Annotated in this window: 53 protein-coding genes and 3 tRNA genes (2 of these 56 only partly in view); 36 read left to right on the forward strand and 20 right to left on the reverse strand. The window is 74.3% G+C overall.

What is annotated here, in order from left to right; all coding sequences use genetic code 11:
• Window positions 1-270: the end of a YcnI family copper-binding membrane protein gene (locus GCE86_RS00265; RefSeq protein WP_154225029.1), read on the forward strand. The gene continues 462 nt to the left of window position 1, outside the view; 270 of the gene's 732 nt are visible here — the last part of the coding sequence; its start codon lies beyond the left edge, outside the window; the stop codon is at window positions 268-270.
• A gap of 202 nt (window positions 271-472) precedes the next feature.
• Window positions 473-1,414 (forward strand): hypothetical protein, encoded by a 942-nt coding sequence (locus GCE86_RS32540; RefSeq protein ID WP_239543212.1) that lies wholly within the window; start codon window positions 473-475, stop codon window positions 1,412-1,414.
• A 141-nt stretch (window positions 1,415-1,555) separates the two neighbouring features.
• Here the strand turns inward: GCE86_RS32540 and GCE86_RS00275 are convergent, their stop codons facing one another.
• On the reverse strand, window positions 1,556-2,827 hold the full coding sequence (locus GCE86_RS00275; RefSeq protein WP_154225030.1) for a glycosyltransferase 87 family protein: 1,272 nt from the start codon (window positions 2,825-2,827) through the stop codon (window positions 1,556-1,558).
• Between the two features lie 68 nt (window positions 2,828-2,895).
• On the opposite strand from GCE86_RS00275, the gene orn reads away from it, so the two are divergent.
• Both orn and GCE86_RS00285 read left to right on the forward strand, forming a co-directional pair.
• Entirely contained in the window at window positions 2,896-3,492 is a 597-nt protein-coding gene (gene orn, locus GCE86_RS00280; protein ID WP_154225031.1) for an oligoribonuclease, read from the forward strand.
• Window positions 3,493-3,594: 102 nt separating this feature from the next.
• Window positions 3,595-3,670 (forward strand) — tRNA-His (locus tag GCE86_RS00285).
• Between the two features lie 62 nt (window positions 3,671-3,732).
• On the opposite strand, the gene GCE86_RS00290 is transcribed toward GCE86_RS00285, so the two are convergent.
• Together GCE86_RS00290 and GCE86_RS00295 are read right to left on the reverse strand one after the other, a co-directional pair.
• Window positions 3,733-5,034, reverse strand: coding sequence for a L,D-transpeptidase (locus GCE86_RS00290; RefSeq protein WP_154225032.1), 1,302 nt, complete (start codon window positions 5,032-5,034; stop codon window positions 3,733-3,735).
• Between the two features lie 212 nt (window positions 5,035-5,246).
• Window positions 5,247-6,512, reverse strand: coding sequence for a L,D-transpeptidase (locus tag GCE86_RS00295; RefSeq protein ID WP_154225033.1), 1,266 nt, complete (start codon window positions 6,510-6,512; stop codon window positions 5,247-5,249).
• A gap of 187 nt (window positions 6,513-6,699) precedes the next feature.
• On the opposite strand from GCE86_RS00295, the gene GCE86_RS00300 reads away from it, so the two are divergent.
• From GCE86_RS00300 to GCE86_RS00315, 4 genes are all read left to right on the forward strand, one after another.
• A tRNA-Lys gene (locus GCE86_RS00300) sits at window positions 6,700-6,772 on the forward strand.
• A gap of 143 nt (window positions 6,773-6,915) precedes the next feature.
• Window positions 6,916-6,988: transfer RNA gene (locus tag GCE86_RS00305), tRNA-Lys, on the forward strand.
• Window positions 6,989-7,417: 429 nt separating this feature from the next.
• A complete protein-coding gene (locus GCE86_RS00310) occupies window positions 7,418-8,002 on the forward strand; it encodes a hypothetical protein (protein WP_154225034.1) in 585 nt (194 codons plus the stop codon).
• Window positions 8,003-8,124: 122 nt separating this feature from the next.
• On the forward strand, window positions 8,125-8,865 hold the full coding sequence (locus tag GCE86_RS00315; RefSeq protein ID WP_154225035.1) for a Clp protease N-terminal domain-containing protein: 741 nt from the start codon (window positions 8,125-8,127) through the stop codon (window positions 8,863-8,865).
• A gap of 98 nt (window positions 8,866-8,963) precedes the next feature.
• On the opposite strand, the gene GCE86_RS00320 is transcribed toward GCE86_RS00315, so the two are convergent.
• Window positions 8,964-9,479, reverse strand: coding sequence for a hypothetical protein (locus tag GCE86_RS00320; protein ID WP_154225036.1), 516 nt, complete (start codon window positions 9,477-9,479; stop codon window positions 8,964-8,966).
• A gap of 99 nt (window positions 9,480-9,578) precedes the next feature.
• Entirely contained in the window at window positions 9,579-9,764 is a 186-nt protein-coding gene (locus GCE86_RS00325) for a DNA repair protein (protein WP_154225037.1), read from the reverse strand.
• A 170-nt stretch (window positions 9,765-9,934) separates the two neighbouring features.
• Here GCE86_RS00325 and GCE86_RS00330 point away from each other — a divergent pair, with 170 nt between their 5' ends.
• Both GCE86_RS00330 and GCE86_RS00335 read left to right on the forward strand, forming a co-directional pair.
• A complete protein-coding gene (locus tag GCE86_RS00330) occupies window positions 9,935-10,600 on the forward strand; it encodes a GNAT family N-acetyltransferase (protein WP_208818054.1) in 666 nt (221 codons plus the stop codon).
• 321 nt (window positions 10,601-10,921) lie between these two features.
• Window positions 10,922-11,284, forward strand: coding sequence for an STAS domain-containing protein (locus GCE86_RS00335; protein ID WP_154225039.1), 363 nt, complete (start codon window positions 10,922-10,924; stop codon window positions 11,282-11,284).
• A gap of 6 nt (window positions 11,285-11,290) precedes the next feature.
• On the opposite strand, the gene GCE86_RS00340 is transcribed toward GCE86_RS00335, so the two are convergent.
• Together GCE86_RS00340 and GCE86_RS00345 are read right to left on the reverse strand one after the other, a co-directional pair.
• Window positions 11,291-12,487, reverse strand: a complete 1,197-nt coding sequence (locus GCE86_RS00340; protein WP_154225040.1) for a PP2C family protein-serine/threonine phosphatase — start codon at window positions 12,485-12,487, stop codon at window positions 11,291-11,293.
• 36 nt (window positions 12,488-12,523) lie between these two features.
• Window positions 12,524-13,975, reverse strand: a complete 1,452-nt coding sequence (locus GCE86_RS00345) for a glycoside hydrolase family 3 N-terminal domain-containing protein (protein ID WP_154225041.1) — start codon at window positions 13,973-13,975, stop codon at window positions 12,524-12,526.
• 123 nt (window positions 13,976-14,098) lie between these two features.
• Between GCE86_RS00345 and GCE86_RS00350 the strand changes: the two genes are divergently transcribed.
• Window positions 14,099-15,274 carry an ROK family transcriptional regulator gene (locus tag GCE86_RS00350; RefSeq protein WP_154225042.1) on the forward strand — a complete coding sequence of 392 codons (1,176 nt, stop codon included), beginning with the start codon at window positions 14,099-14,101 and terminating at the stop codon, window positions 15,272-15,274.
• Between the two features lie 112 nt (window positions 15,275-15,386).
• On the opposite strand, the gene GCE86_RS00355 is transcribed toward GCE86_RS00350, so the two are convergent.
• Window positions 15,387-16,397, reverse strand: a complete 1,011-nt coding sequence (locus GCE86_RS00355) for an ABC transporter permease subunit (protein WP_154225043.1) — start codon at window positions 16,395-16,397, stop codon at window positions 15,387-15,389.
• Window positions 16,394-17,398: an ABC transporter ATP-binding protein gene (locus tag GCE86_RS00360; RefSeq protein ID WP_154225044.1), complete on the reverse strand. Its 1,005-nt coding sequence runs from the start codon at window positions 17,396-17,398 to the stop codon at window positions 16,394-16,396. The genes GCE86_RS00355 and GCE86_RS00360 overlap by 4 nt, the downstream gene beginning before the upstream one ends.
• A 75-nt stretch (window positions 17,399-17,473) precedes the next feature.
• Between GCE86_RS00360 and GCE86_RS00365 the strand changes: the two genes are divergently transcribed.
• Window positions 17,474-18,370, forward strand: coding sequence for an ABC transporter ATP-binding protein (locus GCE86_RS00365; protein ID WP_167537015.1), 897 nt, complete (start codon window positions 17,474-17,476; stop codon window positions 18,368-18,370).
• Between the two features lie 19 nt (window positions 18,371-18,389).
• On the forward strand, window positions 18,390-19,289 hold the full coding sequence (locus GCE86_RS00370; protein WP_154225046.1) for a ribokinase: 900 nt from the start codon (window positions 18,390-18,392) through the stop codon (window positions 19,287-19,289).
• Between the two features lie 2 nt (window positions 19,290-19,291).
• On the opposite strand, the gene GCE86_RS00375 is transcribed toward GCE86_RS00370, so the two are convergent.
• Window positions 19,292-20,260, reverse strand: a complete 969-nt coding sequence (locus GCE86_RS00375) for a helix-turn-helix domain-containing protein (RefSeq protein ID WP_154225047.1) — start codon at window positions 20,258-20,260, stop codon at window positions 19,292-19,294.
• A gap of 71 nt (window positions 20,261-20,331) precedes the next feature.
• On the opposite strand from GCE86_RS00375, the gene GCE86_RS00380 reads away from it, so the two are divergent.
• Window positions 20,332-20,784: a rhodanese-like domain-containing protein gene (locus GCE86_RS00380; RefSeq protein ID WP_154225048.1), complete on the forward strand. Its 453-nt coding sequence runs from the start codon at window positions 20,332-20,334 to the stop codon at window positions 20,782-20,784.
• 5 nt (window positions 20,785-20,789) lie between these two features.
• On the opposite strand, the gene GCE86_RS00385 is transcribed toward GCE86_RS00380, so the two are convergent.
• Both GCE86_RS00385 and GCE86_RS00390 read right to left on the reverse strand, forming a co-directional pair.
• A complete protein-coding gene (locus GCE86_RS00385; RefSeq protein ID WP_154225049.1) occupies window positions 20,790-21,518 on the reverse strand; it encodes a hypothetical protein in 729 nt (242 codons plus the stop codon).
• Between the two features lie 72 nt (window positions 21,519-21,590).
• The gene (locus tag GCE86_RS00390) at window positions 21,591-22,073 is read right to left on the reverse strand and encodes a DUF6232 family protein (protein ID WP_154230272.1); all 483 of its coding nucleotides are present in this window, start codon (window positions 22,071-22,073) and stop codon (window positions 21,591-21,593) included.
• An 845-nt stretch (window positions 22,074-22,918) separates the two neighbouring features.
• Between GCE86_RS00390 and GCE86_RS00395 the strand changes: the two genes are divergently transcribed.
• Window positions 22,919-23,350 carry a nuclear transport factor 2 family protein gene (locus tag GCE86_RS00395; protein ID WP_154225050.1) on the forward strand — a complete coding sequence of 144 codons (432 nt, stop codon included), beginning with the start codon at window positions 22,919-22,921 and terminating at the stop codon, window positions 23,348-23,350.
• Here the strand turns inward: GCE86_RS00395 and GCE86_RS00400 are convergent.
• Window positions 23,296-23,820, reverse strand: a complete 525-nt coding sequence (locus tag GCE86_RS00400; protein WP_154225051.1) for a DUF6232 family protein — start codon at window positions 23,818-23,820, stop codon at window positions 23,296-23,298. The two genes, GCE86_RS00395 and GCE86_RS00400, sit on opposite strands and share 55 nt — an antisense overlap.
• A gap of 105 nt (window positions 23,821-23,925) precedes the next feature.
• Between GCE86_RS00400 and GCE86_RS00405 the strand changes: the two genes are divergently transcribed.
• The 4 genes from GCE86_RS00405 to GCE86_RS00420 all read left to right on the forward strand — a co-directional run bounded on the left by GCE86_RS00405 (window position 23,926) and on the right by GCE86_RS00420 (window position 28,305).
• Window positions 23,926-24,699, forward strand: a complete 774-nt coding sequence (locus GCE86_RS00405) for an enoyl-CoA hydratase-related protein (RefSeq protein WP_154225052.1) — start codon at window positions 23,926-23,928, stop codon at window positions 24,697-24,699.
• Window positions 24,700-24,806: 107 nt separating this feature from the next.
• The gene (locus GCE86_RS00410; RefSeq protein WP_154225053.1) at window positions 24,807-26,429 is read left to right on the forward strand and encodes an acetolactate synthase; all 1,623 of its coding nucleotides are present in this window, start codon (window positions 24,807-24,809) and stop codon (window positions 26,427-26,429) included.
• Window positions 26,430-26,530: 101 nt separating this feature from the next.
• Window positions 26,531-27,496, forward strand: coding sequence for an ATP-binding cassette domain-containing protein (locus tag GCE86_RS00415; protein ID WP_154225054.1), 966 nt, complete (start codon window positions 26,531-26,533; stop codon window positions 27,494-27,496).
• The gene (locus GCE86_RS00420; RefSeq protein ID WP_154225055.1) at window positions 27,493-28,305 is read left to right on the forward strand and encodes an ABC transporter permease; all 813 of its coding nucleotides are present in this window, start codon (window positions 27,493-27,495) and stop codon (window positions 28,303-28,305) included. The genes GCE86_RS00415 and GCE86_RS00420 overlap by 4 nt, the downstream gene beginning before the upstream one ends.
• Here GCE86_RS00420 and GCE86_RS00425 read toward each other — a convergent pair.
• From GCE86_RS00425 to GCE86_RS00440, 4 genes are read right to left on the reverse strand one after another with little or no spacing between them, the layout of a single operon-like run.
• Complete coding sequence (locus tag GCE86_RS00425; RefSeq protein ID WP_154225056.1) at window positions 28,289-31,528, reverse strand: ATP-binding protein; 3,240 nt, start codon at window positions 31,526-31,528, stop codon at window positions 28,289-28,291. The genes GCE86_RS00420 and GCE86_RS00425 overlap by 17 nt on opposite strands.
• Window positions 31,529-31,566: 38 nt before the next feature.
• The gene (locus GCE86_RS00430) at window positions 31,567-31,974 is read right to left on the reverse strand and encodes a PLD nuclease N-terminal domain-containing protein (RefSeq protein WP_154225057.1); all 408 of its coding nucleotides are present in this window, start codon (window positions 31,972-31,974) and stop codon (window positions 31,567-31,569) included.
• A gap of 28 nt (window positions 31,975-32,002) precedes the next feature.
• Window positions 32,003-32,302 carry a DUF202 domain-containing protein gene (locus GCE86_RS00435; RefSeq protein WP_154225058.1) on the reverse strand — a complete coding sequence of 100 codons (300 nt, stop codon included), beginning with the start codon at window positions 32,300-32,302 and terminating at the stop codon, window positions 32,003-32,005.
• Window positions 32,299-32,685, reverse strand: coding sequence for a YidH family protein (locus GCE86_RS00440; RefSeq protein WP_154225059.1), 387 nt, complete (start codon window positions 32,683-32,685; stop codon window positions 32,299-32,301). The genes GCE86_RS00435 and GCE86_RS00440 overlap by 4 nt, the downstream gene beginning before the upstream one ends.
• A 41-nt stretch (window positions 32,686-32,726) precedes the next feature.
• Between GCE86_RS00440 and GCE86_RS00445 the strand changes: the two genes are divergently transcribed.
• The 4 genes from GCE86_RS00445 (at window position 32,727) to GCE86_RS00460 (ending at window position 36,062) form a co-directional block, all read left to right on the forward strand.
• A complete protein-coding gene (locus GCE86_RS00445; RefSeq protein ID WP_154225060.1) occupies window positions 32,727-33,524 on the forward strand; it encodes a GNAT family N-acetyltransferase in 798 nt (265 codons plus the stop codon).
• A 2-nt stretch (window positions 33,525-33,526) separates the two neighbouring features.
• Window positions 33,527-33,931: a hypothetical protein gene (locus GCE86_RS00450; RefSeq protein ID WP_154225061.1), complete on the forward strand. Its 405-nt coding sequence runs from the start codon at window positions 33,527-33,529 to the stop codon at window positions 33,929-33,931.
• A 379-nt stretch (window positions 33,932-34,310) separates the two neighbouring features.
• On the forward strand, window positions 34,311-35,090 hold the full coding sequence (locus tag GCE86_RS00455) for an electron transfer flavoprotein subunit beta/FixA family protein (protein WP_154225062.1): 780 nt from the start codon (window positions 34,311-34,313) through the stop codon (window positions 35,088-35,090).
• 12 nt (window positions 35,091-35,102) lie between these two features.
• On the forward strand, window positions 35,103-36,062 hold the full coding sequence (locus GCE86_RS00460; protein WP_154225063.1) for an electron transfer flavoprotein subunit alpha/FixB family protein: 960 nt from the start codon (window positions 35,103-35,105) through the stop codon (window positions 36,060-36,062).
• A gap of 119 nt (window positions 36,063-36,181) precedes the next feature.
• Here GCE86_RS00460 and GCE86_RS00465 read toward each other — a convergent pair whose 3' ends face one another.
• Both GCE86_RS00465 and GCE86_RS00470 read right to left on the reverse strand, forming a co-directional pair.
• Window positions 36,182-36,937 (reverse strand): anti-sigma factor, encoded by a 756-nt coding sequence (locus tag GCE86_RS00465; protein ID WP_154230273.1) that lies wholly within the window; start codon window positions 36,935-36,937, stop codon window positions 36,182-36,184.
• Window positions 36,891-37,496, reverse strand: coding sequence for an RNA polymerase sigma factor (locus GCE86_RS00470; RefSeq protein WP_154225064.1), 606 nt, complete (start codon window positions 37,494-37,496; stop codon window positions 36,891-36,893). Before GCE86_RS00470 ends, GCE86_RS00465 begins: the two co-directional genes overlap by 47 nt.
• Window positions 37,497-37,736: 240 nt before the next feature.
• On the opposite strand from GCE86_RS00470, the gene GCE86_RS00475 reads away from it, so the two are divergent.
• From GCE86_RS00475 to GCE86_RS00505, 7 genes are all read left to right on the forward strand, one after another.
• Window positions 37,737-38,567 (forward strand): DUF4397 domain-containing protein, encoded by an 831-nt coding sequence (locus tag GCE86_RS00475; RefSeq protein ID WP_154225065.1) that lies wholly within the window; start codon window positions 37,737-37,739, stop codon window positions 38,565-38,567.
• Window positions 38,564-39,229 (forward strand): class F sortase, encoded by a 666-nt coding sequence (locus GCE86_RS00480; RefSeq protein ID WP_154225066.1) that lies wholly within the window; start codon window positions 38,564-38,566, stop codon window positions 39,227-39,229. The genes GCE86_RS00475 and GCE86_RS00480 overlap by 4 nt, the downstream gene beginning before the upstream one ends.
• An 88-nt stretch (window positions 39,230-39,317) precedes the next feature.
• Entirely contained in the window at window positions 39,318-40,493 is a 1,176-nt protein-coding gene (locus GCE86_RS00485) for a cysteine desulfurase family protein (RefSeq protein WP_154225067.1), read from the forward strand.
• 37 nt (window positions 40,494-40,530) lie between these two features.
• Window positions 40,531-41,604 carry a tRNA 2-thiouridine(34) synthase MnmA gene (gene mnmA, locus GCE86_RS00490; protein WP_208818055.1) on the forward strand — a complete coding sequence of 358 codons (1,074 nt, stop codon included), beginning with the start codon at window positions 40,531-40,533 and terminating at the stop codon, window positions 41,602-41,604.
• 37 nt (window positions 41,605-41,641) lie between these two features.
• On the forward strand, window positions 41,642-42,646 hold the full coding sequence (locus tag GCE86_RS00495; RefSeq protein WP_154225068.1) for a methionine synthase: 1,005 nt from the start codon (window positions 41,642-41,644) through the stop codon (window positions 42,644-42,646).
• A gap of 36 nt (window positions 42,647-42,682) precedes the next feature.
• Window positions 42,683-43,051 (forward strand): VOC family protein, encoded by a 369-nt coding sequence (locus GCE86_RS00500; protein WP_204342284.1) that lies wholly within the window; start codon window positions 42,683-42,685, stop codon window positions 43,049-43,051.
• Window positions 43,052-43,077: 26 nt separating this feature from the next.
• Entirely contained in the window at window positions 43,078-44,091 is a 1,014-nt protein-coding gene (locus GCE86_RS00505) for an ADP-ribosylglycohydrolase family protein (protein WP_154225070.1), read from the forward strand.
• 20 nt (window positions 44,092-44,111) lie between these two features.
• Here the strand turns inward: GCE86_RS00505 and GCE86_RS00510 are convergent, their stop codons facing one another.
• A complete protein-coding gene (locus GCE86_RS00510; RefSeq protein ID WP_154225071.1) occupies window positions 44,112-44,612 on the reverse strand; it encodes a type II toxin-antitoxin system PemK/MazF family toxin in 501 nt (166 codons plus the stop codon).
• Window positions 44,613-44,862: 250 nt separating this feature from the next.
• Here GCE86_RS00510 and ligA point away from each other — a divergent pair, with 250 nt between their 5' ends.
• The 6 genes from ligA to GCE86_RS00540 all read left to right on the forward strand — a co-directional run.
• Window positions 44,863-46,998, forward strand: coding sequence for an NAD-dependent DNA ligase LigA (ligA, locus tag GCE86_RS00515; RefSeq protein ID WP_154225072.1), 2,136 nt, complete (start codon window positions 44,863-44,865; stop codon window positions 46,996-46,998).
• Between the two features lie 143 nt (window positions 46,999-47,141).
• A complete protein-coding gene (locus GCE86_RS00520) occupies window positions 47,142-49,949 on the forward strand; it encodes a bifunctional diguanylate cyclase/phosphodiesterase (protein ID WP_154225073.1) in 2,808 nt (935 codons plus the stop codon).
• Between the two features lie 151 nt (window positions 49,950-50,100).
• Window positions 50,101-50,406, forward strand: a complete 306-nt coding sequence (gatC, locus tag GCE86_RS00525) for an Asp-tRNA(Asn)/Glu-tRNA(Gln) amidotransferase subunit GatC (RefSeq protein ID WP_154225074.1) — start codon at window positions 50,101-50,103, stop codon at window positions 50,404-50,406.
• On the forward strand, window positions 50,403-51,878 hold the full coding sequence (gene gatA / locus GCE86_RS00530; protein ID WP_154225075.1) for an Asp-tRNA(Asn)/Glu-tRNA(Gln) amidotransferase subunit GatA: 1,476 nt from the start codon (window positions 50,403-50,405) through the stop codon (window positions 51,876-51,878). The genes gatC and gatA overlap by 4 nt, the downstream gene beginning before the upstream one ends.
• A 13-nt stretch (window positions 51,879-51,891) precedes the next feature.
• Window positions 51,892-53,391: an Asp-tRNA(Asn)/Glu-tRNA(Gln) amidotransferase subunit GatB gene (gene gatB / locus GCE86_RS00535; RefSeq protein WP_154225076.1), complete on the forward strand. Its 1,500-nt coding sequence runs from the start codon at window positions 51,892-51,894 to the stop codon at window positions 53,389-53,391.
• 93 nt (window positions 53,392-53,484) lie between these two features.
• Window positions 53,485-55,312, forward strand: the 5' portion of a protein-coding gene (locus GCE86_RS00540) for a transketolase-like TK C-terminal-containing protein (protein WP_154225077.1). It continues 530 nt past the right edge of the window; 1,828 of the gene's 2,358 nt are visible here — the first part of the coding sequence; the start codon lies at window positions 53,485-53,487; the stop codon falls past the right edge of the window.

Consider the following 55,312-nt stretch of genomic DNA (forward strand, 5'->3'; position numbering starts at 1 on the left):
AACGTCTCCCGCTGGATCGAGGAGCCCACGCCGGGCGCGGAGGAGCCGGAGAACCCGGCGCCGGTGCTCACCCTGGCCGCCGCCGAGGCGTCCGCCTCGCCGGCCGCGAGCGCCCCGGCGGCCGCAGCCGACGACGACGATGACGACGACGCCGACACCGGCGCCGCGACCGCGTTCGGGGTGGCCGGTCTGGTCGCCGGCCTGGCCGGCCTCATCCTCGGCGGGCTGGCCTTCCGGCGTACCCGTCGGGAGCCCGCCGCGAAGTCCTGACCCGCGTCGCCGCGCCGGCCCGCGACCGTTCCGGGTCGCGGCGTGGCGTCAGACGCGCCGAGCCGGAATGGTCGCACGGATCTTCCGGCGGGCCGGCCGTCGTTCCGCGGTCCTTCGCGTGCGTGCCGTGGATATCCGGCGAATCGGCGGTCGGCGTCGGTAAGGTCGGCCGGGTACTTCGCTACCGAGGGGGACGACGCGAATGCGTTTCGTGCGCACGATCGCCGGCATGCTGCTGTTGACCGTGGGGATTCCGGCCCTGCTGGCGGGCGCCGGGCTCTGGCTCGCCGCCCGGCACGCCGACCCGGACGGCGGCTTCGGCGCCCGCTTCGAGACGATTCGCACCCCCGCCCGGGCGGTCGTGGTGACCGACGTGGACGCCCTGCTCCGCGCCGATGCGCCGGTCGCCCGGGCCGGTCAGACCCGGCTGCGGCTCACCGCGCGGACCGCCGACGGCCCGGCCTTCCTCGGCCTCGCCCCGACCGACCAGGTGCGACGGTGGCTGTCCGACGTCCCGCACGCCACCGTGCGCCGGGTCGCGGTGGCCCGGGGGCCGCTGCCGGTCCGTCTCGACCCGCCCACCGCGGGCGCCGCGGCCCCCGACCCCCTCGGCCAGGACCTCTGGGTACGTGAGGGGATCGGGGCTCTGGAGTGGAGCCCGGCCGAACTGGCCGACCGGTCGCTGAGCCTGGTGGTGATGCGGCCGGACGGGCGGGGCGACCTGGCCGTGGACCTGGGCGCCGAGCTGCGCGCCGGCTGGTTCCCGGGGATCGCCTGGGCGCTGCTGGCGGGCGGGACGCTGCTGGTCGTCCTCGCCGTGGTGCTGCTGCTGCGCCCGGTCCGGCCGCGCGAGGTGGTCTTCGTCGTCGAACCGGACCAGGTTCCGGTGCTGGCCGGCCGGCTGGGCGTCAGCTCGCTCAGCGGCCTGGGCCGGGTGCCGGAACCCGCCATGCTGCCCGACCGGCAACTGGTCTCCGTCGGATCGGGGCCCGGCGAGCGGTCCCGTGCGGCCATCGGCCCGGTGCCCAGCCGGCGGGCCGAGAGCCTCGCCGGCCTGCCGGTCGACCCGGAATGGTCGTGGCCCCCGGTGACCACGGCGGGGACGCCCCGCCCGGTCCGGCCGGCGCCGCCCGCCGACGAGTGAACCTGCCCCCTACGGCGGTGGCCCTCCGCGCTGCCGACGCGGAGGGCCACCGTCACCGGGGGATCGGTGCTACCTGGGAGAAACCTGAGGTAGTTGAGACCAGATTAGCGCCGAACGGCGCTTGTCGCGAGTTCTGTCCAGTTAGTGCCCGTTTCCGGCTGGTGCGGCGGACCGCTCCGGCACCCGGTGGCGGGCCGGCAGCACGGCCAGCAGCAACAGGCTGAGCAGCACGTACGCGTTGCGGACGATGAACTCGGCGGGATTGTCGGTGCGGGCCGGCGCGACGCCCCAGTCCTGGAAGGTGACCACCCCGTAGACGATCACGAAGCCGGTGCCGACGGCCAGGACGAGCAGCCACCGTCGCCGGCGGGCACCCTCCACCGTGGTCCGGTCGGCGTCCAGCGCCGCGTCGAGCAGCACCACCACCGCCGGAATGAACCAGTACAGGTGGTGGGTCCAGGTGATCGGGCTGACCAGCCCGCCGACGAGGCCGGTCAGGGTGAGGCCGGCCAGGGCGTCCCCGGCCCGCGCCGCCCGCGCGGCCCGCCACAGCCCGTACCCGGCGACCAGCAGCGCCAGCAGCAGCCAGGGGAGCTGGCTCGGCTTGTCCGGCGCGGTGATCCGGCTGAGCAGCCCGAACAGCGACTGGTTCCCGGTGTAGTCGGTCCGGCCCACCCGGTCGGTCGCCCACAGCTCGTGGGTCCAGAACCGCCACGAGTCACCCGGCGCGACCGCCGCGGCGAGCAGCGTGGCCAGCGCCGCCGTCACGGCCGCCACCACGGCCGCCCGCCAGCGCCGGGTGGCCAGCAGGTAGAGCACGAAGATGCCGGGGAACAGCTTGAGCGCCGCCGCCAGTCCCACGCCCACGCCGGCCCAGCGCCGCCCCTGGGGTACGGCGTACAGCAGGTCGCCCAGGATCAGCACCACCAGCAGCATGTTGATCTGCCCGAAGGTGAGCGTCTCCCGGGTGCTCTCCACCGCGAGGACCAGCAGCACGGCGACCGTGACGCTGAACAGCGGCGGCAGGCCGTGCCGCCGGATCACGGGCAGCACCAGCCAGCGGGTGGTCACCACCACGCCGACCACGGTGAGCACCGTGAAGATCGCGATGGTGGCGCCCAGCGGCAGCAGCGCGAACGGCCGCAGCAGCAGCGCCGCGAAGGGGGGATAGGTGAAGTAGAGCGCGCCCTGCACCCGGTCCGGCTGGACGTAGTCGTAGAGCGGGTGGCCGGCCGACCACCAGTCCATGGCCCGCATGTAGATCTTGAGGTCGAAGAAGTCGTGCACCAGACCGGGCAGGTAGAGCGCCGGGAGCACCGCCGCCAGCGCCACCACCGCGACGAGCCGGCGGGCCGTGCGCCCGCCCGGGTCGTCCTCGGTGACGGCGGGTGGTGCGACGGGTTCGGCTGGCACGGGGAAACCCTAGCGGTCCACCTCGGCGAGGGTGCTTCAGGCGCGGGCGGGTCGGCGGCGCGTAGTCTGTGGCGGTGGCTGATCTTCTCGTCTGGATCGACTGTGAGATGACCGGGTTGGACCTCGGCCGGGACAAGCTGATCGAGGTCGCCGCGCTCGTCACCGACCCCGATCTCAACGTGCTGGGGGAGGGCGTCGACGTGGTCATCCACGCCGACGAGGCGGCGCTGGAGGCGATGCCGGAGATCGTGCAGACCATGCACGGCAAGTCCGGCCTCACCGAGGAGGTGCGCCGCTCCACGGTCACCCTGCGCGAGGCCGAGGACATGGTGCTCGACTACGTGGCCAGCCACGTGAAGGACCCGCGTACCGCCCCGCTGTGCGGCAACTCGATCGCGACCGACCGGGGCTTCATCGCCCGGGACATGCCCCGGCTCGACGCCCACCTGCACTACCGGATGATCGACGTCTCCTCGATCAAGGAGTTGTGCCGGCGCTGGTACCCGCGGGTGTACTTCGGTCAGCCGCAGAAGGGGCTCGCCCACCGGGCGCTGGCCGACATCCGGGAGAGCATCCGCGAGCTGGAGTACTACCGGCGGACGGTCTTCGTGCCGCTGCCCGGCCCGGACGTGGAGAGTGCCAAGGCGATCGCCGCGCAGCTCTGAGCCTCGCCGAGCCGGCCGGCCGCAACCCGGTGGACGGGGCCGGCAGGGGTGTGGCTATTATTAGTCCGCGCCCCGCCCGGCTCGACCGGCGCGGAGAGCATGGTGGCTGTAGCTCAGTTGGCAGAGCACCGGGTTGTGGTCCCGGTTGTCGTGGGTTCAATTCCCATCAGTCACCCCAGCAGCACCGAAGCCCCCTCCTCCGGGAGGGGGCTTCGGTCGTTTGCGCTGGCTGCCGTCGGATCAGGGGGTCGGCTCGACGCTCGGCTCGTCGGCGGCCGGGCTGGTGTCGTCGCCCGGCTCGGCCGGCGGCTCGTACGGCAGGGCGCTGCCCTTGACGTACTCGTCCCAGCTCATGTTCCAGTCGGTCCAGCCGTTGCCGTTCTGGAGCTTGCGCTCGGTGCCCTTCACCGTGATGGGGTCGCCCATGCGGGTGTTGGCGAAGAGCCAGTTGCCGTCCTTCATCGAGACGTTGACGCACCCGTGCGACACGTTCGTCCTGCCCTGCACGCCCTCCGACCAGGGCGCGGCGTGGATGAACTCGCCACCCCAGGTGAGCCGCTGGGCGTAGTCGATCTCGGTGCGGTAGCCCTCCTCCGGGCCCAGCTCCTCCATGGTGTCGAAGACCGTGTGGCGGAGCTTCTCGATCACGACCATGGTGCCGCTGGACGACGGGGTGCTCTTCTTGCCGAGGCTCACCAGGATCGTCTTGATCACCTTGCCGTCCTTGGTGACCGTCATCCGCTTGGTGCGGTTATCCACGGTCATCACGAACGACGGACCGACCTTGACGTCGACACTGAGGTCGGAGCGGCCGTACCAGCCGCCGCCGAGCGGCAGCCCGCCCGCCTGCACCTTGTAGCTCACGGTGCTGTTGGCCTTCCAGAACGACTTCGGCCGGTAGTGCACCTCGGTGGGGCTCACCCAGTGCCAGATGCCCTCCTGGGCGGGCTTGGCGGTGACCGTCATCCGGCGCTGCAGGTCGTCGCGGTAGTCCTCCGGGATGGCCCGGCCGAACTTCACGATCAGCGGCATGCCCACGCCGACGACCTGGTTGTCGCCGAGGAAGCTGGTGACCCGGATCTGCTTGCCCGGCTTCGCCATGGTGGTGAAGGTGCTGGTCGCGGTGGCCGGCTTGCCGTCGTCGCCGGTCGCGGTCACCGTGGCCGTGTACGTCTCGCCGTAGTTCAGCGCGCCGTCCGGCAGCCAGCTCTTCCCGTCCCTCGCGAGCTCGCCCTCGACGACCTTGCCGGCGGAGTCCTTCAACTCGACGGTGGTCTCCTGCGCGTCCTTCGTGGTGAAGGTGAGCGCCGTGGAGGCCGGGACGTCCTTGGCGTCGGCCGCGGGCTCGGTGATGGTCGCCGCCGCCTTCGGGCCGCTCTCGCCACCGCCCTGCCAGCTCGACCCCTTGTCGTCCCCGCCCTTGTCGCTGGTGCACCCGGTCAGGGCCATGGCGGCGGCGAGCACCGCGGCCGCGAACACGCGGCGTCGCCCGCCGCGCCGGGGGGTGCCGCCCCGGATCAGCTCGTCCTGGCTAGCTCGCATGTTTCCCTCACAAGTCGTGATCCCGGCCCATCGTCCCTATAGACGCACCGGAACGGTTACCCGTTGCCGGACGTGAACCGAAACACCCCGCCCGCGATGTAACGATTCTGATATCGTGCGGCGCTTTGCCGGGTGGAGTGGTCTCTCCGCCACCCGACGGTACGTGGGCGGACGACCGCCATCGGCGCCGCGCCCGCCCACGTTACGCCGGTTCAGAAGGGCGATCCCTGACCGCCCTCCGGCACCGGCACGGCGCTGCCCGCGACGAACTGCGACCAGCTCATGCTCCAGGCCGTCCAGCCGTTGCCCGGCTCCAGCCGCCGCTCGGTGCCCTTCACCGTGATCGGGTCGCCGACCAGCGTCTTGCCGAAGAGCCACCGGCCGTTCGCCATCGAGACGTTGACGCAGCCGTGCGAGACGTTCACCCTGCCCTGCTTGCCCTCCGACCACGGCGCCGCGTGGATGTACTCCCCGCCCCAGGTGAGTCGCTGGGCGAAGTCGATCTCCGTGACGTACTGGTTGCGGGGGTCCGGCTCGTCCCGGGTGTCGAAGACCGTGGACTCCTTCTTCTCCATCACCACCATGGTGCCGCTGGACGAGGGGGTGCTCTTCTTGCCCAGGCTCACCGGGATGGTGCGGACCACCGAACCGTTCTCGTAGACGGTCATCTGCTTGGTCGCGTTGTCGACCTTCATCTCGAACGCGCGGCCGATCTTGGCGGTGGCGCTGCGGTCGACGTTGCCGTAGCGGCCGTTGCTCAGCGGGATCCCGGCAAGCGCCAGCCGGACGGTGATGGTGGTGCCCGGCTTCCAGTACTCCGGGGCCCGGTAGTACGCCTGGGTGCCGTTGTAGAGCCAGTGCCAGGCGCCCGGCTGCGGCGGGTCGGTCTGCACGAACATCCGCTTCTGCACCGCGGCGCGGTCCTTCTTCGGGATGCCCGGCGAGAACTCGGCGACCACCGGCATGCCCACCCCGTACGTCTTGCCGCTGAACATGTAGAGCCCCGAGCCGATCATCGACTTCGGCTTGGCCATCGTGGTGAAGCTGCTGGTGCCCTGCCGGGCCTGGCCGTCGCTGCCGGTCCCGGTCACCGTGGCGGTGTACCGGGTCCCGTACTTCAACGGAGCCGACGGCACCCAGGACGAGCCGTCCCGGCGCAGCCGCCCGGCGACGGTGGCGCCGTCGGCGGCGGTGAGGACGACCTTCGACACCTTCCCGCCGCCCGGGATCTTCGCGCTGATCTCGGTGCTGACCGGGCGCTTCTCTGCCCCGTCGGCCGGGCTCACCGACAGCGTCGGCAGGGCGGCCTGGCTCGGCTCGCCCGTCGTGTCCGGTGACGTGGTCGCGACCGGGTCACCCTGCTGCGCGCCGGCCACGAACGCCGGCTTCTTCTGGTCGTCGCCGCACCCGGTCAGTGCCAGCGACGCCGTGAGGACCAGGACGCCCACCATCGCCCCGGACCGCGCGAACCTGCCCATCCCCACCTCTGTTCTCGCGTGCCTGGCCGACATCGTGCCGCATGATTGCCCGCGTCCTGCGCCCCGTGGCCGGAGGGATGCGAACTTTGCGGGCTTTCGCCGGTTAAGCTCGTCCGAAGGGTGGAGCCCGGTATCGGATTGGAACCCGGCTCGGCGTGCGTGCTAAGGTTCTTCCCGTTGTCAGCGAGCGCCGCTAGCTCAACTGGCAGAGCAGCGGACTCTTAATCCGCGGGTTCGGGGTTCGAGTCCCTGGCGGCGCACAGTTCAGATCAGGCCCGGTGCAGTGCACCGGGCCTGTTCTTTTGCGCTGCCTGCGGGGCCGTGCGCGGCGCCCTGCGCAAGGGTGACCGCCCCTGGCGGAGGCGGATCGGTGGCGTGTTACCGTTCCTGCCGTTGCCGGCGAGCGCCGCTAGCTCAACTGGCAGAGCAGCGGACTCTTAATCCGCGGGTTCGGGGTTCGAGTCCCTGGCGGCGCACGGTTCGGTCAGGCCCGGTCCAGCACGGACCGGGCCTGACGTCTTTCCGGCCCGGCCTCCTTCCCACGCATGCCGCCCGGCGTCGCCTGAATCGGACACGGCACGTGAGTGGTCGCGAGGGGTCTGTCACCGCCTGGGGTGGTTGTCCGGTTCGGCGCACCGCGGCGGCGGAATGCCGGGTGGGTGGGGGTCGTTGTATCCCGGTGCGCGACCGAGGAGGGTGGCCCGTGGAGGCGGGTGCCCGTGGCCTGGAATGTTGGTGGGCCGGTGGTCGTTGTACATGGTCCCGGCGCGGTGAAGTGGCCCCCCGGCCTCGCGCGTCGGTGATCCCCCGGAGTGACTTTTTGAGCGCCTGACGGTGCTTGCGCACACCATTCAGCCGGCCCCCCGTCGGTGGGTGTGCGTCGACCCCCGAATGGAGCTACCCCCGTGAACACGATGCTGCGTAAGAGTGTGCTGGGTATTGCTGGTCTGGCTGTTGCCGGTGGTCTGGCTGCCGGTCCGCTGAACCACCACGAGGTGGGGCCGTCGGGTCTGTCGGAGGCTGCGGTGGTGCAGGCGGACAAGCCGGATGCGGGCAAGCTGATCCCGCACGGTGTGCAGGGCGCGCAGTCGCGGATCGACCTGAGCGACGAGCAGGTCGGCAACGCGAAGGCGATCATCGCGGCGACGAAGAAGGCCGGTCTGCCGGAGCGGGCGGCGGTCATCTCGATCGCCACGAGCCTGCAGGAGTCGAAGCTGGAGAACCTGGGCCACCTCGGCGACGCCAACGACCACGACTCGCTGGGCCTGTTCCAGCAGCGCCCGTCCAGTGGTTGGGGTTCGCCGGAGCAGATCACCGATCCGGAGTACTCGACGCTGGCGTTCCTCAAGGGTCTGAAGCAGGTCGACGGGTGGCAGGACATGCCGCTGACCGAGGCCGCCCAGACCGTGCAGGTCTCGGCCTACCCGGACGCCTACGCCCAGTGGGAGCAGCAGGCCGCCGACATCGTCGGCCAGTACTGGAACAGCTGACCCAACTAACGAACGCTGGCCGGCACCCCCAACATCGGGGTGCCGGCCAGCGGCATCTCCGCGGCCCGGGAGATCGTCAACCAACGGTTGACGGTGCCGCTGCGTCAACCTATGGTTGACGCATGACGGAAGACGCAGAGCCGCTGAAGATGAACCACCCGGTACGCCTCGACGAGCTGATCGACGGCATCAAGAAGGTGCACGGCGACGCCCTGGACCAGCTCGCCGGCGCCGTCCTGGTCGCCGACCACCTGGGCGACCTCGCCGACCACCTGGTCGGGCACTTCGTCGACCAGGCTCGCCGGTCGGGTGCGTCCTGGACGGACATCGGCCGCAGCATGGGGGTGAGCAAGCAGGCCGCCCAGAAGCGGTCGGCCGCGAAGGCCGAGACGGCCGCGGCTCTCGACCCGAACGCGGGGTTCGGCCGGTTCACCCCGCGCGCCCGTAACGTGGTGGTGTCCTCTCAGGAGGAGGCGCGGGCCGCCGGCAACGCCGAGATCACGCCGGGGCACGTCGCCCTGGGCCTGCTGGCCGAGCCGGAGGGGCTCGCGGCCGCGCTGATCGTGGCCCGGGGCGTACCCCTGGAGCGGCTGCGGGAGGCGGTCACCGCGACCCTGCCGGCGAAGGCCGAGACGGTGCCGGACCTGATCCCCTACGACGCGCGGGCCAAGAAGGTCCTGGAGCTGACCTTCCGGGAGGCGTTGCGGCTGGGGCACAACTACGTGGGCACCGAGCACATCCTGCTCGCCCTGGTGGAGGAGGAGGGCGGCGACGGCGTGCTCACCGGCCTCGGGCTGGAGAAGGCGGCCCTGGAGCACGCCGTGGAGGGCGCCCTCGCCGAGATCACCCGCAAGCGGGCCTGACCCGCGGCAAGACGCACCGGCACGAAGGCCCGAACCCGCACCAACGCCCGGACCGCGCCGGGCACGCGCCACGGGGGCGCGTGCCCGGCGCGCCGGCGTCAGGCGCCGGGGAAGCCGTAGCGGGCCGCGTGCTCGGGGTCGGCCGGGTCGACCTGCCGGATGCCCGCGTCGGCGAGGCGCTTGTTGACCTCGTCGAGCTGCTCGCGGACGAGCCGGGCCTCCTCCTCGGTGACCCGGCCGCGGTGCGGCTTGCCGGCGTGCTCGATGGTGCCGTAGTCGATCTTCTCGGCGGACCGCCGGGCCTTGGGCGGCTTGACCCGCTCGGCGGTACGCAGCAGTTGCGCCATCGGCACATCGGTCGCCATCGCGTCGAACTCGCTGGCGGTCAGCACCACCCGACGCGGCTCGCCGCCGCCGTGCCGGTCGTGGATCTCCACGACGGCCACGTCGAGCGCCGCGTCGTCGATGCTCTCCACCTCGACCGGGGTGGCGTCGAGTTGCACGGGCCCGGCGACGAGGTCCGGGTGCTCCAGCACGACGACCTTGACCACCTCGTCGTCGGGGCGCAGCACCTGGCCGCTGAAGTCGGAGACGTGGATCGTCTTCTTGCCCATGCGCGGGGTTTCTCCTGTGGTAGGCCGGGATTCGGACCACAAGACGGTACCGGACAGGTGTGCGAAAGCTCGGTGCGGAGCACCCCGGTGTGTCGGGCGTCAGTGGGCGGTGAGGCCACGCCGGGTGGAGGCGCCCGCCGGCAGCGCGTTCAGCGCCGCCCAGGAGAGTGACCGGCGGCGCGCCCCCCGGTAGTCGGCCTGCGCCGGGAACCGCCCGGCGGCCTCCACGGCCTGCCAGCGCTGCTCGGCGTCCTGCTGGTACCGGTCATTCGGCTGATTCGGCATGACCATTACCGTCCCAGAGAAACTTGTACATGTATGGAAATGAATATGACGCGGGATCGATGTCTCCGGTTCCGGCGACCGCCGGTGCTGTTCTGAACCGTCTACCCACCGGGCGGGCGCCTCAACCAACTCACGCACCGGATGCGGCTCGCCGGGCGTACCATGATCACGTGCTCGACCGGCGGTTGTTCCTGCACCTGGCGACCTGGTTGGGGCAGTGGCCGGCGGGTCCCGGACTGCACGTGGTCCGGTCAGGCCGGCGCGCCCGGCCGGCCTGGGACGGGCGGCTGCGCCCGGCCATCGCGGTCGCGTCCCCGGAGTGCGCGCTCCTCTCGGTGCCGCCGGACCGGGCCGCCCTGGTCCGGGACCTGATCCGGGAGCGGCCCGGCGAGACGCTGCTGCCCGCCCTGCCGGCGGCGGTCGGCGCGCCCGACTTCATCACCCACGCGGGACTGTTCCGGTGGAGCACGGCGCCGGCGCCGCTGCCCGACGCCGGCGACTGGGTGCCGCCGACCACCCCCGGGCTGCCGCCCTGGCTGCGGCTGTTCGACCGTGAGGTGCTGGTGGCCCGGGACGACGACGGGGCGTACCTGGCCGGTGCGGCGATCAAGCGGCACGACGCGTACGGGCACGAGTTGGCCGTGGGCACGGCGCCGGCGGCGCGGGGGCGGGGGCTGGCCCGGCGGCTGGTCGCCCAGGCGGCCCGGCGGGTGCTGGACGAGGGGGCCGTGCCGACCTACCTGCACAACCACGACAACCACGCCTCGGCGCGGGTGGCCGAGGCGGCCGGATTCCCGGACCGGGGCTGGACCTCGTACGGCGTGTTCCCGCGCTGAGCAGGGCGGGCGCGGACCGTGGATCCCGGGCCGGATCCACGGTCCGCGGCCCCTTCCCCCCAGGTCCCGACCCTGGTAACGCTAAGTGCCCGCCCCGTGCCGGGCAAGGGGTGAAGGGCTGTTGACCCCTGTCCGGTTGCGGACTTGACCTGGGGTCCAGCCCGACGGGGTGCTCGCGGCGGTCAGTGACGCAGCGTGTGGATCAGGGCGACCACCTGGCGGGTCACGGGACGCAGCCAGGTTTTGAACACGTCCAAGTACACCGACCGGCGTGCGGGCCGGTATGGTCGCGGCGGCGTTGGCGGAGCGAACGGGCGGATCATGGAGATCGGTACGCGGAACGCGGGGGCGGGGCGGCTGGTCCTCAGCCCGGTCGGCGACCTCGACATGGCGGGGGTGCCGGCGTTCGACCGCGCGCTGGACGCCCTGCTGGGCCGGCCCGACCTGCTGGAGATCGTGGTGGACCTCGCCGGTGTCGACTTCCTCGACTCGACCGGGGTGGCCGCCCTGCTGCGCGGCGCCGCGGAGACGGTCGGCCGGGGCGCGACCCTCCGGGTGACCGACCCGCAGCCGCTGGTGGCCCGGGTGCTGCGGATCACCGCCGTCGACGTCCTGCTCGGCTGGCCGGGCGGACGCGACGACGACGGCTCCGCCGTGGAGTCCGGCTGGCGTCGCCTGCGCTGACCGGCCTCAGGGCTCCGTCCGAGCCGCCGCAGCGCCGGACCACTCCACCAGCACCATGCTGGCGTCATCCCGGGAGGCGGTGCCGCGGTGCGCGGTCACGGCGCGGCTCAGCCGGCGCAGCGTCTCCGCCGCAGGCAGCTCCGAGCCGATGTGCCGCTCGGCGAGATCGGCCAGCCGGGGCAGTCCGAACATCTCCCCGGCCGCGTCGCGGGCCTCGGTCACGCCGTCGGTGTAGAGCAGCAGCCGGTCCTCCGGCTCCAGCCGGGCCTCGCCCGGCTCGCCACCGGGTAGGTTCAGTCCGAGCGGCGGGCGCCGGCCACCGGTCAGGGCCCGCACCGCTCGTCCCCGGCGTAGCAGGACCGGGGCGGGATGGCCGGCGTTGACGTACCGGACCAGGCCGGTGTCGACCTCGACCTCGGCCAGGACGGCGGTCACGAACCGCCCGTCCCGCCACTGGCTCAACAGGGCCGCGTCGACCGCGGCGACCTGCTCGGCGAGCCCGCCGCCGGTGCGCCGGGCGGCCCGCAGGGCGGCGAGCGCCACCGAGGTGGTCAGCGTGGCGGGCAGCCCGTGCCCGACCCCGTCCAGCACCGCCAGCGCGAGCCGGCCGTCGTCCAGCGCGTAGTCGAACGCGTCCCCGCCCACCTCGTAGCAGGGCTCCAGGATCGCGCTGACGGCGACCGTGTCGATGGCGAAGGTGAGCGGCGGGAGCTGTTGCCAGAGCAGCTCGGCGGAGACCGCCATGGGCTCGCTCCGCCGGATGCGGTGCAGGCCGTCCCCGTACGAGATCTTGCTGGTCACCAGGTGCCCGATCAGGCCGGCGATCAGCCGGCAGCCGTCCCGGAGGGCGGGGTCGTCCGGGTCGGCCCCGTCCGGCAGCCGGACCTCCAGCAGGCCCAGCCGGGCGGTGCCGTTGACCACCGGCACCCAGAGCCGGCCGTCCTGCCCGGCCCGCGCCCGGACCTCGGTGTAGGCGCGGCCGGGCAGGCTGGCGTCGATCGGCAGCGGATCCGGCAGCGGTCGACCCGGCTCGGGCAGCGGGCGCAGCGACTCCTGCTCGACGTCCACCACGTAGATCGTGATGGCCACGCCGAGCTCGCGCACCGCCGCGGTCACGGCCGTGGGCAGCGCGTCCGGGGGCACCCGGTGGGACCGGGCGACCAGGTCGGCCAGCGCCCGGTGCCAGGGGTCGGTTGCGCTCATCCGGACCCTGTACCCCGAATACCGGCCGGGCAGACCTCAGCCGGCCAGGCCGAGCACCTGCGCCGCCGCGCGGCCGTTGGCGTGGCTGGCGCCGTACGTGGTGACGAAGGCCCGCGCGCCGGTCGGGCGCCAGGCGCCGGGCCAGCCCATCTCGACCACGGTCACCGGGTGCGTGGCGGCCAGCGCGTCGACCAGCTCCCGCGCCCCGGGCAGCCGGTGCAGGTGCCGGCCGACCAGCACGATGGGCCGCTCCCCGGCGAGTCGGCGCAGCTCGGCCGGGTCGGTCTCACCGGCGACCGCGCGGACGACCTCCGCGCCGGCCAGGTGCGGGCCGAGTCCCCACGGCACCCGCCCCTCGGCGATGGTGGAGGCGGCGTGCACCTGCACCACCAGCGGCGCGGTCAGGCCGGTGACGTCGCCCTCGACGCGTACCGCCCGCAGGGCGGCGGCGTAGCCGAGGCCGTCCGGGGTCCCGGTCGCGGAGGCGGCCGCACCGGTCGAGGCGGCCAGCTCGGCGGCCCGGCCGGCGGCCTCCTCGACCCGGGCCCGGTCCAGCCGGCCGTCGGTGAGCGCCGCGACGATCTCCTCAGCGACGTGCTCCACCAGGTCGGCGTCGACCTTGGCGCCGATGCAGAGCAGGTCCGCCCCGGCGGCCAGGGCGCGGACCGCGGCCGGTCCGACCCCGCCCGCGGCCGACGCCGCGCCCTTCATCTCCAGCGCGTCGGTGATCACCGCGCCGCTGAAGCCGTACTCGGTGCGCAGCAGGTCGACCAGGACGGCCCGGCTGAAGGTGGCCGGACCGTCGCCGGTCAGCGCGGGCACCCGGATGTGCGCGGTCATGACGGCGCGTACACCGGCGTCGACCACGGCGGCGAACGGTGGCAGGTCACGCTGGCGCAGCACGGCCGGTGGCACGTCGACGGTGGGCAGCTCGTAGTGGGAATCGGCGACCGTGGCGCCGTGGCCGGGGAAGTGCTTGGCGCAGGCGGCCACCCCGGCGGACTGGAGGCCGACGACCGCGGCGGCCGAGTGGACGGCCACCCGGACCGGGTCGGCGCCGAACGAGCGGGTGCCGATCACGGGGTTCTCGTCGGCGGTGTTCACGTCCACGGTCGGGGCGAGGTCGAGGTTGATGCCGAGGGCGGCCAGCTCCGCGCCGATCGCCGCGTACACCTGGCGGGTCAGGGTCGGGTCGTCGACCGCGCCGAGGGCGGCGTTGCCCGGGTACGGGCTGCCGGTCGCGTGGGCGAGCCGGGTGACGTCCCCGCCCTCCTCGTCGATCGCGACGAGGACGTCCGGGCGGCCGGCGCGCAGCGCCGCGGTGGTCGCCGCCATTTGGGCCGGGTCGTGGACGTTGGTGCCGAACAGGGTGTGCCCGGCGAGACCCTCGGCGAGCAGGTCGACCGCCCAGTCGGGCGGGACCGGGCCGGGGTACGCCGCGAGCAACGTGCCCAGCGCGAGCCGGCGGAGTCCTGGATCCAACCCCACGAGTATCCCCTTTCCCTGCCGGGTCGTCCGACGGCCCCGGATCGGGGTGGCCGATACGCTAACGGACACCCCTCGGCAGGCGTTTTGTGGTTAGCAAACTTTACTGAAAATAAAGGACGTGGCATGAGTGCGACCCGGCTGCCCGGCACCCCCCGACTGTTGCGGGCGCTCAACGACCGTGCGGCGCTGGAGCTGCTGCTCGAGCAGGGGCCGCTGACCCGGGCGCGGATCGGCGAGCTGACCGGGCTCTCCAAGGTCACGGCGTCCCAGCTGGTCGAACGGCTGGAGGAGCGCGGCCTGGTCGCCCGGGTCGGCGAGCAGGCCGGCGGGCGGGGCCCGAACGCCCAGCTCTACGCGGTCCGCCCGGGCAGCGCGTACGTGGTCGGTGTGGACGTCGGCGCCGAGCGGGTGGTGGCCGCCTGCGCCGACATCACCGGTGCGGTGGTCGGCCGGGTCGAGCAGTCCACGAAGGACACCGACGACCCGGTCGGTGTGGTGCACAACGCCGTGGTCCAGGCCGTCGGCAGCGCGGGCGCCGAGCTGTCCAGCGTGCGGCGGATCGTGCTCGGCACCCCCGGCCTGGTCGACCCGGGCACCGGCGACATCACCTTCGCGTTCAACCTGCCGCGCTGGCACCGCGGCCTGCTCGCGGCGCTCCGGGAGGACCTGCACACCCCCGTGGTCTTCGAGAACGACGTGAACCTGGCCGCCGTGGCCGAGGCGCAGTCCGGTGCGGCGCAGGGCACGGCGGACTTCGTGCTCGTCTGGCTGGACGCCGGTGTGGGTCTGGCGATCATGCTGGGCGGGCGGCTGCACCACGGCAGCAGCGGGGCGGCCGGCGAGATCGGCTACCTGCCGGTGCCCGGCGTGCCCATCCCGCGCGACGTGTCGAAGCGTGCCAAGCCGGCGTTCCAGCAGCTCGCCGGGGCCGACGCGGTCCGCGCGGTGGCCGCGGAGCACGGCTTCGCGGCGGACGGCGCGGCCGACGCGGTGCGCGCCGCGATCGCCGCCGGCCCGGCCGGCGGCCCGATGCTGGACGAGCTGGCGCGCCGCCTGGCACTCGGGGTGGCGAGCACCTGCGTGGTGCTCGACCCGCCGCTCGTCGTGCTGGCCGGCGAGGTGGGGCGGGCCGGCGGCGCGGCGCTGGCCGAGCGGGTGCAGCACGAGGTCGCCGCGATCACGCTGGTCCGGCCGCGGGTGGTCAGCACCGGGCTGACCGAGGAGCCGATCCTGCGCGGCGCGCTGCGCACCGCCCTGGACGCCGTGCGCGACGAGGTGTTCGGCTCGACGGTCGGCTGACCGCCGGCCCGTCGTCGCCCCGGCCGCCATGTGAAGGAATTCTTCACGAGGCGGTGGAACTCTGCAAGGAGTTGCCGGTGCGGCCCTCGGCCCCGGGCCGCACCGGCGCCCCTCAGATCAGGTCGCGGCGGCGGAACGCCGTGAAGGCCCCCACCACGAGGGCGGCGGTCAGGGCCAGCAGGACCACCAGGCCCGGTGCCCAGCCCAGCGAGTAGTAACCGTCGCAGAAGCCCGCGATGTCGCCGGAGCAGGCGTCGTTGTCCCAGAACCGGGCCTCGCCGCTGAGCCAGGCGGCCAGATAGCTGGAGAGCATGAACCGGTCCGGGCGGGTCACCGAGAGGATCTGGAACACCAGCCGCGCGCCCAGCTCCCACACCACCAGGTAGGCGGCCACCGTGCCGAGCGCCGCCGACGTGTGCCGGCCGAGCGTGGCCAGAGCGAAGCCGAGCGCCGCGGCGAGCAGCACCAGCACCAGCCCCCGCACCCAGACGGCCGCGAGCGACGACCAGAACCCGCCGCCCATCCGGCCGGTCAGCCCGGACGCCTCGCCGATCAGCCAGAACACCCCGAGGTAGACCACCGACGCCAGCGCGGACAGCCCGAGCAGCCCGCCGAGCAGCGTGCCCAGCTTGGCGCCGAGGACCGCGAACCGGCGCGGCCGCCAGAGCAGCAGGTTGACCACGCCGCCCGAGTTCAGGTCGGCGCCGATGTAGGAGGCGCCGACCAGGAACCCGAACATGGCCAGGAACGCGACCAGGAAGTAGAGCAGCGGCTCGGCCTCGTTGGCGAAGACGAACACCCCGCTGAGGTAGTCCGAGGCGCTGGGCAGCTTCTCCATGAGGGCCGGGTCGATCTGCGCGCAGTCCCGCGGCAGGTAGTCGTTCTCGTCCGGCGTCACGGTGCCCGCCTTGATGCGCAGGCAGCGGTCGTGCGCCAGCTCCATGTTGCGCACCTCCTCGGCGGCCTGCGCCTGGGCCCGGCTTAGCTCCACCGGCGTGGGCCGGTGCGAGCCGGCCAGCGTGGTCGCCACGGTCAGTGCGAAGGCCACCGCCAGCAGCAGCACCATGAGCTGCACGAAGCGGCGGGCGGCCAGCCGCTCCAGCTCGGCACGGACCAGGTTCACGCGCCCACCTCCCGGCTCTCGCGGACGTCCAGGTCGATCACACCGTCGCTCGGCGGGGCACCGTCCACCTGGCGGGGCAGCGCCGGCACCGGGTGGTCGCCGGTCAGCTCCAGGAAGACGCTCTCCAGATCCGGCCGGAGCGGGATCAGCTCGCGTACCCACAGGCCCTGCTCGCCCAGGGTGCGGCTGATCAGTTCGGGGTCGACCACCCCGGTCACCACGAGGTGGCCGGGACCCGGGGTCACGGCCAGGCCGGCGCGACCGAGCAGCTCCACGGCCCGCTCGGGCTCCGCCACCCGGACCTGCCACTGGTGCTGGTCGAAGCCGGCCAACACCTCCGCCACCGGCCCGTACGCGACCCGCCGGCCCCGGCTGATGATCGTCACGTGGTCACAGATGAGCTGGATCTCGGCCAGGATGTGGCTGGAGAGCAGCACGGTCACCCCGGCCGCGGCGAGCGACCGCGTGAGGTCGCGCATCTCCCGGATGCCGGCCGGGTCGAGCCCGTTCGCCGGCTCGTCCAGGATCAGCAGCTGCGGGTCCTTGAGCAGCGCCGACGCGACCGCCAGCCGCTGCTTCATGCCCAGCGAGTAGCCCTTGACCCGCTCGTCGCCCCGGTCCCGCAGGCCCACCTGCTCCAGCACCTCGTCCACCCGGGCGGTGGGCACATTGCCGGCCAGGGCCAGCAGCCGCAGCGTCTTGTGGGCGGTGAAGTTGCCGAAGAACTGCGGGCTCTCCACGATGGCGCCGACCCGCCCGGCCACGTCGGCCAGCCGCTCCGGGGACTCGGCCCCGAGCACCCGCATCCGGCCCGCGTCGGCCCGGACCAGCCCGAGCAGGGCGCGCAGCGTGGTGGTCTTCCCCGAGCCGTTCGGGCCGAGGAAGCCGTGCACCTGGCCGGCCTCGACCAGCAGGTCGAACCCGTCCACCGCGATCCGGCGGCCCTGACGCAGGGTGTGGAACGTCTTGCGGAGACCGGCGATCTCGATGACCGCGCTCATCCGCACGCCTCCCGGCAGCGGTCGGGCATGAGGCGTCCTCCCGGATTGGTGACCAACGACACGGCGCCCCACCCTATGGCGACGACGCCGCCCGTGGGGGGCACCGGGCCGGCTGCGTGGTTGGATGGACCGGTGAAAGGTGACCTGATCCCCGGCGCCACCGGCGCCTCCGCCCCCGCCCCCGTGGACGCGGATCTGGTGGTCAGCCTCGACGGGGTCGGCGTCCGGCGCTCCGGCAGCGCGCTCGTGCAGGACGTCGACTGGCGGGTCGAGCTGGACGAACGCTGGGTGGTGCTCGGCCCGAACGGCGCCGGCAAGACGACCCTACTCAACCTGGCCGCCGGCCGGCTGCACCCGACCACGGGCACGGTGCACGTGCTCGGCGAACGGATCGGCCGCACCGACGTCAACGAGCTGCGGACCCGGATCGGCCTCTCCACCGCCACGCTCGCCGAGCGGATCCCCACCGAGGAGCGGGTCACCGACGTTGTGGTGACCGCGGCCTGGTCGGTGGTGGGGCGCTGGCGGGAGAACTACGACCGCAGCGACGAGGCGCGCGCCCGCGCGTTGCTCGGCCAGCTCGGCATCGCCCACCTCGCGGAGCGCACGTTCGGCACGCTGTCCGAGGGCGAGCGCAAGCGGGTGCAGATCGCCCGCGCCCTGATGACCGACCCGGAGCTGCTGCTGCTCGACGAGCCCGCCGCCGGGCTAGACCTGGGCGGCCGCGAGGACCTGGTGGCCCGCCTCGCCGAGCTGGCGTACGACCCGGACGCCCCGGCCATGGTGCTGGTGACGCACCACGTGGAGGAGATCCCGCCCGGCTTCACCCACGCGCTGCTGCTGCGCGAGGGAGGCGTCGTGGCGCAGGGCCTGCTCGCCGAGACGCTCACCGCCGACAACCTGTCGAAGACGTTCGGCCTGCCGCTGGTCGTCGCGCGCGCCGGCGAGCGCTGGACCGCCCGCGCCGCCTGAGCCCGACGGAGGGTACGCCGTGCAGCAGACCCGGATCGCCGTGGTGGGCAGCGCGAACATGGACCTGGTCGGCACCGCCGCCGCGCTGCCCCGGGCGGGGGGGACCGTGCTCGGCGACGACTTCGTCATGTTGCCCGGTGGCAAGGGCGCCAACCAGGCCGTCGCCGCCGTCCGGGCCGGCGCGTCCTGCGTCTTCCTCGGCGCGATCGGCTCGGACGCCTTCGGAGTGACCCTCCGGGCCCGCATCACCGCGGCCGGCGTCGACACCGGCCACCTCCGGGTCGTGTACGGCGCCTCCGGCGTCGCCCTCGTCATGGTCGGCGGCGCGGGGGAGCACGCCATCCTGGTCACCCCCGGCGCCAACGAGGCGTTCACCGGCCTCACCGAGGACGAGCTGGCCGCCGTACGCGAGGCGGACGTGCTGGTCGCGCAGCTGGAGGTGCCGGTCGAGACGGTGACCGCGGCGGCGCTGGCGGCCCGGTCGGCCGGCACCCGGGTGGTGCTCAACGCGGCGCCGGCCCGGCCGGTGCCGCCGGAGCTGCTGGCCGCGACCGACCTGCTGGTGGTCAACGAGACCGAGGCGCGGGCGCTCACCGGCCGGGGCCGGGACGAGCCGGAGGCGCTGCTGTCGGTGGTGCCCCGGGCGGTGCTCACCCTCGGCGGTGACGGCGCCTGGTACGTCGAGCGCGACCGGCCCGCCGTGCACATCCCCGCCGTGAAGGTCGACGTGGTCGACTCGACGGCGGCCGGCGACGCCTTCACGGCCGCCCTCGCGGTGGCCTGGGGCGAGGGACGCGAACTGGTCGAGGCGGTGCACTGGGCGGCGGCCGCCGGGGCGGCCTGCGTCCGCAAGCTGGGCGCCTCGGTGGCCCTGCCCCGCCGGGTGGAGATCGACGAGCTGTTCAGCCGGCCGGTCTGACCTCAGGCGGCGCCCGCGCGGAATGCCCGCCGGTACGCCGACGGCGACGTCCGCATGGACCGGCCGAAGTGGTGCCGGTAGGTGACCGGGCTGTCGAAGCCCACCGCTCCCGCGATCTCGGCCACCGGCGCATCGGTGGTCTCCAGCAGGGCCAGGCTGGCCCGTACCCGCTGATCGATCAGCCAGCGGATCGGGCTGGTGCCGGTGGCCCGGGCGAAGTGCCGCAGGTAGCTGCGGGTCGACAGGTGGGCCTGCCGGGCCAGCGCCGCCACGGTCAGCGGCTCGGCCAGGTGGCGCACCGCCCAGGCCAGGCTCGCGGCGATCCGGTCGTCGTCCGGGTCCACGCTCACCGGCGCCTCGATGAACTGCGCCTGCCCGCCGTCGCGGTGCGGCGGGATGACCAGCCGGCGGGCCACCGCGTTGGCGACCGCGGCGCCGAAGTCGCGCCGGACCACGTGCACGCAGAGGTCCAGCCCGGCAGCGCTGCCCGCGCTGGTGAGGATGTCGCCGTCGTCCAGGTAGAGCACGTCGGGGTCGACCGTGACGGCCGGATGGCGGCGGGCCAGCAGGTCCGCGTACCGCCAGTGGGTGGTGGCCCGCCGGCCGTCGAGCAGGCCCGCGCCGGCCAGGGCGAAGGCGCCTGAGCAGATGGACATGAGCCGGGCGCCCCGGCGGTGCGCCCGGCGCAGCGCGGCCACCAGCTCGGGCGACGGGTCGACGGTCACGTCCGGCACCCCGGGCAGGATGACCGTGCCGGCCGCGGCGAGCGTCTCCAGGCCGTACGGGGTGTGCAGGGCGGCCCCGCCGACGACCGGCACCGGGCCGGGGCGCTCCGCGCAGACGGTGAGCCGGTACCAGTCGACCTTCAGCTCGGGCCGGGGCAGCCCGAACACCTCGGTCACGATGCCGGTCTCGAAGACCGACATCCCCGGGTACGCGAGCACGGCCACGGTCCGGTCGGCGGAGGTCATGGCGGGATGTTAGCGAAGGACGGCGATCACGCCACTCCCGGCGGCGGCGTGACGGGCCGCAGGATCGGGGCATGACCTTCGCCGTGCCGCCGGCCGACCCGGCCACCGCCGCCGCCCACTTCCGTGCCCGACTCAGCTTCGAGACCGACGTCAGTGACGTGCACGCCGCGCTGGAGGCGGGCACGCCCGGGCTGGTCGTGGTCGACTCCCGCGGCGACGCCGCCTGGGAGCAGGGCCATTTGCCGGGCGCCCTGCACCTGCCCACCGCCGAGATCGCCGCCCGGGCCGCCGACCTGGTGCCGGCCGGGTCGACGGTGGTGACGTACTGCTGGGGTCCGGGCTGCAACGGCGCCACCCGGGCGGCGCTGGAGTTCGCCCGGCTCGGCTGGCCGGTGAAGGAGATGCTCGGCGGCTTCGAGTACTGGGCGCGGGAGGGGTTGCCGGTGGTCACCCCGGCCGGCACGGTGCGCCGCCGGCCCGACGAGCTGACCGCGCCCCGGTCGGCGGTCTCCTGCGACTGCTGACCGGCTCAGTCGACCGGCTCGTCGGTGAGGCGTTCGCCCCGGCGGCGCAGCATGCCGAGCCCGGGGATGCCGGCCACCGCCAGCTTGAGGTCCCGGGTGACCGCCAGCAGGTCGTGCAGGTCCGGGCCTACCCGGTCCAGGGTGGCCAGGATCGGCAGCACGTCCGAGGTCAGGTGCTCCTTCAGCTTCGGCAGCTCGTCGACCAGCCGGATCGCCGCGGTCACCTCCTCCGGGCTGAGCTGCTCGACGAACCGGGTCGCCATGGGTGCGGCCCGGCGCAGCGCCGGCTCGTACGCCGCCAGCAGTTCGGCGGCGGTGCCGGCCGCCCCCTCGGCGGCGACCACCGTGCCGGCGGCCCGGGTGGCCACCGCGTCCGCCTCGACGACCAGGGTGCCCGCCGCCCGGGCCACCCGGTCGGCCTCGCCCACCACCACGGCTGCGGCCGTGGCCACGCCGGTGGCGGTCTCGATCGCCTCGGTGGCGGCGGCACTGATCACGCCGACCTCCCGGACCGCCGCCTCGGCGTCGTCGAGCACCCGGTCGGTGCGGTCCAGGGTGCCCTCGATCCGGTCGACCACCCCGTTGATCCGCCGCAGCAGCGTCTCCACCTCGTCGAGCACCGCGAAGGCGCGGGCCGGCACGGCGGCGAACGCGGCGGCCGAGCCGAACGCCTGGTCCAGGGCGGAACGGGTGAGCCCGACGACGGCGCCGGGACGGGGGAGGGGAATCGCCATGCCACCCAGTGTGCGTCCCACCGGCCAGCACCGCCGGGTGGCGGCGGGGCGGCCGGCGTCACACCCGGGCGGTCAGCGGCGGTCGCCCTGCTGCTCGACGGCCCGCTGAACGGCCCGGTAGATCTGCCCGAACCGGAGCGCGTCGGGCGTGCGCAGCAGCAGCACCTCCCGCCCGTGGTGCTGCACCCACAGCTCGTGCACCCGGTTGCCCCGCTCGTAGGAGCGGTCCAGCCAGCTGAGCGGCACCTCCAGGAACGGGGTGAGGGCCAGCCCGACCACCACGAACGCGGCCAGGATGACCAGCGCGAGCTTCCAGTCGCCCCGGTCCTGCGCCGCCCAGGCCAGCGAGAGCACGCACACCAGCGCGACGAGCGGCGGCAGCGACAGTAGCAGGACCAGCACGCCGCGCCCCAGGACCCGGCCCCGGACCGCCATCGTGGTGGCGCCGCGGGCGTGCCAGACGTACGTGACGTCGGCGAGCGCGACGACGTGCCCGCCGGCGTGGATGGCCTCGGAGGTGACCTGTACCGCGTCGTCCCGGTAATAGAGGGTCATCATTCAGCCTAACCACCCGCAGTCCAGTGTGGCCGGTGTCGCCGGCGCCTCCGCTCGCTGACGTGGACGACGAAGATGTCCACGTCGATGTGGGCGATCTGCTTCTCCTCGGCAGACCGGCGCGGGATCGGCTCCGCAGGACGGCGGGGTGCGCTGTCCGCCTTTCGAGCTGAGTCGTTCAAGACATCGCCCATCAGGCGCGGCCCTGACCGCTGGCCGTGCACGGCTCCGATCGCCTTTCGAGCTGAGTCGTTCAGGGCATCGCCCATCGGGCGTGGCCCTGACCGCTGGCCGTGCACGGCTCCGATCGCCTTTCGAGCTGAGTCGTTCAGGGCATCGCCCATCGGGCGTGGCCCTGACCGCTGGCCGTGCACGGCTCCGATCGCCTTTCGAGCTGAGTCGTTCAGGGCATCGCCCATCGGGCGTGGCCCTGACCGCTGGCCGTGCACGGCTCCGATCGCCTTTCGAGCTGAGTCGTTCAGGGCATCGCCCATCAGGCGCGGCCCCGAACATGCCACGGCCCACCGGCGTTCTGTGGCGAGCGCTAGGCGTGGCGGATTGCACCCGGGCCCGCAACCCCCGGGCGCTCTGGCGGGCGGTGCCGGGTCGGACGGCGGTGAGTCGTTGGTGACATCAGCTCGACAGGCGGTCGGTAAGAGGGTTGGTGGTCGGCCGGGCGTCACCGGGGACCCGCAGGGCGGTCCCCGATCACGGGGGACAGCGAGGCGCCGGGACGGCCGAGGCGGCCGGGACGGCCGGGGCGGTGAGGCGGCGACTGGCCGCGCCGGGCCGAGGAGGGGTGGCCGGGGCGGCGGGGACCGGGGCCGTCGGGATAGCGTCCGAGCATGGTGGACCGGGACGGGGCCGGGGCGGCCCGCACCGAGCAGGAGCGCAACGTCGAGGTGGTCCGGCGGTACCTGCGGACCTTCGTCACCAAGGACCTGGCCGAGCTGGCCGAGGTGGTCGCCGAGGACGTGGAGATCTACGGCTCGGGCTCGGCGGTGCGCGGCCGGAGCTACCCGGAGGCGGCCGTCTCCTCGCCCGGGCTGACCGTGCTCGACCAGCGGATCCTGGAGATCTTCGCGGCGGAGGACCGGGTGGTGGTCTCGATGGCGCAGACCTACCGGCGCGACGCCACCGGGGCCACCACGGTGCAGAGCGCCTGCAAGATGTACCGGCTGGCCGGCGGCCGCATCGTCCAGTTCTGGGGCGAGCAGGACACCTACGGCCTGCTGCGTGGCCTCGGGCTGCTGCCCGACGGCCCGATCGTCTTCTGACCGGCCCGCTGACCGGGTGGCCCGCTCTCCATGGCCCGCTGCACCGCCCGGTAGATCTGGCCGAAACGCAGCGCGTCGCCGGTGTGCAGCAGCCGCACCGGCCGGCCCCGCCAGCGCGCCCACATCTCCAGCTCCCGGCTGCCCCGGGCGTACGAGCGGTCGAGGTGTTCGAAGAGCACGTCGGCGAGCGGCCCGATGCCGAGGCCGACCAGCACGGACGCCCCGACGATGGCGATCGTGACCACGGCGGAGCGGTGCAGCCAGACCGCCAGCCCGATACCGAGCACGGCGGCCACCAGCGGGCCGGCGAGGGCGGCGCCGATCGCGCCCCGGCCGGCGAGCACCCGCCAGGAGCGGTTGCCCCGGCGGTGCCACACCACGCCCAGCTCGGCGAGGGGATAGCTGCGCCCGTCCACCCGGACGGCGGTGGAGGTGACCTGGACCGAGCGGTCCTCGTAGTAGCTGATCATGGCCTCACTCCCGGTGCGACCTGGAGCCGTCGACACCACACTGTCTACCCCAACGACCCTGGTCGTAAGGTTGGCACGCGACTTCGACGAGGAAGTGAGGGCAGCGTGGGCGAGTTCGTCAGGCTGGAAGTGAAGGACGGCGTCGGCACCATCCGGCTGGAGCGGCCGCCGATGAACGCGCTCAACACCCAGGTGCAGGAGGAGTTGCGCGCCGCCGCCGCGGCGGCCACCGCCGACGCCGAGGTCCGCGCGGTCATCGTGTACGGCGGCGAGAAGGTCTTCGCGGCCGGCGCGGACATCAAGGAGATGGCCGACATGTCCTACGTGGACATGGCCGAGCGGGCCGCCGACCTGTCCAGCGCCCTGGGTGCGATCGCCCGGATCCCCAAGCCGGTGGTCGCCGCGATCACGGGGTACGCCCTCGGCGGCGGCTGCGAGCTGGCCCTGGCGTGTGACTGGCGGATCGTGGCCGACGACGCCAAGCTCGGCCAGCCGGAGATCAAGCTCGGCATCATCCCGGGCGCCGGCGGCACCCAGCGGCTGGCCCGCCTGGTCGGCCCGGCCCGCGCCAAGGACCTGATCATGACGGGCCGGATGGTCGACGCCGAGGAGGCGCTGCGGATCGGCCTGGCCGACAGGGTGGTCCCGGCGGCCGAGGTCTACGAGGCCGCCGTCGCCTACGTGAAGCCCTACCTGACCGGACCGGTGCAGGCGCTGCGGGCGGCCAAGCTGGCCGTCGACGGTGGCCTGGACATGGACCTCAACTCCGGCCTGGCCTGGGAGAGCCAGCTCTTCGCGGCGCTGTTCGCCACCGACGACCGGCGCGAGGGCATGGCCGCGTTCGTCGAGAAGCGCAAGCCGGGCTTCACCGGCCGCTGATCCGCCCGTCCGGGTCGGCGGCCCGCCCGCCGCCGACCCGAGAACGGTTCACATCCCGCTTACCGGCCAGTAGCGTGTGACTCCGGTCATGACGAAGGGGAGTGGCGATGACGGAACGGGTCGAGGGGCACGGCGGCGAGCTGGCCCTCGCGGCGCTGCGCGCGCACGGCGTACGGGAGATGTTCACCCTCTCCGGCGGGCACGTCTTCCCGCTCTACGACGCCGCGCACCGCGCCGGCTTCCCGATCTACGACGTCCGGCACGAGCAGTCCGCCGTCTTCGCCGCCGAGGCCGTGGCGAAGCTCCAGCGCCGCCCCGGCCTGGCCGTGCTCACCGCCGGCCCCGGCGTCACCAACGGGGTCTCCGGCCTGACCAGCGCCTTCTTCAACGCCTCGCCGGTCCTGGTGCTCGGTGGCCGGGCCCCGCAGTTCCGCTGGGGCTCCGGCAGCCTCCAGGAGATGGACCACCTGCCGCTGGTCGCTCCGGTCACCAAGCACGCCGAGACGGTGTTCAGCGCCGACGACATCCCCCGTGCCGTCACCGCGGCCCTCACCGCCGCGCTCACCCCGCACCGCGGCCCGGCCTTCCTCGACTTCCCCCTGGAGGCGGTCTTCTCCGTCGGCGACGCCGACATGCCCGCGGTCACCCCACCCACCGCCATCGAGGCCGACCCGGGCGAGGTCGCGAAGGCCGCCGCCCTGATCGCCGGCGCGTCCCGGCCGGTGATCATCGCCGGCTCCGACGTGTACGCGGGCGACGCGGTCGAGGCGCTGCGGGCCGCCGCCGAGGCCCTCCAGGTGCCGGTCTTCACCAACGGCATGGGCCGCGGGGCGCTGCCGCCGGAGCACCCGCTCGCCTTCGCCAAGGCCCGCCGGGTCGCCCTCAAGGGCGCCGACGTGGTCGTGGTGGTCGGCACCCCGCTCGACTTCCGGCTGGCCTTCGGCGACTTCGGCGACGCGCGGGTGGTGCATGTCGTCGACGCGCCCAGCCAGCGGGCCGGGCACGTCGAGCCGGCCGCCAGCCCCGCCGGTGACCTGCGGCGGATCCTCACGGCGTTCGCCGAGCACCCGGGTGACCGGGCCGACCACGCCGACTGGATCGCCCAGCTGCGTACCGCCGAGGACGCCGCAAAGGTGCGCGACGCGGAGGAGATGGCCGCCGAGACCGACCCGATCCGGCCGGCCCGGGTCTACGGCGAGCTGCGCAAGGTGCTCGCCCGGGACGCCATCACCATCGGCGACGGCGGCGACTTCGTCTCGTACGCCGGGAAGTACCTGGAGCCCGCCCAGCCCGGCACCTGGCTCGACCCCGGCCCGTACGGGTGCCTGGGCACCGGCATGGGCTACGCCATGGGTGCCCGGGTCAGCCACCCCGACCGGCAGATCTGCGTGCTCATGGGCGACGGGGCCGCCGGTTTCTCGCTCATGGACGTGGAGTCCCTGGTCCGCCAGCAGCTCCCCGTGGTGATCGTGGTCGGCAACAACGGCATCTGGGGCCTGGAGAAGCACCCCATGCGGGCCATGTACGGCTACGACGTGGCCGCCGACCTCCAGCCCGGCCTGCGCTACGACAGGGTGGTCGAGGCACTCGGCGGCGCGGGCGAGACGGTGGAGAAGGCCGCCGACCTCGGCCCGGCCCTGGCCCGCGCCTTCGACTCCGGGGTGCCGTACCTGGTCAACGTGCTCACCGACCCGTCCGACGCGTACCCCCGCTCGTCGAACCTGGCCTGACCCTGGCGCCGCGAAAATCAGCGGTCTGTCAGCGGTTGTCGCCGTACCGTCAGCGCCGTCGCTCAAGGTTGGGGTGACCAGCGAGAACGACGGGAGTTGCGATGACGTACGCGATCCGCGCGGAGGGTCTGGTGCGCCGCTTCGGCGCCACCACCGCGCTGGCCGGGGTGGACCTGGCCGTCCCCACCGGGACGGTGTTCGGGCTGCTCGGGCCGAACGGGGCGGGCAAGACCACGGCGGTCCGGGTGCTGGCCACCCTGCTCGCCGCCGACGAGGGGCACGCCACCGTGGGCGGCTACGACGTCCGCCGCGACGCACACCGGGTGCGCCAGCTGATCGGACTCACCGGTCAGTACGCCTCGGTCGACGAGAACCTGACCGGCACCGAGAACCTGCTGCTCATCGGCCGGCTGCTCGGCCTGTCCCGGGCCGACGCCCGGGCCCGCGCCCGGGCGCTGCTGGCCGACTTCCAGCTCAGCGACGCCGCCGAGCGGGCGGCCAAGACCTACTCCGGCGGCATGCGCCGCCGGCTCGACCTGGCCGCCAGCCTGGTCGGCCGCCCGCAGGTGCTCTTCCTCGACGAGCCCACCACCGGCCTCGACCCGCGCAGCCGTAACGAGCTGTGGGACATCGTCCGCACCCTGGTCGCCGACGGGGTGACCGTGCTGCTCACCACTCAGTACCTGGAGGAGGCCGACCAGCTCGCCGGCGAGATCGCGGTGGTCGACCACGGCCGGGTGATCGCCCAGGGCACCCCGGAGGAGCTGAAGGCGAAGGTGGGCGGGCAGGTGCTCGCCGTCCGGCCGGTGGACCCGGCCGACCTGCCCACCGTGCTCGCCGTCACCGGCGAGGTGGCCCGGGCCACCCCGGAGGTGGCCCACCAGACCGTCACCGTCGGCGTCAGCGACCCGGAGGTGCTGCCCGCGGTCGTCCGCCGCCTCGACGACGCCGGAGTACGCGTGGCCGAGCTGGCCCTGCGCAGCTCCAGCCTCGACGAGGTCTTCCTCTCCCTCACCGGCCACCGGGCCGAGGAGGCCACCTCCACCCTGGAAGGGAGCCCGGCATGACCACCCTCACCGCCACCGCGTCCCCGGTCGCGCCCGCCCGCCGGCCGGGGCTCCTCGCCGGCCTGCGACACACTCTCACCCTGGCCTGGCGCAGCCTCGTGCAGATCAAGCACAACCCCATGGAGCTGCTCGACCTGAGCGTCCAGCCGGTCATGTTCGTGCTGCTGTTCACGTACGTCTTCGGCACGGCGATCTCCGGCTCGCCCGGGACGTACCTGAAGTTCGCGCTGCCCGGCATCATCGTGCAGACGGCCCTCTTCGCCACCATGACCACCGGGTTCGGCCTCAACCAGGACCTCACCAAGGGCGTCTTCGACCGGCTCCGCGCGCTGCCGGTGGCGCGCTGGGCGCCGCTGGCCGGCCGGATCGTCGCCGACACCGTCAAGCAGGCCTGGTCCCTGGCCCTGCTGCTCGGCATCGGCATGATCCTCGGGTTCCGGCTCGGCAACGGCGTGGCCGGGCTGCTCGGCGCGCTGGTCCTGCTGCTCGTCTTCTCGCTGGCCGCGTCCTGGATCTCGGTGCTGGTCGGGGTGCTGGTCAGCGAGCCGGACAAGGTGCAGATCTTCGGCTTCATGGTGATCTTCCCGCTGACGTTCACGAGCAACGTGTTCGTGCCGACCGACCAGATGCCGAGCTGGTTGCAGCACTGGGTGGAGGTCAATCCCGTGACGATCCTCGCCGACGCGCTGCGCGGCCTGCTGGTCGGCGGACCGGTGGCCGGCCCCGTCGGGCAGTCGCTGCTCTGGGCGGCCGGGATCCTGCTGGTGTTCGCCCCGCTGTCGGTGCGGGCGCTCAGGCGCCGAGTGTGACGGCGACGGCCTCGGCGGCCGTGTTCCAGCGGTAGGTCTGCCCGCCCGCGTACGCCTCGGCGAAGGCCGCCTCGCCGAGCGCGTCGCGGGCGGCCGCCTCCACCCGGGGGCGGTCCAGCACCGTGTGGTCGGTGCCGCCCCGGATCCCGGTGGCCGCACCGAGCAGCCGGGCGGCGGCGGCCGGGCGGTCGAGCCGCAGCGCCAGGTCGGCGTACCCGACCAGCACGGCCGCGACCACCGGGGCGTCCTGCGACCCGACGGCCAGCTTCAGGGCCTGGTCGTGCCGGGTACGCGCGGAGGCCAGGTCGCCGTCGTCGGCGTCCAGCACGGCCAGGCTGGAGGCGTTGAGCGCCCGCCACTGCGGGGCGATCGCCCGGTCGCCCACCAGCCGGGCGCTCTCCGCGAGGCAGGCCCGTGCCCCGGCCCGGTCGCCCTCGGCCCGCAGCAGTTCGGCCCTGCCGTACGCGACCGCCGCCCGGGTCTCGTCGGACCCGGAGAGCTCGGCCTCGTGCACGGCCCGGTCGAGTTCCGCCCACGCCCGGTCGCGGTCGCCGCGCCGCCACAGGTTGTGCGCCAGCCGCACCCGCATCTCCGGCACGTCCTCGCGGACGCCCAGCTCCTCGAAGTAGGTCATGGCCTCCTCGTGGTACGGCGTGGCCTCGGCGGCCTGGCCCCGCCGGTCGAGCAGGTCGGCCAGCGAGGTGAGGCTGAACGACATGCCCCACCGGTCGCCGACCCGGCGATAGTGCGCCAGCCCGGCCCGCAGGTCCGCCTCCGCGTCGGAGTCCGGCAGGCCCCCGTTGAGCAGGGAGTGCGCCCGGATCAGCCGGGCGATGCCGGCCACCCACGGATCCGGGTCGTCGAACAGGGCCACCATGGCCGCCATGGCCGGCGGCTGGAAGTTCGTCTCGAACGCCGCCGCGATCGGTGCGGCGAGGCGCAGCAGCGGATGTCCGTGCTCGTGCCCGCGGGCCAGCTCGACGGCCCGGGCCAGCCGCTCGCTGCTGACCGTGCCGTTGTCGGGGTGGGTGGCGATCAGGTTCAGCGCGGCGGTGGCCAGGGCGAGCGCCGTGGCGGCGGGCGGCGCGTCGGCCACGCCGGGCAACGCCAGCACCTGGCCGGCCAGGTCGGCGCCCTCGGCGCGCTGGCCGGTCAGCCACCAGTACCAGCCCAGCGCGGCGGCGTACCGCACGGCGGTGGGGGCATCGCCCGTGCCGATCGCGTACCGGAGGCCGGCGTGCAGGTTGTCGTGGTCGTCCGAGAGCCGGCGCAGCCAGTCCAGCTGCGCCGCGCCGCGCAGTTCCGGCTCGGCCGCCTCGGCCAGGGCCAGGTACTCCGCGGCGTGCGCCCGCCGGATCTTCTCCGTCTCGCCGGCCTCGGCCAGCCGGTCCAGGCCGTACTCGCGGATGGTCTCCAGCATCCGGTAGCGCGGCTCGTGCGTGCCGCCCGCCACCACCAGCGACTTGTCCACCAGCGCGGAGACCTCGTCGACGACGTCCGGAACCGCTCCTGGGCGTGGCGCGGCGAGCTGGAGTGGTGGCACGGCGACGCAGACCCGCTCGACCGCCTCCAGGGTGGCGCCGCCGGCGAACACGGCCAGCCGCCGCCACAGCGCCCGCTCACCGTCGCCGAGCAGGTCCCAGCTCCAGTCGACCACGGCGCGCAGCGTCTGGTGCCGGGGCAGGGCCGTCCGGCTGCCGCCGGTGAGCAGCCGGAACCGGTCGTCCAGCCGGGTGTCCACCTGCGCCGCGGTCATCGTGCGCAACCGGGCCGCGGCCAGCTCGATGGCGAGCGGCATGCCGTCCAGGGCGCGGCAGATGCGCACCACCGGGCCCACCGTGGCCGGGTCCACGGCGAAGTCCGGGCGGACCGCGCCGGCCCGGTCGGCGAAGAGCCGCACCGCGGGGTACGCCAGCGCGGTCGCCGGGTCCGCGCCGGCCGGGGGCAGTGCCAGCGACTCCACCGGCCGCAGGGCCTCGCCGGTGATACCCAGCGGCTCCCGGCTGGTGGCCAGCACCCGCAGCCCGGGGCAGGCGGTGAGCAGCCGTTCGGTGAGGCCGGCCGCCGCGTCGAGCAGGTGCTCGCAGTTGTCCAGCAGCAGTAGGACGGCACGCCCGGCGAGCGCGTCGACGAGGCGCCCGACCGGGTCGGCCGGCTCGGCGGCGGACCGCCCGGCCCGGGCCAGCAGCGCCTGCTCGCGCAGGCCGAGCGCGGCGAGGGCGGCCTGCGGCACCTCGGCGGGGTCGGTGACCGGGGCGAGCGGTACGAGCCACACCCCGTCGGGGAAGCGTCCGGCCACCGCCCGGCCCGACTCGATCGCCAGCCGGGTCTTGCCGGCCCCGCCCGGGCCGGTGAGGGTCGCCAGCCGGAACCGGTCGAGCAGCCCCGCGACCCGGGCCACCTCCTCCTCACGCCCCACGAAGCTGGTGAGCGTGGCGGGCAGGTTCCCGCGGGCCGGGCCGGCGGGGGCGGGGTGGTCGCCGCGGAGCGGGGCGGCGGCCGGCTCGCCGCGCAGGATCTCCAGGTGCAGGGCGGCCAGCTCGGGGCCGGGATCGGTGCCGAGCGTGTCGGCGAGCGTGGCGCGGAGCCGTTCGTACTCGGCGAGGGCCTCGGCCGGGTGGCCGGCCCGGTGCAGCGCCCGGATCAGCAGCCCGGCCAGCCGTTCCCGCAGCGGGTGGGCGGCGACCAGCTCGCGCAGCTGCGGCAGCAGGGCGTCCGGCGCCGATCGTGCCAGCCGTGCCTCGGCCAGGTCCTCCGTGGCGGCCAGCCGCACCTCGGCGAGGCGGGCCACCGGCGCCCGGGCGAACTCGGCGTCCGCCACGTCGGCCAGGGCCGGGCCGCGCCAGAGCGCCAGCGCCTCGGCCAGCCGGCGGCAGCCCTCGGCCGGGTCGTCGGCGAGCCGGGCCCGGCCGGCCCGGACGGCGGCCTCGAACCGGTGCACGTCCACGTCGTCCGGTGCGACGGCCAGCCGGTAGCCGCCGGGCTGCGCCTCGACCGGCAGCCCGGACCGGCGGAGCCGCGAGACCAGGGCCTGGAGCGCGTTCGCGGCCCCCGCGGGCGGCTCGCCCGCCCAGAGCGCGTCACCGAGCCGGCCGACGGTCACGGTGCGGCCCGGCTCCAGGGCCAGCCGGATCAGCAGCCGGCGCAGCCGAGCGCCGCCCACCTCGACCGGCACGCCGGTGTCGGCGCGTACCTCCAGGGGGCCGAGCAGGCTGATCCGCACGCCGTCGATTCTGCCCGGCCGGCGCCCGGCGCCGGCGCTCAGACCTCGGGCCGGTCCCGGTCGTCCTGGCCGCGGCGCAGCTCCTCCTCACGCCGGCGCAGGTCCTCCTCCCAGCGGCGGAGCCGTTCCCGGTCCTCGGCCCGGGAGCGCTCGGCGATCGAGGAGAGGAACTCGGGGTCGTCGTCCGGCGCGACCGGCCGGCGACGCTGCTCCTCGGAGAAGCCGTTGCCCATCGGCCAGGCGGTCCGCTGGCGCCGTGCGCCGGCCTCCCGGCCGGCGACGAACCAGGCGATCGAGCCGACGAGCGGGAAGAACAGGATGATCAGCACCCAGGCGATCCGGGGCAGCGCGCGGATCTCGCCCTCCTCGGCGGAGAGGCAGCTGATCAGCGCGCAGACGGCGAGCACGATCTGGGCCAGGAAGAGCAGCCCGTAGAGGCGAACCATGCCGGACATCATGGCGCACGGCGGACGCTCAGCGCAGCCCGCGCACCACGTGCAGGACGCCCAGCAGTGCCAGCCCGGCCGTGGCCAGCGCGGTGAGCGGGACCGACCAGCGCGCCACCCGCCGCGGCCCGCTGCCGGTGGCCCGGCGCCAGTCGACCACCAGGACGCCCAGCCAGGCGACCACCGCCAGCCCGGCCAGCACCGCGTCGAACGTGCGCCCGGTGAACGCCAGCCGGAGTTCCAGCAGGAGGATCGCGGTGACCGCGAGCAGCGTCCGCCGCCAGGCCAGCCGGGTGCGTTCCGGTTGCAGCCCGGGGTCCCGGCTCACCCGAGGCCCCGGGCCAGCACGGCGGCCACGAGCAGCAGCGCGCCGGCCGCGACCACCAGGGCCAGGACGGCCGGGAAGCGGGACGCCGGCAGCTCCTCGCCCAGCCGGATGGCCCGCTCGGTGCGCGCCCAGTGGTCCACGGCCCGGACCGCGACCGTGGCGCCGAGCAGCAGCAGCGCGACGGCGATCACCTCGCGCAGGTAGGCCAGGGGGAGCCGGGGGAGGAACTGCGCTGCGGCCAGCCCACCCGCGATCAGCGCCAGCCCGGTGCGCAGCCAGGCCAGGAAGGTGCGCTCGTTGGCCAGCGAGAAGCGGTAGTCCGGCGTGCTGCCGACCGACCGCAGCTCGCGCGGGTCGAACCAGCGCCTGATCGCCTCCCACACACGGTCGATTATCCGCTTTGCCCGGTGCCTAGCCTGAAAGGATGACCGATCTTGATGCGCGGAGCCTGCGCGACGCCTACGACACCCAGATCCGCCCGGAGATCCCGGACCCGCTGCCGGCCGGGGTGACCGTCGAACGGGACGGTCCGCTCGTCCGGATCCTCGGCCTGGACCACCGCGGCTTCATCACGTACCGGACTCTGGACGGGCTGGCCGGCGCCGAGCTGGACGCGCTGATCGCGCGCCAGGTCGAGTTCTTCCGCGCCCGGGGCGAGGGGGTCGAGTGGAAGCTCAACGGGCATGACGAGCCGGCCGACCTGGGCGACCGCCTGCGCGCCGCCGGCTTCGTGCCGGAGGACCTGGAGACCGTCGTGGTCGGTCCGGTCGCGGCCCTCGCCGCCGCCGTCCCGACGCCCCCCGAGGGGGTACGCCTGCGCGAGGTCACCAGTCGTGAGGACCTGGAACGGATCGCCGCCATGGAGGAGGCGGTCTGGAATGAGGACCGGAGCCACCTGGTGACCGGGCTGGCCAAGGAGATCGAGGCCGACCCGCAGTCGATCACGGTCGTGGTGGCCGAGGCGGGCGACACCGTGGTCAGCGCCGGCTGGGTGCGCTACCTGCGCAACACCGGTTTCGCCACGCTCTGGGGCGGCTCGACGCTGCCGGAGTGGCGGCGCAAGGGCGTCTACCGGGCGCTGGTGGCGTACCGGGCACGGCTGGCCGAGCAGCGCGGCAAGACCCTGGTGCAGGTGGACTGCTCCCCGGACAGCCGGCCCATCCTGGAGCGTCTCGGTCTCGTTGCGGTCACCACGACCACCCCGTACGTCTACACTCCGTGATCATGGAGCGGTTGACGGCGGACGAGCAGCTCACCCTCAAGACCGGAGCCTTCGGGGCCGTCTTCCTGGTGTCCAACGCCGTGCCCGGCATGCTGGCCATGGTGCGGGAGAGCATCGCGGCGTCCGGGGCCCTCGCGGACGCCAGCGGGGTGGTCAAGGAGGCGCTCACCACCGGCCCGCTGCCGCAGCTGCCGCGGGACTCGGCGCTGGAGATCGAGGCGACCGTGCTGCCGGCGCTGGGCCGGGCCGTGGAGATCCTGCGGGCCAAGTCACCGGGGGACGTCGAGGCGTACCGGTCGGTGGTGCTGGCCGCCGCCGACCGGGTGGCGCAGGCCCACCGGGGTGTCTCGCCCGCCGAGGCCGCGGTGATCGACAAGATCAGGCACGCGCTGGCCGAGCCCGCCTGAGCGGCTCGGCCGACCAGAGCGCCTGCACGCTGGCCCGGACGCAGCGGTCGCGGACCCGGCCGCAGGCGCAGCGGTAGGTCTCCGGGAGCATCCGGCGGCAGGGGCGGCGGACGGTCCGCGGGCCGTCCGCCGCCTTCGCCGAAACGCTCTTTTCCGACATATCCGTCACCCCCTGTTTCGGGAGCTTACCCGGCGCGACGGGTCCCGGTGAGCTGTGTCACTCTGAGGCTCCGGAGAGGCCAAGCTACTTGTGGGTAACATAGGGCCGTGGGCAACTGCACAGCTCCGCGCGGTTGACCGAACGTTAAGTCTCGCGCGAGGCTGCGCCCGTGACCGGGCGAGTGATCGCTACACCAAACAGGAGGGTCGTCGAAGCGCGATGAACATCGTCGTACTCGTCAAGCAGGTGCCCGATTCGGGCGCGGACCGCAACCTGCGTCCTGACGACAACACCGTCGACCGCGGTTCGGCGAACAACGTCATCAACGAGATGGACGAGTACGCCATCGAGGAGGCATTGAAAATCAAGGAGGCGCACGGCGGCGAGGTCACCATCCTGACCATGGGTCCGGACCGGGCGACCGAGTCGATCCGCAAGGCGCTCTCCATGGGGCCGGACAAGGCCGTGCACGTCGTGGACGACGCCCTCCACGGGTCCTGCGCCGTGACCACCTCGAAGGTGCTCGCCGCCGCCCTGGGGCAGCTGGGCGCCGACCTGGTCATCTGTGGCGCCGAGTCGACCGACGGCCGGGTCCAGGTCATGCCGCACATGATCGCCGAGCGGCTGGGCGTGGCCGCCCTGACCGGCGCGCGCAAGCTCACCGTCGACGGCGGCACCCTGACCGTCGAGCGGCAGACCGAGGAGGGCTACGAGGTGGTCACCGCCTCGACCCCGGCCGTGGTCTCCGTGTGGGACACCATCAACGAGCCGCGCTACCCCTCCTTCAAGGGCATCATGGCCGCCAAGAAGAAGCCGGTGCAGACGCTCTCCCTGGGTGACCTGGGCGTCGCCCCCGCCGAGGTGGGCTTCGACGGCGCCACCAGCGCCGTGCTCGAGCACACCAAGCGCCCGCCGCGCTCCGGCGGCGAGAAGATCACCGACGAGGGCGAGGGCGGCGTGAAGCTGGTCGAGTTCCTCGCCACCGAGAAGTTCGTGTGAGAGGTCTGGGACATGTCTGAGGTTCTCGTCGTCGTCGAAGCCACCAAGGAATTCGGCGTCAAGAAGGTCACCCTGGAGATGCTCACCCTCGCCCGCGAGCTGGGCACCCCGAGCGCGGTCGTGCTCGGTGGCGCCGGCGCCGCCGAGGCGCTGAGCGCCAAGCTGGGCGAATACGGGGCGGAGAAGATCTACGCCGCCGAGGGCGAGGAGATCGACGGCTACCTGGTGGCCCCGAAGGCCACCGTGCTGGCCGAGCTGGTCCGGCGGGTGCAGCCGGCGGCCGTGCTGCTCGCCTCCTCGCAGGAGGGCAAGGAGATCGCCGCCCGCCTGGCCGTCAAGCTGGAGAACGGCATCCTCACCGACGTGGTGGCCCTCGCCGCCGACGGCACCGCCACCCAGGTCGCCTTCGCCGGCTCCACCATCGTCAAGTCCAAGGTCACCAAGGGCCTGCCGCTGGTCACCGTCCGGCCCAACTCGCTCAACCCGGCCCCGGCCGCGGCCACCCCGGCCGTCGAGCAGCTCACCGTGTCGGTCTCCGACGCCGACAAGTTGGCCAAGGTCGTGGAGCGGGTCGCCGAGCAGAAGGGCTCCCGTCCGGAGCTCACCGAGGCGTCGGTCGTCGTCTCCGGCGGCCGCGGTGTCGGCAACGCCGACAACTTCAAGCTGGTCGAGGAACTGGCCGACCTGCTCGGTGGGGCCGTCGGCGCGTCCCGCGCGGCCGTCGACTCCGGCTTCTACCCGCACCAGTTCCAGGTGGGCCAGACCGGCAAGACCGTCTCCCCGCAGCTCTACGTCGCGCTGGGCATCTCCGGCGCGATCCAGCACCGGGCCGGCATGCAGACCTCGAAGACCATCGTCGCGGTGAACAAGGACGCCGAGGCGCCGATCTTCGAGCTGGCCGACTTCGGCGTGGTCGGCGACCTGTTCAAGGTCGTCCCGCAGGCCGCGGAGGAGATCCGCAAGCGCAAGTGACCCGTTCACGACACGAGCCGCCGCCCGGTGATCCGGGCGGCGGCTCGCGCGTGTTACGGCCCTTCCGTGCGGTGGAAGGGAGCTGATCGGCGGGCCGGGGAGCTGAGCCGGCCCGCCGATCAGCCCGTCAGGGTGCCCCTCAGCAGGCTGTCGCCGGAGTGGGCGGGCTTGTTGTCGAACTGTTCGGCGGAGACGTCGACCACCGAATAGGTGCGGAGGTCGACGTTCGGGGGCATCGGCAGCAACTCGTCTCCCGACGCCTTGCTCAGGGTACCCAACGAGAACATCTTCATCGTCTCGGGATCGATGAGCCAGACCTCGTAGTACCCCGGAACGCTCGGCAGATTCGCCACGTGCAGGTGCAGCTGGTTGCCGCCGAGCACCCGGGCGTCCCCCGAGGCGTCCTTCGGCGTCGACCCGAACGCGGCCAGCGGCGCGCTGGCCAGCACCGTCGGCCGGGGCGCCGGCTCGTCACCGCCGCCCAGTACGACGGCGGTACCCACCACGCCGATCAGCGCGGCGGCCGTCGCGGTGACCGCGGTGGTGGCCCAGCGTGGCCAGCGGCGGCCCCGGCGGCGAGGGCGCTCGGCCGGTGGGTCGGCGGGATCGGCCGGCCGGGGTACCCGTCGGTCGGCCAGCGCGGGCAGTTCCTCGGCGGCCCGCACCTCCGCCACGATGCCCTGCCAGACGTGCTCCGGCGGGTCGGGCAGGTCGCCCAGGCCCTGGGTGTCGGCGCCCAGCCCGGCGACGTGCCGCAGGGTCGCCACCTCGTCCCGGCAGTGCGCGCAGGTGTCGAGGTGCGTGGTCTCACCGTCCTCGGCCTCGCTCTCACCGAGCGCCAGAAAGACCAGCCGGTCGTGGTCCAGGTGCTGCACCATCCACCTCCCATCTGCGTCGCAGGCTCTGCATGCCGCGTCGAATGTGGCTCTTCACCGTGCCGAGCGGCACACCGGTCACGGTCGCGATCTGCTGGTGGGTTAGGTCGTCGTAGAACGCCAGCTCCAGCATCCGGCGCTGGTCGTCGGGCAGCCGGGCCAGCTCGTCGGCGACCACCAGCCGGTCGACCACGGTGTCCGGGTCCGGCCCGGTGGGCACCGGCTCGGGCAACTGGCGGACCGTCTCGACCACCCGGGTCTCCCGGGCGGCGGCCCGGAGCCGGTCGACCACCTTGCGCCGCCCGATCCCGAGCAGCCAGCCGACCAGCGAGCCCTTCGCCGGGTCGAACGTCTCCCGGCCGAGCCAGGCGGCGACGAACGTCGCCTGCGTCACGTCCTCGGCGTCACTGCGGTTGACCAGCGTCGTGGTGGCCAGGTGCAGCACCGCTCTGCCGTACCGGTCGTACGCCTGGCGCAGGGCGGCCTCGTCGCCGGCACGGAACCGCGCCGCGAGGTCGTCCTCGCCCGGTGGCTCCGGTCCCTGCGGTGGCGCCGTCACGGGGCGGCTCGCCTTCCCTGGGGCATGCCGAACTGTAACTCCCACAGCCCTCGCCCCACTTCTCCGGTGTGTCCGTCGGTCCCCCGTCACCTCTCGCTTCGTCGAAAAGGGCCGGTCCGGATGCGCCGCGGGCCGGGAAAAGAAATCGGATCCGGGGCGCATCCGGCGGCGACGGGGCCGGCGTAACCCGTTCTGCAAGCCAGGCCTGACGAATCAGCACCAACCAGCAGGAGGCAGACAATGCAGTTCGCCATGTTCCGTCGGGTCGCCGCGGGCGGCGCGGTGGCCGCCCTGACCTTCGCCGGCGTCGGCGCCGCCACGATGAGCCCGGCCTACGCCGCCTCGTCGAAGGTCTCCGTGGTCCACGGCATCCCGGACACCCCGGTCGACGTCTACGTCAACGGCAGGAAGACCCTCGACAACTTCAAGCCCGGCGACATCGCCGGCCCGCTCACCCTGCCCGAGGGGGAGTACGACATCGCCCTCACCAAGCCGGGCGAGGCGGTCGACAAGGCGATCCTCACGGTCGACGACGCCAAGGTCCCGGGTGGGGCGAACATCAGCCTGGCCGCACACCTGAGCGCGGACGGCAAGCCGCAGATCACCCCGTTCGTCAACGACGTGTCCAAGGTGGGCGCCGGCAGGGCCCGGCTGATCGTCCGGCACACCGCCGCCGCGCCGGCCGTCGACGTACGGGCCGGGGGCAAGCCGGTCTTCGAGGACCTCACCAACCCGAAGGAGGTCAAGGCCGACGTGGCGGCCGGCACGGTCAAGGCGGACGTGGTGCTCGCCGGCACCGACACGGTCGCCATCGGTCCGGCCGACCTCAACCTGAAGGAGGGCACCGCGACGATCGTGTACGCCATCGGCTCGGCGCAGGACAAGAACCTCGAACTGGTCGCCCAGACCATCAACGGGCTGCACTCGGCCCCCGGCGGCGTGCCGAGCGGCACCGGCGGCCGGGCCGGCACCGGCGTGGACACCTGGTGGTACGTGCTGGCCGGCGCCGGCGTGCTGCTGCTGCTCGGCGGCGGAGCGCGGGTGGCCACCGCACGGGCCGGTCGCCGGTGACGGTCCGGCACCGCGGGGCGCTGGCGGCGATGGCCGCCGGCGCTGCCGCGCTCACCGTCGCGACCGCGGTGGCGTGCGGGTCGCAGCCCGCCGAGGATGTCGGCGCGGGCGAAGCGGCGGCCCTGGCGAGCGTCACCCCGACGCCCACGGCCTCGGCCGCGGGTGACCCGGCGGTGCCGGTGAGCGCGGGCACCCTGCCGGCGGACGGGGCGACCGTCCCGCCGGTGCGGCTGCGCGTCCCGCCGATCGGGGTCACCGCCACGGTCGACCCGGTCGGCATCAACGAGCGGACCGGCGAGTTCGAGATGCCGCCCAGCGTGGACCGGGTCGGCTGGTACCGCTACGGCCCGGGCCTGGAGGCCGGGACCGGCTCGGTGGTCATCGCCGGCCACGTCGACAGCGCCGACCAGGGCAGGGGGGCGTTCTTCCGGCTACGCGAGCTGGACCGAGGCGACACCCTGACCGCCACGGGCTCGGACGGCCGGGAGCGCCGCTACCGGGTGGTGGCCCGGGAGGAGTACGCGAAGACGCGGATCCCGCTCGACCGGTACTTCGCCCGCGACGGCAGCCCACGGCTGACCCTGATCACCTGCGGCGGCCCGTTCGACGCGAGGACCCGGCACTACCGGGACAACATCGTCGTCACGGCCGTGCCCGCGTGAGGCGTCCGGACCACCCGTTCCCACCCCCGTACGGGACGGGTGGTCCGGCATCCGGCGGCACGCGCGTCGGCCGTTAGGCTGAGCGGTGATGGCATACCTGGATCACGCGGCGACGACCCCGATGCTCGACGAGGCACTCGAGGCGTACGTCGCCACGGCCCGCGAGGTGGGCAACGCGTCGTCGCTGCACGCGGCGGGCCGGCGCGCCCGGCGGCGGGTGGAGGAGTCCCGGGAGCGGGTGGCGGCCGTGCTCGGCGCCCGCCCGTCCGAGGTGATCTTCACGGGGGGCGGCACCGAGAGCGACAACCTCGCCGTGAAGGGCATCTTCTGGGCCCGGCGCGCCGCGCGGGCCGAGCGGGTCCGGGTGGTCTCCAGCGCCGTCGAGCACCACGCCGTGCTGGACGCGGTCGACTGGCTGGCCGGGCACGAGGGCGCCGAGGTCGGGTGGCTGCCGGTCGACGCCGCCGGCCGGCTCGACCCGGAGCGCCTCCGCGCCGACCTGGCCGCGCACGGCGACCGGGTGGCCCTGGTCACCGCCATGTGGGCCAACAACGAGGTCGGCACCGTGCAGCCGGTGGCCGAGCTGGCCGCCGTTGCCGCCGAGCACGGGGTGCCGTTCCACACCGACGCGATCCAGGCGGTCGGCCAGGTGCCGGTCGACTTCGCCGCCAGCGGCGCCGCCGCGCTCACCGTCACCGGTCACAAGCTCGGCGGCCCGACCGGGGTCGGCGCGCTGCTGCTGGCCCGCGACGTGGCCGCCACGCCGGTGCTCCACGGCGGCGGCCAGGAGCGCGATGTCCGCTCCGGCACCCTCGACACCGCCGGCATCGTCGCCTTCGCGGTCGCCGTCGAGGCCGCGGTGAAGGGCCAGCAGGAGTACGCGGCCCGGGTCGCCGCGCTCCGCGACGAGCTGGTCGAACGGGTCCGGCAGGCGGTCCCCGAGGTGATCTTCAACGGCGACCCGGCCGACCGGCTCCCCGGCAACGCGCACTTCTCGTTCCCGGGCTGCGAGGGGGACGCGCTGCTGCTGCTCCTCGACGCCCAGGGCATCGCCTGCTCGACCGGCTCGGCCTGCTCGGCCGGGGTGGCGCAGCCCTCGCACGTCCTGCTGGCGATGGGCGCCGACGACGACCGGGCCCGCTCGTCGCTGCGCTTCACCCTCGGCCACACCAGCACCAGGGCCGATGTCGACGCGCTGATCGCGGCGCTGCCGGCGGCCGTGGAGCGGGCCCGCCGCGCGGCCGCCCTCCGCACGCCCCGCTGACCCGGATACCCTCGGTGATGACGAGGGGAGCGAGCTGGTGAGGGTTCTGGCGGCGATGTCGGGCGGGGTGGACTCCGCCGTGGCGGCGGCGCGCGCGGTCGAGGCCGGGCACGACGTGACCGGCGTGCACCTGGCGCTGGCCCGCAACCCGCAGACCTACCGCACCGGCGCCCGGGGCTGCTGCACGCTGGAGGACTCCCGGGACGCCCGCCGTGCCGCCGACGTGCTCGGCATCCCGTTCTACGTGTGGGACATGGCCGACCGGTTCCACGAGGACGTCGTGGACGACTTCGTGGCTGAGTACGCGGCCGGCCGTACCCCGAACCCGTGCCTGCGCTGCAACGAGAAGATCAAGTTCGCCGCGGTGCTGGACCGGGCCGTGGCCCTGGGCTTCGACGCCGTGGTCACCGGCCACCACGCCCGGCTCGGCGCGGACGGCCTGCTGCGCCGCAGCGTCGACGCGGCCAAGGACCAGTCGTACGTCCTCGCGGTGCTCACCCGCGCGCAGCTCGGCCGGTCGATCTTCCCGCTGGGCGATTCGACCAAGGCCGAGGTGCGCGCGGAGGCCGCCCGGCGCGGCCTCGCGGTGGCCGACAAGCCGGACTCGCACGACATCTGCTTCATCGCCGACGGCGACACCCGGGGCTTCCTGTCCCAGCGGCTCGGCGAGGCCCCCGGCGCGGTGGTGGACGCGCTGACCGGCGCGGTGGTGGGCAGCCACACCGGCGCCTACCAGTACACCGTCGGGCAGCGGCGCGGCCTGCACCTGGACCGGCCGGCACCGGACGGCCGCCCCCGCTACGTGCTCTCCATCACCCCGAAGACCAACACGGTCACGGTCGGCCCGGCCGAGGCCCTGGAGGTCGCCGAGGTCCGGGCCGCCCGCCCGGTCTGGACCGGCGGCGCGCGCCCCGACGGGCCGATCGAGTGCGAGGTGCAGCTCCGGGCGCACGGCGACGTGGTGCCGGCCACCGTGTCGCTGCACGCCGACGAGCTGCACGCCGACCTGCGCCGCCCGGTCCGCGGGGTGGCCGCCGGGCAGGCGATCGTCGCGTACCGCCCGGACCCGGCCGGCGACGTCGTGCTCGGCTCGGCCACGATCACCGCCTGAGCCCTCGGGGCGCGCGGGGGGTGGATAGGCTGCGGCGGTGAGTGAGACGACCTGGCCGTGGGGCGTGGGAACGGCGACCGGGATCGGGTCGCTGCCCGGCACCGACGTCGCCGAGGCGCAGCGCATCGTGCTCGGTGAGCTGCCCGACCTGCCGCACCTGCCGGAGCTGCCCGACCGCGGCCCCGGCGCCGACCTGATCGGCCGCACCGGCGGTCTCCTCGTCGAACTGCCGGTCGAGCTGCACGCGGCCCGCTGGCGGATCGCCCCCCGTCCCGGCAAGGACCTGCGCCGCGCCCGCGACCTCATGGAACGCGACCTCGACCAGCTCGCCGAGCAGGCCGAGGACTACGCCGGCCCGGTCAAGGTCCAAGCCGCCGGCCCGTTCACCCTGGCCGCCTCGCTGGAGCTGCCGATCGGCGGCCGGCTGCTGCGCGACCCCGGCGCGGTCCGGGACCTCGCCGGCTCGCTCGGCGAGGGGCTGCGCGGGCACGTGGCGGCGGTGGCGCGGCGGCTGCCCCACGCCACGGTGCTGCTCCAGCTCGACGAGCCGTCGCTGCCCGCCGTGCTGGCCGGCCGGGTGCCCACCGAGAGCGGCTTCGGCACCCACCGGGCCGTCGAGTCCGAGGTGGCCCGCACGCTGCTGCACGGCGTGATCGAGGCGGCCGGCGTGCCCACCGTGGTCCACTGCTGCGCCCCGGGCGTGCCGCTGGAGCTGATCCGCACCGCCGGGGCCGTCGGCGTCGCCCTCGACCTGGGGCTGGTCACCGACCTGGACCCGCTGGGTGAGGCGATCGACGCCGGGCTCGGGTTGCTGGCCGGCGCCGCTCCCGCGCTGCCGCCGCCCGCCGGCCGCGCGCCGACCTCGGCCCAGGTCGCCGACCGGGTACGCCGGATCTGGGACCAGCTCGGCTTCCCCCGCCGCCGGCTCGCCGAGCAGGTCGTGGTCACCCCCGCCTGCGGCCTGGCCGGTGCCGATCCGGCGTACGTGCGGGCGGTCCTCGCCGCCTGCCGGGACGCCGGCCGCCGGCTCGCCGAGCAGTGAGGTTTCCTGTCGTACGCCGGGGGCAGGATGACCGGCATGATTGGACAGCTGCGTTCCGTGGTGATCGACTGCCCTGATCCGCGCGCGCTGGCCGGCTTCTACGCGGAGCTGCTCGGCCTCCCGCTGATCGAGGACAACTCCGACGGCGACGACTGGGTGGTGCTCGGCAACCGGCCGGGCCAGCAGCCGCGCCTCGCCTTCCAGAAGGCGCTCGACCTGCGTGCCCCCGCGTGGCCCGACCCGGAGCGGCCGCAGCAGTTCCACCTCGACGTGACGGTCGACGACATCGAGGCCGCCGAGAAGGCCGCGCTGGCCCTCGGCGCCCGCCGGCTGCCCGGCGAGGGGGAGGGCTTCCGGGTCTACGCCGACCCGGCCGGGCACCCGTTCTGCCTCTGCTGGGACTGACCGGCCGGGGCTTGCGCGGGCGGGGCATGATCACCTGCGTGATCGACTCCGCCCCGCGCCGCGCGTCCGGCTCGCTCTTCGGCCTCGCCTACGGTGACGCCCTGGGCAAGCCCACCGAGTTCCTCACCGTCGCCGAGATCGTCCGCCGCTACGGCCCGGCCGGCCCGCGGGAGCTGACCGGCGACCCGGCGCTGGTCACCGACGACACCCAGATGGCGCTCGCGGTGGCCTGGGCCCTGCACGACGCCCCGTCCCTCACGGCGGACGCGGTGGAGCCGTTGCTGCGGCGGCGGTTCCTCGACTGGGCGGTCAGCCCCGACAACAACCGCGCGCCCGGGATGACCTGTCTGCGCGCCTGCGCCGAGCTGGACCGGGGCACCCGCTGGCAGGAGGCGACGGTCGCCGGCTCGAAGGGCTGCGGCGCCAACATGCGGGTCACCCCGGTCGGGCTGCTCGATGTCGACCTCGACACCCTGGCCGGGCTGGCCCAGCTCCAGGCCGGCCTGACCCACGGCCACCCGACCGGCCTGGCGGCCAGCGAGCTGACGGCGTACGCGGTCCGGCTGCTCCGCGACGGCGCCGCGCTGCCGGAGGTGCCCGGGCTGCTCACCGACCGGGCCCGCGAGCAGCGCACGGTCTACCGGGGCGACTGGCTCGGTGACCTGTGGCAGCGCCCGGGCGAGTCGACGCCGGGGGAGTTCATGGCCCGGGGCTGGGACGACTGCCTGCGCGTGCTCGGCCGGCTCGACGCGGCGCTGGCCCGTCCCGACGACGGCGGCGACCCGTGCCGGCTCACGGGTGAGGGCTGGATCGCGGAGGAGGCGCTGGCCACCGCCCTGCTCTGCGCGTTGCGCCACCCCGACGACCCGGTGGGTGCGCTGGCCCGGGGCGCCACCACGGCCGGCGACTCGGACTCGATCGCGGCCCTGGCCGGCGCCTTCCTGGGCGCCGCACACGGCATGGCCGCCTGGCCGGCGGAGTGGTCCACCCGCATCGAGTACGCCGACCAGCTCACCGCCCTGTCCACGCCCCTGGACTGACCGGCCCGACCCCCGCCCGGTCAGGCGGTCAGGTGGGGGAGGCGGCGGATGCCGCGCCAGAGGTCGGGGTCGCAGGCGCCCGCGCGGTCCTCGAAGGCGGCGAGGGGCACCGGGATGGGCTCGCTGATGTCCAGGTAGCTGTCGTGGTCGGCGTCCGGGTCCCAGCTCCGGGTGGGGATCGGCAGGTGGTCGTCCCGGTTCGACTTGTCCTGGCTGGTGATCTTCAGGACGTCGGCGTCCCGGCCGTCGACCCGCAGCACGAGGCAGGGGCGCACCTTCGACCCGGTCCCGTCGGCGTAGGGCACGTCGGCCCACCAGATCTCCCCGGGCCGGGGCGCGCTCGCCGGCGCCCGCGCGGCATCGCGCGGCCGCGGCGGCGCGCCGGTCCGCCCGTCCTGGCGCCCCGCGCTCCGACCCGCCTCGGCGGACCGGTCCGCGGCCCGGCGTCGCCACTCGCCCCACAGCCAGCCGGCCGCGACACACGCCACGATCACCGCCGCCCAGAGCAGCCCGTCGCGCATCCGTACCCCCGCCTCTCGCCCGTGCCGGCCGACCAACGCCCGGCGATCGTCCCACGGCGCCCACCCCCAGCCCTCGGGCCGGGCCGGTCGATCATGAGGTGTGCGGGGTGGAATGTCCGCTTCGGTGCCGGCAACTTCATGATCGTCGGGGAAGGTGGCGGTCTGGCGGGGGCGGTTGTCAGGCCCGACCGATACCGTGCGGGAGTAGCACGATCACGGGAGGTCGACAGCGGTGTCCGAAGCCGGCAGGGTGTCCGAAGAAGCGATCCCTCAGGCGGTCAGCCCCGCCCAGGAGGCGGCGGCGGGCGCCGAGCCGACCCCCGAGGCGCGGGAGCGGCACGCCACGCTGAGCCAGGAGCTCACCGAGCATCAATATCGCTACTACGTGCTGGACGCGCCGATCATCTCCGACGCCGAGTTCGACAAGCAGCTGCGCGAGCTGGAGGCGCTGGAGGAGGAATACCCGGCGCTGCGCACCCCCGACTCGCCGACCCAGCGCGTCGGCGGGACCTTCTCCACCGACTTCACGCCGGTCACCCACGCCGAGCGGATGCTCTCGCTCGACAACGCCTTCGCCGACGAGGAGCTGTCCGCCTGGGCCGAGCGGGTCGAGCGGGACGCGGGCGGCCCGGTGCCCTACCTCTGCGAGCTCAAGGTCGACGGCCTGGCCATCAACCTGACCTACGAGAAGGGGCGGCTGGTCCGCGCCGCCACCCGGGGCGACGGGCGCACGGGTGAGGACGTCACCGCCAACGTCCGCAGCATCCGGGACGTGCCGGCCCGGCTGACCCCCTCCGACGACTTTCCCGACGTGCCGGACCTCCTCGAGGTGCGTGGCGAGATCTACTTCCCGGTGGCCGCCTTCGCCGACCTCAACGCCGGGCTGGTCGAGCAGGGCAAGGCCCCGTTCGCCAACCCGCGCAACGCGGCCGCCGGCAGCCTCCGCCAGAAGGACCCGCGGATCACGGCCTCCCGGCCGCTGCGCCTGGTGGTGCACGGCATCGGCGCCCGCCGGGGCTTCCAGCCCGCCGCGCAGTCCGAGTCCTACGCGGCGCTCAGGGCGTGGGGGCTGCCGACCAGCGACCGGGTGCGAGTGGTGCCCGACCTGGCCGGGGTGGCCGAATACATCGCCTACTACGCCGAGCACCGGCACGACGTCGAGCACGAGATCGACGGCGTGGTGGTCAAGGTCGACCCGGTCTCCATCCAGGGGCGGCTCGGCTCGACCAGCCGCGCGCCACGCTGGGCCATCGCATTCAAGTACCCGCCGGAGGAGGTGACCACCAAGCTGCTCGACATCGACGTCAACGTCGGGCGCACCGGCCGGGTCACCCCGTTCGCCGTCCTCGAACCGGTCCGGGTGGCCGGCTCCACGGTCGCCCTGGCCACCCTGCACAACGCGCGTGAGGTCGAGCGCAAGGGCGTGCTCATCGGCGACACGGTGGTGCTGCGCAAGGCCGGCGACGTCATCCCCGAGGTGCTCGGCCCGGTGGTCGACCTGCGCCCCGCCGACGCCCGCCCGTTCGTCATGCCCACCGCCTGCCCGGCCTGCGGCACGCCGCTGGCGCCGGCCAAGGAGGGCGACATCGACATCCGGTGCCCCAACTCGCGCAGCTGCCCGGCGCAGCTGCGGGAGCGGGTCTTCCACCTGGCCGGCCGGGGCGCCTTCGACATCGAGGTGCTCGGCTACAAGGGCGCGGCCGCCCTGCTCGACGCCGGGATCATCCACGACGAGGGCGACCTGTTCGCGCTCGACGCCGAGCAGCTCTCCCGCTCGCCGTTCTTCGTCAACAAGGACGGCACGCTGGGCAGCAACGCCACCAAGCTGCTCGACAACCTGGCCGTGGCCAGGGAGCGGGAGCTGTGGCGGGTGCTGGTCGCGCTCTCCATCCGGCACGTCGGCCCGACCGCGGCGCAGGCGCTGGCCCGGCACTTCCGTTCGGTCGAGGCGATCGACGCGGCGAGCGAGGAGGAGCTGTCCTCGGTGGACGGGGTCGGCCCGACCATCGCGGCCAGCATCAAGGAGTGGTTCGCCGTCGACTGGCACCGCGAGGTGGTGCGCAAGTGGGCCGAGTCCGGCGTGCGGATGGCCGAGGAGGCCGGCGAGGAGGGCCCGCGCCCGCTCGAAGGGGTGACCGTGGTGGTCACCGGCACGCTGGCCGGGTTCAGCCGTGACCAGGCGTCCGAGGCCATCCAGAGCCGGGGCGGCAAGGTCACCGGCTCGGTCTCCAAGAAGACCGGCTTCGTGGTGGTCGGCGACAACCCGGGCTCCAAGGCCGACAAGGCGGCCGGCCTCAAGCTGCCCATCCTCGACGAGGAGGGCTTCCGGGTGCTGCTGGAGTCCGGCCCGGACGCCGCCCGCGAGGTGGCCCGCATCGAGGGCTGACCGAGGCGCTCGCCGCGCATTCCAACTTAATTACGACTACGACCGATTCGTGACTGTCGTGTCGGGGAAATCGGCACCAAGGGCGTTTCATTGGCGTACGGCGTGTGACGGCGCGCGCCAGGGGCCGACCCCGGGGAGGTGCGATGGAGACGGGCGACCCGCGAAACTCCGTCCCGCCCGGGCGGACCGGCCCGTTCTTCGGCTTCGTCGGCGTGGTCGGCGTCCTGGCCCTGCTCATCTCGGCCGGGCCGCTGGCCGCGCTCCCCGACGAGCTGCCCCACCTGCCGGCCGCCTTCTGGACCATGGCGGCGCTGGCCGTCGCCTGCGACGCCCGCCCGTTCGTGCCGCCCGGCCGGCGCCAGACCTCGGCGGTCTTCCCGTCGACCTGCTTCACCTTCGCCATCCTGCTCGGCTGGGGGCTCGGTCCGGCCGTCGCGGTGCAGGCCGTGGCGGTCGCCGTCTCCGGCTGGCGGCTCGGCTACGCGGGCTGGCGCACCGCCTTCAACGGTGCCCAGTACGCGTGCGCGCTGGCCGCCGCGTACGCGGTCACCCGGCTCGGCCCCGGCGAGCTGTTCGGCGACGGCCGGCTGCACTGGACCGACGTGGCGGCGGTGGGCGGGGCCACCGCGGCCTGGTTCGTCGTCAACTACGGCCTGGTCAGCTGCGCGATCCGGCTGCGGTTCGGCGACCGCTGGTGGCCCAGCGTCCGGCAGGGCCTCGCCTACGAGCTGCTCTCCACCGGCTCGCTGCTGCTGCTCGCCCCGGTGCTGGTGGCCGCGGCCCGGGCCAGCGCCGCGCTGATCCCGCTGGTGCTCGTGCCGCTGTTCGCGGTCTACCGGATGGCCCGGCTCTCCGCCGAGCGGGAGCAGCTCGCCGACCTCGACCCGCTCACCGGGCTGCCCAACCGCAAGGCCCTGCTCACCGAGGTGGCCGAGCAGGTGCACCTGCACGCCGAGCGGGCCGCCCGTGGCGACGCGGACGCCCACCTGGCCCTGCTGCTGCTCGACCTCGACCGGTTCAAGCACGTCAACGACGCGCTCGGGCACGCCGTGGGGGACCGGCTGCTGGTCGAGGTGAGTGCCCGGCTCATCGAGGTGATCGGTGAGGAGGACCTGGTGGCGCGGCTCGGTGGCGACGAGTTCGCCATCGTCGTACCCCGGCTCACCGGCACCGACCAGGCCCGGGAGCGGGCCGACCGGGTGGTGGCGGCGCTCGCCGAGCCGGTGCCGCTGGACGGCCTGCCGCTGGACGTGGGCGGCTCCATCGGCATCGCCCTCTTCCCCGAGCACGGCGAGGACTTCGCCACCCTCATGCGCCACGCCGACGTGGCCATGTACGACGCGAAGCACCGCAACGACACCGTCGCCGTCTACGCGCCCGAGTCCGACCACAACTCCGCCGAGCGGCTGAGCCTCCTGGCCGACCTGCGCCGGGTGCTGGACTCCGGCCCGCCCGCGCCGACCGAGGAGCCGACCGGCGTCCGCGGCGGCGACGGCGCGGCCCTCGCGCCGGCGCCCGGCCTGCCCGCACCGGCCCCACCCGCCCACGGCGACGACGGGCCCCGCAACGGTGGCCGGCCCCGATCCGGCCAGGGGTTCTCCGGTGCCCCCGGCTCGGCTCGGGTCACGCCACGCCGCGACCTGGAGGCGCCGGCACGGTGGCGGCTGCGGCGGCGCGAGCGGGTCGAGGTGCGGCACGACGACGAGCTGATCAACCGCATCGTCACGGGCGCCGACCCGATCCGCCGCCGGGCCACCCGCACGGCCCCGGCGGACACCCCGACGTCCGGCGACGGCGACCGCCTCACCCCGGCGCCCGGGGACAGCCTCACCCCGGCGCCCGGCGACCGCCACGCCCCGGCGCCCGGGGACGGCGACCGCCTCGCCCCGGCGTTCGGTGGCCAGCCGGGCACGCTCCCCGAGGCCGGCCCGGACGTGACGCCCGACGACCGGCCCGCGCCGCCGGGCGGCCGGCCCGGCGCGCTCCCCGATAGCCGACCGGAGACGACGCCCGCCGGGGCTTCCGGGGAGGAGGCCGGTGGCCGGGCCGGAATGCGGTCCGCCGACGGCCCGGAGCGCGGCGGTCCGGACGTCCCGGACCGTGCTGCGGAGGGCGCCGCACCGGCGCGGACCCGGGCGGCCGAGCAGCGTGCGGGCACCGCCCTCGACGACCCGGGCGAGATCACCATGTACTACCAGCCCCAGGTCGCCATCGCGACCGGCCAGGTGGTCGGTGTCGAGGCGCTGCTGCGCTGGCGGCACCCGCGCCGGGGCATGGTCGACCCCGGGGAGCTGATCCAGGTCGCCGAGCAGAGCGCCGTGATGCGGCTGCTCACCCGCCGGGTGGTGGACGACGTGGTGGAGCAGCTCGCCAAGTGGTCCGCGGCCGGCGTCACGCTGCGCGCCGCGCTCAACGTCAGCGTCCGGGACCTGCACACCGGCGAGATCGCCGAGCAGATCGCCGACCGGCTGGCCCGGTACGGCGTCCCGCCGGACCGGCTCCAGGTGGAGATCACCGAGGGCGCGCTGATGGCCGACCCGCGGCGGGTGCTGGCCAGCATCACCCAGCTGCACCGGATCGGCGTCGGCATCGCGCTGGACGACTTCGGCACCGGCTACTCGTCGTTGCAGCACCTGCGCCGGCTGCCGCTGTCCGAGGTGAAGGTGGACCGGTCGTTCGTGCTCGGGATGGCCGACGACCCGGACGACGCGGCGATCGTCCGTTCGATGATCGAGCTGGCCGCGGCGCTCGGCCTCCGGGTGGTGGCCGAGGGCGTCGAGGACGAGCGCACCTGGCGGCTGCTGCACGCGGCCGGCTGCGACGTGGCGCAGGGCTGGTTCTACGCCCGGCCCATGCCGGCCGAGGAGCTGGTCACCTGGCTGTCCCGCTACCGCCCGGTGCACCCGGCCGTCGCGGCGGACGGCGAGCGGCCGCGCCGCCCGTCCCGCTGACCGGCGCTCCGGGGCCGGGCACCGGGAGTCGGAGGCGTCGACCCGACCGGAGGGCAATAGACTCGCTCCGGTCACCGCGTGTCATCGTCCCCGGCGAGCGCGCGGCCGGCACACCGCAGACGCAGCAGGACAGCCACGAAGGGGGCACCCGATGGCCGCCATCTCCCGCGAGGAGGTCGCGCATCTCGCGCGACTGTCGCGGCTCGCCGTCACCGAGGAGGAGTTGGACACCTTCGCCGGCCAGCTGGACGTGATCCTCCAGTCGGTCGCCCAGGTGGGCCAGGTCGCCGCGGCGGACATCCCGCCGACGTCCCACTCGGTGCCGCTGACCAACGTCCTCCGCGAGGACGTGGTGACGCCGTGCCTGACCCCGCAGGAGGCGCTGTCGGGTGCGCCCGACGCCGAGGAGCAGCGGTTCCGCGTCCCGCGGATCCTGGACGAGGATGTGGCTTCATGACTGACCTGACCCGGCTCACCGCCGCCGAGATCGCCGGCCTGGTGGCGACGGGCGAGACCTCCGCCGTGGAGGTCACGCAGGCCCACCTGGACCGGATCACCGCCGTCGACGAGCAGGTCCACGCCTTCCTGCACGTCGACACCGAGGGCGCGCTGGCCGCGGCCCGCAGCGTCGACGAGCGCCGGGCCGCCGGCGAGGAGCTGGGCCCCCTGGCGGGCGTGCCGGTCGCCGTGAAGGACGTGCTCACCACGAAGGGCGTGCCGACCACCGTCGGCTCGAAGATCCTGGAGGGCTGGCGCCCGCCGTACGACGCGACGATCGTCGAGCGGCTGCGCGCCGCCGGCACGGTGATGCTCGGCAAGACCAACATGGACGAGTTCGCCATGGGCTCCTCCACCGAGTACTCGGCGTACGGGCCGACCCGCAACCCGTGGGACCTGGAGCGGATCCCGGGTGGCTCGGGCGGTGGCAGCGCCGCCGCGCTGGCCGCGTACGAGGCGCCGCTGTCGATCGGCTCGGACACCGGCGGCTCGATCCGCCAGCCCGGCGCGGTCACCGGCACGGTCGGCGCGAAGCCCACCTACGGCGGCACCTCGCGGTACGGCCTGGTGGCGTTCTCCTCCTCGCTGGACACCCCCGGCCCGTGCGCCCGCACCGTGCTGGACGCGGCCCTGCTGCACCAGGTGATCGGCGGCCACGACCCGCGCGACTCCACCTCCATCCCGGCCCCGGTGCCGGACGTGGTGGGCGCCGCGAAGCTCGGCGCGTCCGGCGACCTGACCGGGGTCCGCCTCGGCGTGGTCACCGAGTTCACCGGCGAGGGCGCCGAGCCGGGTGTGATGGCCGCGTTCCGCGAGTCGGTCGAGGCCCTCGCGAAGCTGGGCGCGGAGATCGTCGACGTCTCCTGCCCGCACTTCCAGTACGCGCTGCCGGCCTACTACCTGATCGCGCCGAGCGAGTGCTCCTCCAACCTGGCCCGATTCGACGGCGTCCGGTTCGGCCTGCGGGTCGGCGACGACGGCAACCGGTCCCTCGAGGAGGTCATGTCGCTGACCCGGGAGGCGGGCTTCGGCCCCGAGGTGAAGCGGCGCATCATGATCGGCACGTATGCGCTGTCCTCGGGCTACTACGACGCCTACTACGGGCAGGCGCAGAAGGTCCGCACCCTGATCACCCGGGACTTCACGGCCGCCTTCGAGGGGGTGGACGCGCTCATCTCGCCCACCACCCCGTTCGTGGCCTTCCCGATCGGTGCGCGTACCGCCGACCCCTACCAGATGTACCTGGCCGACCTGTTCACCATCCCGACCAACCTCTACGGCGGACCGGCCATCTCGGTCCCGTGCGGCCTCTCCGAGGGGCTCCCGGTCGGTTTCCAGATCATGGCGCCGACCATGGCCGACGACCGGATGTACCGGGTCGCCGCCGCGCTGGAGTCCACGGTCGGCACGTTCACCCCACCGGCACTGTGAGGCAGGAGCACCGATGACGACGACACTGCCCGCGTACGACGAGGTCGTGGCGCGCTACGAACCGGTGATCGGTCTGGAGACCCACGTCGAGCTGGGCACGAACACCAAGATGTGGTGCGGCTGCCCGACCGACTTCGGCGGCGAGCCGAACACCCGGGTCTGCCCGGTCTGCCTGGGCCTGCCCGGCTCGCTGCCGGTGGCCAACAAGGCGGCCATCGAGGCGACCATCCGGATCGGCCTCGCGCTGAACTGCTCCATCGCCGAGTGGTGCCGGTTCGCCCGGAAGAACTACTTCTACCCGGACATGCCGAAGAACTTCCAGATCAGCCAGTACGACGAGCCGCTCTGCGTCGACGGCTACCTGGACGTGGAGGTCAACGGCGAGACCGTGCGGATCGGCATCGAGCGGGTGCACCTCGAGGAGGACACCGGCAAGACGCTGCACGTCGGCGGCGCCACCGGCCGGATCCACGGCGCGACCGAGTCGCTGGTCGACTACAACCGGGCCGGCATCCCGCTCGTCGAGATCGTCACCAAGCCGATCCCCGGCACCGGCGCGCTCGCCCCCGAGGTGGCCCGGGCGTACGTCACCGAACTGCGCGACGTGATCCGCTCGCTGGGCGTCTCCGACGTCCGGATGGAGGAGGGCTCGCTGCGCTGCGACGTCAACACCTCGCTGAACCTGCCGGGCGAGGAGTGGGGCACCCGCACCGAGACCAAGAACGTCAACTCGCTGCGCTCGGTCGAGCGGGCGGTCCGCTCGGAGATGCTGCGCCAGGCGTCGGTGCTCGACGCCGGCGGCAGCATCACCCAGGAGACCCGGCACTTCCACGAGGACACCGGGGACACCACCCCCGGCCGCTCCAAGGAGACCGCCACCGACTACCGGTACTTCCCGGAGCCGGACCTGGTCCCGCTCGCGCCGGACACCGCCTGGGTGGCCGAGCTGAAGGCCGCCCTGCCGGAGCTGCCGCGGCTGCGCCGCAAGCGGATCCAGCAGGATTGGGGCCTGTCCGACCTCGACATGCAGTCGGTGGTCAACGCCGGCGCGGTCGAGCTGATCGAGCGGACCGTGGCCGCCGGCGCCACCCCGGCCGCCGCCCGCAAATGGTGGCTGGGCGAGCTGTCCCGGCGGGCCAACGAGACCGGCGTGGAGCTCTCCGACGTCGGGGCCACCCCGGAGCAGGTCGCCGAGCTGCAGGGGCTGGTCGACGCCGGCAAACTCAACGACAAGCTGGCCCGGATCGTGCTGGAGGGCGTGATCGGCGGCGAGGGCTCGCCGGCCGAGATCATGACCAACCGGGGCCTGGAGGTCGTCTCCGACACCGGGGCGCTGACCGCCGCCGTGGACGAGGCCATCGCCGCCAACCCGGACGTCGCCGACAAGGTCCGCAGCGGCAAGGTCGCGGCGGCCGGTGCGCTGGTCGGCGCGGTCATGAAGACCACCCGCGGCCAGGCCGACGCCAAGACCGTCCGCGAGCTGATCCTGGAGCGCCTCGGCGTCCAGGGCTGAGCCCGCAGGGAAGGGCCCCTTCGCCACGAAGGGGCCCTTCCTGTCCGTCAACCCCTCGGTGGGCGTCAACGGCGACGCCCGGATGGAGTCACCGTGAACCAGCACGACCTCGACGTCCTCGACGAGATCCAGCGGCGGGTGCTCTGGCTCGCCACGCGCATCGTGGACGCGGCCAACCATGACCGGGACACCGGCGACGGGGTGAAGGTCGGCGGCCACCAGGCGTCCAGCGCCTCGCTGGTCACGGCGATGACCGCGCTCTGGTTCGCCCACCTGGACGCCGAGGACCGGGTGGCGGTCAAGCCGCACGCCTCGCCGGTCTTCCACGCCGTCCAGTACCTGCTGGGCAACCTGGACCGGTCCTACCTGCCGAAGCTGCGGGCGCGTGGCGGGCTCCAGTCGTACCCGTCGCGGACCAAGGACCCGGACGGGGTGGACTTCTCCACCGGCTCCGTGGGCCTGGGCGCGGCCGCGCCGCTGTTCGCGGCGGTCACCCGCCGCTACGTCGACGCGCACTTCGGCGAGCGGCCGCACGCCCGGTTCATCGCCATCATCGGCGACGCCGAACTGGACGAGGGCAACATCTGGGAGGCCGTCGCCGACCCGGCCACCACCGGGCTCGGCAACGTGATGTGGCTGGTCGACTTCAACCGCCAGTCGCTGGACCGGGTCGTGCCCGGGGTGCGGATCAACCAGTGGCGGGGCCAGTTCGAGGCCGCCGGCTGGCACGTGGTCGAGGTCAAGTACGGGCGCCGGCTCGCCGAGGCGTACGAGCGGCCGGGCGGCGCGGCGCTGCGCGACTGGATCGACCTGATGCCGAACGAGCAGTACCAGTCGCTGTTCGGGCTGGCCGGGCCGGCCCTGCGCAAGCAGTTCCTGGACGGCGCCCCGGCCGAGGTGGCCGCCTTCGTGGCCGACATCCCCGACGACGAGCTGGGCCCGCTCGTCACCGACCTGGGCGGGCACGACCTTGCGGCGATGCTCGACGCCTACGCCCAGTGCGACGCGGTCACCGACCGGCCCAGCGTGGTCTTCGCCTACACGGTCAAGGGCTGGGGCCTGCCGATCGCCGGCAACCCGCGCAACCACTCGGCGCTGCTCACCACCGAGCAGGTCGACACCCTGCGCGCCGCGCACGGCCTGACCCGCGACACCGAGTGGGACCGCCTCGACCCGGCGTCCCCGGCCGGCATCCGGGCCGGCGAGCGCCGGGAGGCGCTGTCCCGCGCGCCGCGCGAGCGGTCGCTGGGGGTCACCGTCCCGGAGACCACCAAGGTACGCGTGAACAAGCCCGTCTCCACCCAGGAGGTCTTCGGCCGGGTGCTGGTCGACCTGGCCCGCGACCCGAAGGTCGCGCCCTACCTGGTCACCACCGCGCCGGACGTGGCCACCTCCACCAACCTGGCCGGCTTCATCAACAAGACCGGCGTGTTCGCCCCGACCGAGCAGCGTTCCTGGACCGAGGACCGGATGCTGCGCTGGACGGAGACCCCGGCGGGCCAGCACATCGAGCTGGGCATCTCCGAGATGAACCTGTTCCTGCTGCTCGGCCAGCTCGGCCTGTCGTGGGACCTGTCCGGGCAGCCGCTGCTGCCGGTCGGCACGGTCTACGACCCGTTCGTGCTGCGCGGCCTCGACGCCTTCCTCTACGGCACCTACTCCGGTTCCCGGTTCGTGGTGGCCGGCACGCCGTCCGGCATCACCCTCGCCCCCGAGGGCGGCGCCCACCAGTCGACCATCACGGCCTCCGTCGGCCTGGAACTGCCCGGGGTCACCTTCTGCGAACCGGCGTACGCCGGCAGCCTCGACTGGCTGCTCTGCGACGCGCTCGGCCAGATCGCCGGGGGAGCGGCGCTGGCCGCCACGGCCGCGCCGGCCGAGGACGGGGCGTACTACTTCCGCCTCAGCACCCGGCCGATCG

Source organism: Micromonospora terminaliae (genome assembly GCF_009671205.1).
Taxonomy (GTDB): domain Bacteria; phylum Actinomycetota; class Actinomycetes; order Mycobacteriales; family Micromonosporaceae; genus Micromonospora; species Micromonospora terminaliae.

What these genes read in the sequence shown, in the direction of transcription:
- GCE86_RS00430 (WP_154225057.1), bottom strand. Translation starts at nt 31,974, where the DNA reads ATGGTTCGCCTCTACGGGCTGCTCTTCCTGGCCCAGATCGTGCTCGCC.
- GCE86_RS00400 (WP_154225051.1), bottom strand. Translation starts at nt 23,820, where the DNA reads ATGATCAGCTACTACGAGGACCGCTCGGTCCAGGTCACCTCCACCGCC.
- GCE86_RS00390 (WP_154230272.1), bottom strand. Translation starts at nt 22,073, where the DNA reads ATGACCCTCTATTACCGGGACGACGCGGTACAGGTCACCTCCGAGGCC.
- GCE86_RS00500 (WP_204342284.1), top strand. Translation starts at nt 42,683, where the DNA reads ATGATTGGACAGCTGCGTTCCGTGGTGATCGACTGCCCTGATCCGCGC.
- GCE86_RS00420 (WP_154225055.1), top strand. Translation starts at nt 27,493, where the DNA reads ATGACCACCCTCACCGCCACCGCGTCCCCGGTCGCGCCCGCCCGCCGG.
- GCE86_RS00475 (WP_154225065.1), top strand. Translation starts at nt 37,737, where the DNA reads ATGCAGTTCGCCATGTTCCGTCGGGTCGCCGCGGGCGGCGCGGTGGCC.
- gatC (WP_154225074.1), top strand. Translation starts at nt 50,101, where the DNA reads ATGGCCGCCATCTCCCGCGAGGAGGTCGCGCATCTCGCGCGACTGTCG.
- GCE86_RS00365 (WP_167537015.1), top strand. Translation starts at nt 17,474, where the DNA reads ATGGCGACGACGCCGCCCGTGGGGGGCACCGGGCCGGCTGCGTGGTTG.
- GCE86_RS00485 (WP_154225067.1), top strand. Translation starts at nt 39,318, where the DNA reads ATGGCATACCTGGATCACGCGGCGACGACCCCGATGCTCGACGAGGCA.
- GCE86_RS00350 (WP_154225042.1), top strand. Translation starts at nt 14,099, where the DNA reads ATGAGTGCGACCCGGCTGCCCGGCACCCCCCGACTGTTGCGGGCGCTC.
- GCE86_RS00375 (WP_154225047.1), bottom strand. Translation starts at nt 20,260, where the DNA reads ATGACCTCCGCCGACCGGACCGTGGCCGTGCTCGCGTACCCGGGGATG.
- GCE86_RS00295 (WP_154225033.1), bottom strand. Translation starts at nt 6,512, where the DNA reads ATGGGCAGGTTCGCGCGGTCCGGGGCGATGGTGGGCGTCCTGGTCCTC.
- GCE86_RS00290 (WP_154225032.1), bottom strand. Translation starts at nt 5,034, where the DNA reads ATGCGAGCTAGCCAGGACGAGCTGATCCGGGGCGGCACCCCCCGGCGC.
- GCE86_RS00360 (WP_154225044.1), bottom strand. Translation starts at nt 17,398, where the DNA reads ATGAGCGCGGTCATCGAGATCGCCGGTCTCCGCAAGACGTTCCACACC.
- GCE86_RS00320 (WP_154225036.1), bottom strand. Translation starts at nt 9,479, where the DNA reads ATGGGCAAGAAGACGATCCACGTCTCCGACTTCAGCGGCCAGGTGCTG.
- GCE86_RS00340 (WP_154225040.1), bottom strand. Translation starts at nt 12,487, where the DNA reads ATGAGCGCAACCGACCCCTGGCACCGGGCGCTGGCCGACCTGGTCGCC.
- GCE86_RS00315 (WP_154225035.1), top strand. Translation starts at nt 8,125, where the DNA reads ATGACGGAAGACGCAGAGCCGCTGAAGATGAACCACCCGGTACGCCTC.
- GCE86_RS00510 (WP_154225071.1), bottom strand. Translation starts at nt 44,612, where the DNA reads ATGCGCGACGGGCTGCTCTGGGCGGCGGTGATCGTGGCGTGTGTCGCG.
- GCE86_RS00455 (WP_154225062.1), top strand. Translation starts at nt 34,311, where the DNA reads ATGAACATCGTCGTACTCGTCAAGCAGGTGCCCGATTCGGGCGCGGAC.
- GCE86_RS32540 (WP_239543212.1), top strand. Translation starts at nt 473, where the DNA reads ATGCGTTTCGTGCGCACGATCGCCGGCATGCTGCTGTTGACCGTGGGG.
- GCE86_RS00445 (WP_154225060.1), top strand. Translation starts at nt 32,727, where the DNA reads ATGACCGATCTTGATGCGCGGAGCCTGCGCGACGCCTACGACACCCAG.
- gatA (WP_154225075.1), top strand. Translation starts at nt 50,403, where the DNA reads ATGACTGACCTGACCCGGCTCACCGCCGCCGAGATCGCCGGCCTGGTG.
- GCE86_RS00505 (WP_154225070.1), top strand. Translation starts at nt 43,078, where the DNA reads ATGATCACCTGCGTGATCGACTCCGCCCCGCGCCGCGCGTCCGGCTCG.
- gatB (WP_154225076.1), top strand. Translation starts at nt 51,892, where the DNA reads ATGACGACGACACTGCCCGCGTACGACGAGGTCGTGGCGCGCTACGAA.
- GCE86_RS00410 (WP_154225053.1), top strand. Translation starts at nt 24,807, where the DNA reads ATGACGGAACGGGTCGAGGGGCACGGCGGCGAGCTGGCCCTCGCGGCG.
- GCE86_RS00460 (WP_154225063.1), top strand. Translation starts at nt 35,103, where the DNA reads ATGTCTGAGGTTCTCGTCGTCGTCGAAGCCACCAAGGAATTCGGCGTC.
- GCE86_RS00380 (WP_154225048.1), top strand. Translation starts at nt 20,332, where the DNA reads ATGACCTTCGCCGTGCCGCCGGCCGACCCGGCCACCGCCGCCGCCCAC.
- GCE86_RS00520 (WP_154225073.1), top strand. Translation starts at nt 47,142, where the DNA reads ATGGAGACGGGCGACCCGCGAAACTCCGTCCCGCCCGGGCGGACCGGC.
- GCE86_RS00395 (WP_154225050.1), top strand. Translation starts at nt 22,919, where the DNA reads ATGGTGGACCGGGACGGGGCCGGGGCGGCCCGCACCGAGCAGGAGCGC.
- GCE86_RS00325 (WP_154225037.1), bottom strand. Translation starts at nt 9,764, where the DNA reads ATGCCGAATCAGCCGAATGACCGGTACCAGCAGGACGCCGAGCAGCGC.
- GCE86_RS00385 (WP_154225049.1), bottom strand. Translation starts at nt 21,518, where the DNA reads ATGGCGATTCCCCTCCCCCGTCCCGGCGCCGTCGTCGGGCTCACCCGT.
- GCE86_RS00335 (WP_154225039.1), top strand. Translation starts at nt 10,922, where the DNA reads ATGGAGATCGGTACGCGGAACGCGGGGGCGGGGCGGCTGGTCCTCAGC.
- GCE86_RS00415 (WP_154225054.1), top strand. Translation starts at nt 26,531, where the DNA reads ATGACGTACGCGATCCGCGCGGAGGGTCTGGTGCGCCGCTTCGGCGCC.
- GCE86_RS00450 (WP_154225061.1), top strand. Translation starts at nt 33,527, where the DNA reads ATGGAGCGGTTGACGGCGGACGAGCAGCTCACCCTCAAGACCGGAGCC.